The 57,671-nt window shown below is 70.6% G+C and carries 47 protein-coding genes (2 of these 47 cut by a window edge); 22 read left to right on the top strand and 25 right to left on the bottom strand.

The genetic code is table 11. From position 1 onward, the window contains the following. Both HAV39_RS14060 and tmpA read right to left on the bottom strand, forming a co-directional pair. Positions 1-168: the start of a 3-oxoacyl-[acyl-carrier-protein] synthase III C-terminal domain-containing protein gene (locus HAV39_RS14060; protein WP_191839656.1), read on the bottom strand. Its footprint begins 777 nt before the window's first position; the window shows 168 of its 945 coding nt (coding positions 1-168); its start codon is at positions 166-168; its stop codon lies off the left edge, out of view. A gap of 229 nt (positions 169-397) precedes the next feature. Then, the gene (gene tmpA, locus HAV39_RS14055; RefSeq protein WP_191839655.1) at positions 398-1,987 is read right to left on the bottom strand and encodes a 2-trimethylaminoethylphosphonate dioxygenase; all 1,590 of its coding nucleotides are present in this window, start codon (positions 1,985-1,987) and stop codon (positions 398-400) included. A gap of 129 nt (positions 1,988-2,116) precedes the next feature. On the opposite strand from tmpA, the gene HAV39_RS14050 reads away from it, so the two are divergent. Next, complete coding sequence (locus tag HAV39_RS14050) at positions 2,117-3,427, top strand: bifunctional diaminohydroxyphosphoribosylaminopyrimidine deaminase/5-amino-6-(5-phosphoribosylamino)uracil reductase RibD (RefSeq protein WP_191839654.1); 1,311 nt, start codon at positions 2,117-2,119, stop codon at positions 3,425-3,427. Positions 3,428-3,769: 342 nt separating this feature from the next. After that, positions 3,770-6,268: a hypothetical protein gene (locus tag HAV39_RS14045; protein ID WP_191839653.1), complete on the top strand. Its 2,499-nt coding sequence runs from the start codon at positions 3,770-3,772 to the stop codon at positions 6,266-6,268. 94 nt (positions 6,269-6,362) lie between these two features. Here HAV39_RS14045 and HAV39_RS14040 read toward each other — a convergent pair whose 3' ends face one another. Then, complete coding sequence (locus HAV39_RS14040) at positions 6,363-7,490, bottom strand: peptidoglycan recognition protein family protein (protein ID WP_191839652.1); 1,128 nt, start codon at positions 7,488-7,490, stop codon at positions 6,363-6,365. Positions 7,491-7,693: 203 nt separating this feature from the next. Here HAV39_RS14040 and HAV39_RS14035 point away from each other — a divergent pair, with 203 nt between their 5' ends. Together HAV39_RS14035 and HAV39_RS14030 are read left to right on the top strand one after the other, a co-directional pair. Then, complete coding sequence (locus HAV39_RS14035) at positions 7,694-7,999, top strand: thiamine-binding protein (RefSeq protein ID WP_191839651.1); 306 nt, start codon at positions 7,694-7,696, stop codon at positions 7,997-7,999. A gap of 286 nt (positions 8,000-8,285) precedes the next feature. Then, positions 8,286-8,912 (top strand): VOC family protein, encoded by a 627-nt coding sequence (locus HAV39_RS14030; RefSeq protein WP_191839650.1) that lies wholly within the window; start codon positions 8,286-8,288, stop codon positions 8,910-8,912. A gap of 70 nt (positions 8,913-8,982) precedes the next feature. Here the strand turns inward: HAV39_RS14030 and HAV39_RS42230 are convergent, their stop codons facing one another. Both HAV39_RS42230 and HAV39_RS14015 read right to left on the bottom strand, forming a co-directional pair. Further along, positions 8,983-10,137, bottom strand: coding sequence for an RICIN domain-containing protein (locus tag HAV39_RS42230; protein WP_203736272.1), 1,155 nt, complete (start codon positions 10,135-10,137; stop codon positions 8,983-8,985). A gap of 385 nt (positions 10,138-10,522) precedes the next feature. Beyond that, complete coding sequence (locus tag HAV39_RS14015) at positions 10,523-11,050, bottom strand: GNAT family N-acetyltransferase (RefSeq protein ID WP_239120622.1); 528 nt, start codon at positions 11,048-11,050, stop codon at positions 10,523-10,525. A 529-nt stretch (positions 11,051-11,579) separates the two neighbouring features. Here HAV39_RS14015 and HAV39_RS14010 point away from each other — a divergent pair. Continuing rightward, on the top strand, positions 11,580-14,483 hold the full coding sequence (locus HAV39_RS14010) for an AfsR/SARP family transcriptional regulator (protein ID WP_191839649.1): 2,904 nt from the start codon (positions 11,580-11,582) through the stop codon (positions 14,481-14,483). A gap of 219 nt (positions 14,484-14,702) precedes the next feature. Here the strand turns inward: HAV39_RS14010 and HAV39_RS14005 are convergent, their stop codons facing one another. The 6 genes from HAV39_RS14005 to galE form a co-directional block, all read right to left on the bottom strand. Beyond that, positions 14,703-15,653, bottom strand: coding sequence for an endo alpha-1,4 polygalactosaminidase (locus HAV39_RS14005; protein WP_191839648.1), 951 nt, complete (start codon positions 15,651-15,653; stop codon positions 14,703-14,705). After that, positions 15,650-16,279: a spherulation-specific family 4 protein gene (locus HAV39_RS14000; protein ID WP_191839647.1), complete on the bottom strand. Its 630-nt coding sequence runs from the start codon at positions 16,277-16,279 to the stop codon at positions 15,650-15,652. The genes HAV39_RS14005 and HAV39_RS14000 overlap by 4 nt, the downstream gene beginning before the upstream one ends. Beyond that, positions 16,276-17,607 carry a hypothetical protein gene (locus tag HAV39_RS13995; RefSeq protein ID WP_191839646.1) on the bottom strand — a complete coding sequence of 444 codons (1,332 nt, stop codon included), beginning with the start codon at positions 17,605-17,607 and terminating at the stop codon, positions 16,276-16,278. The genes HAV39_RS14000 and HAV39_RS13995 overlap by 4 nt, the downstream gene beginning before the upstream one ends. Further along, positions 17,604-19,061: a GT4 family glycosyltransferase PelF gene (pelF, locus tag HAV39_RS13990; protein ID WP_191839645.1), complete on the bottom strand. Its 1,458-nt coding sequence runs from the start codon at positions 19,059-19,061 to the stop codon at positions 17,604-17,606. The genes HAV39_RS13995 and pelF overlap by 4 nt, the downstream gene beginning before the upstream one ends. Before the next feature lie 10 nt (positions 19,062-19,071). After that, positions 19,072-21,099 carry a hypothetical protein gene (locus tag HAV39_RS13985; protein WP_203736273.1) on the bottom strand — a complete coding sequence of 676 codons (2,028 nt, stop codon included), beginning with the start codon at positions 21,097-21,099 and terminating at the stop codon, positions 19,072-19,074. A 77-nt stretch (positions 21,100-21,176) separates the two neighbouring features. Further along, positions 21,177-22,142 carry a UDP-glucose 4-epimerase GalE gene (gene galE / locus HAV39_RS13980; protein ID WP_191839644.1) on the bottom strand — a complete coding sequence of 322 codons (966 nt, stop codon included), beginning with the start codon at positions 22,140-22,142 and terminating at the stop codon, positions 21,177-21,179. Between the two features lie 1,418 nt (positions 22,143-23,560). On the opposite strand from galE, the gene rocD reads away from it, so the two are divergent. Continuing rightward, the gene (gene rocD / locus HAV39_RS13975) at positions 23,561-24,763 is read left to right on the top strand and encodes an ornithine--oxo-acid transaminase (protein ID WP_203736274.1); all 1,203 of its coding nucleotides are present in this window, start codon (positions 23,561-23,563) and stop codon (positions 24,761-24,763) included. 25 nt (positions 24,764-24,788) lie between these two features. Further along, positions 24,789-25,547 (top strand): SDR family NAD(P)-dependent oxidoreductase, encoded by a 759-nt coding sequence (locus tag HAV39_RS13970; RefSeq protein ID WP_191839643.1) that lies wholly within the window; start codon positions 24,789-24,791, stop codon positions 25,545-25,547. A gap of 111 nt (positions 25,548-25,658) precedes the next feature. Here the strand turns inward: HAV39_RS13970 and HAV39_RS13965 are convergent, their stop codons facing one another. Together HAV39_RS13965 and HAV39_RS13960 are read right to left on the bottom strand one after the other, a co-directional pair. After that, on the bottom strand, positions 25,659-26,381 hold the full coding sequence (locus tag HAV39_RS13965; protein WP_191839642.1) for a VOC family protein: 723 nt from the start codon (positions 26,379-26,381) through the stop codon (positions 25,659-25,661). Positions 26,382-26,530: 149 nt separating this feature from the next. Further along, the gene (locus HAV39_RS13960) at positions 26,531-27,655 is read right to left on the bottom strand and encodes a fatty acid desaturase family protein (RefSeq protein ID WP_191839641.1); all 1,125 of its coding nucleotides are present in this window, start codon (positions 27,653-27,655) and stop codon (positions 26,531-26,533) included. Between the two features lie 361 nt (positions 27,656-28,016). On the opposite strand from HAV39_RS13960, the gene HAV39_RS13955 reads away from it, so the two are divergent. From HAV39_RS13955 to HAV39_RS13940, 4 genes are all read left to right on the top strand, one after another. Next, a complete protein-coding gene (locus HAV39_RS13955; RefSeq protein WP_191839640.1) occupies positions 28,017-29,204 on the top strand; it encodes an ATP-grasp domain-containing protein in 1,188 nt (395 codons plus the stop codon). Positions 29,205-29,317: 113 nt separating this feature from the next. Then, positions 29,318-30,349: an N-acetyl-gamma-glutamyl-phosphate reductase gene (gene argC, locus HAV39_RS13950; protein ID WP_191839639.1), complete on the top strand. Its 1,032-nt coding sequence runs from the start codon at positions 29,318-29,320 to the stop codon at positions 30,347-30,349. A 20-nt stretch (positions 30,350-30,369) separates the two neighbouring features. Further along, entirely contained in the window at positions 30,370-31,242 is an 873-nt protein-coding gene (locus tag HAV39_RS13945; RefSeq protein ID WP_191839638.1) for a [LysW]-aminoadipate kinase, read from the top strand. Positions 31,243-31,293: 51 nt separating this feature from the next. Further along, complete coding sequence (locus tag HAV39_RS13940) at positions 31,294-32,391, top strand: hypothetical protein (protein ID WP_191839637.1); 1,098 nt, start codon at positions 31,294-31,296, stop codon at positions 32,389-32,391. Between the two features lie 78 nt (positions 32,392-32,469). Here the strand turns inward: HAV39_RS13940 and HAV39_RS13935 are convergent, their stop codons facing one another. Together HAV39_RS13935 and HAV39_RS13930 are read right to left on the bottom strand one after the other, a co-directional pair. Continuing rightward, positions 32,470-33,771 (bottom strand): MFS transporter, encoded by a 1,302-nt coding sequence (locus HAV39_RS13935; protein WP_191839636.1) that lies wholly within the window; start codon positions 33,769-33,771, stop codon positions 32,470-32,472. A gap of 190 nt (positions 33,772-33,961) precedes the next feature. Further along, a complete protein-coding gene (locus tag HAV39_RS13930; protein ID WP_191839635.1) occupies positions 33,962-34,942 on the bottom strand; it encodes an alpha/beta hydrolase in 981 nt (326 codons plus the stop codon). A gap of 368 nt (positions 34,943-35,310) precedes the next feature. Between HAV39_RS13930 and HAV39_RS13925 the strand changes: the two genes are divergently transcribed. The 5 genes from HAV39_RS13925 to HAV39_RS43620 all read left to right on the top strand — a co-directional run bounded on the left by HAV39_RS13925 (position 35,311) and on the right by HAV39_RS43620 (position 38,981). Beyond that, the gene (locus HAV39_RS13925) at positions 35,311-35,565 is read left to right on the top strand and encodes an acyl carrier protein (protein WP_191839634.1); all 255 of its coding nucleotides are present in this window, start codon (positions 35,311-35,313) and stop codon (positions 35,563-35,565) included. A gap of 36 nt (positions 35,566-35,601) precedes the next feature. After that, on the top strand, positions 35,602-36,417 hold the full coding sequence (locus tag HAV39_RS13920; protein WP_191839633.1) for a hypothetical protein: 816 nt from the start codon (positions 35,602-35,604) through the stop codon (positions 36,415-36,417). Next, complete coding sequence (locus HAV39_RS13915; RefSeq protein ID WP_191839632.1) at positions 36,410-37,600, top strand: beta-ketoacyl synthase N-terminal-like domain-containing protein; 1,191 nt, start codon at positions 36,410-36,412, stop codon at positions 37,598-37,600. Before HAV39_RS13920 ends, HAV39_RS13915 begins: the two co-directional genes overlap by 8 nt. After that, positions 37,597-38,376: an enoyl-CoA hydratase/isomerase family protein gene (locus HAV39_RS13910; protein WP_203736276.1), complete on the top strand. Its 780-nt coding sequence runs from the start codon at positions 37,597-37,599 to the stop codon at positions 38,374-38,376. The genes HAV39_RS13915 and HAV39_RS13910 overlap by 4 nt, the downstream gene beginning before the upstream one ends. Before the next feature lie 293 nt (positions 38,377-38,669). Next, positions 38,670-38,981: a GNAT family N-acetyltransferase gene (locus HAV39_RS43620; protein ID WP_425321545.1), complete on the top strand. Its 312-nt coding sequence runs from the start codon at positions 38,670-38,672 to the stop codon at positions 38,979-38,981. An 8-nt stretch (positions 38,982-38,989) separates the two neighbouring features. On the opposite strand, the gene HAV39_RS13900 is transcribed toward HAV39_RS43620, so the two are convergent. Beyond that, positions 38,990-39,871, bottom strand: coding sequence for a phosphotransferase enzyme family protein (locus HAV39_RS13900; protein ID WP_191839631.1), 882 nt, complete (start codon positions 39,869-39,871; stop codon positions 38,990-38,992). Positions 39,872-40,292: 421 nt separating this feature from the next. On the opposite strand from HAV39_RS13900, the gene HAV39_RS13895 reads away from it, so the two are divergent. Next, positions 40,293-40,805 (top strand): HIT family protein, encoded by a 513-nt coding sequence (locus tag HAV39_RS13895; RefSeq protein ID WP_239120623.1) that lies wholly within the window; start codon positions 40,293-40,295, stop codon positions 40,803-40,805. Between the two features lie 81 nt (positions 40,806-40,886). On the opposite strand, the gene HAV39_RS13890 is transcribed toward HAV39_RS13895, so the two are convergent. The 9 genes from HAV39_RS13890 to HAV39_RS13850 form a co-directional block, all read right to left on the bottom strand. Continuing rightward, entirely contained in the window at positions 40,887-41,459 is a 573-nt protein-coding gene (locus HAV39_RS13890; RefSeq protein WP_239120624.1) for a TlpA family protein disulfide reductase, read from the bottom strand. Positions 41,460-41,578: 119 nt separating this feature from the next. Next, entirely contained in the window at positions 41,579-43,507 is a 1,929-nt protein-coding gene (locus HAV39_RS13885) for a hypothetical protein (RefSeq protein ID WP_191839630.1), read from the bottom strand. A gap of 199 nt (positions 43,508-43,706) precedes the next feature. Further along, positions 43,707-43,886, bottom strand: coding sequence for a lysine biosynthesis protein LysW (locus HAV39_RS13880; protein ID WP_120319601.1), 180 nt, complete (start codon positions 43,884-43,886; stop codon positions 43,707-43,709). Next, positions 43,883-44,851 carry a transketolase family protein gene (locus tag HAV39_RS13875; RefSeq protein ID WP_191839629.1) on the bottom strand — a complete coding sequence of 323 codons (969 nt, stop codon included), beginning with the start codon at positions 44,849-44,851 and terminating at the stop codon, positions 43,883-43,885. Before HAV39_RS13875 ends, HAV39_RS13880 begins: the two co-directional genes overlap by 4 nt. Continuing rightward, positions 44,848-45,690, bottom strand: coding sequence for a transketolase (locus HAV39_RS13870; RefSeq protein ID WP_191839628.1), 843 nt, complete (start codon positions 45,688-45,690; stop codon positions 44,848-44,850). Before HAV39_RS13870 ends, HAV39_RS13875 begins: the two co-directional genes overlap by 4 nt. Further along, a complete protein-coding gene (locus HAV39_RS13865) occupies positions 45,687-46,979 on the bottom strand; it encodes a DegT/DnrJ/EryC1/StrS family aminotransferase (RefSeq protein WP_191839627.1) in 1,293 nt (430 codons plus the stop codon). Before HAV39_RS13865 ends, HAV39_RS13870 begins: the two co-directional genes overlap by 4 nt. 42 nt (positions 46,980-47,021) lie before the next feature. Further along, positions 47,022-48,074, bottom strand: coding sequence for a BtrH N-terminal domain-containing protein (locus HAV39_RS13860; protein ID WP_191839626.1), 1,053 nt, complete (start codon positions 48,072-48,074; stop codon positions 47,022-47,024). Continuing rightward, entirely contained in the window at positions 48,071-48,664 is a 594-nt protein-coding gene (locus tag HAV39_RS13855; RefSeq protein WP_203736279.1) for a hypothetical protein, read from the bottom strand. The genes HAV39_RS13860 and HAV39_RS13855 overlap by 4 nt, the downstream gene beginning before the upstream one ends. Before the next feature lie 118 nt (positions 48,665-48,782). Beyond that, positions 48,783-49,514: a sulfotransferase-like domain-containing protein gene (locus tag HAV39_RS13850; RefSeq protein ID WP_191839625.1), complete on the bottom strand. Its 732-nt coding sequence runs from the start codon at positions 49,512-49,514 to the stop codon at positions 48,783-48,785. A gap of 293 nt (positions 49,515-49,807) precedes the next feature. On the opposite strand from HAV39_RS13850, the gene HAV39_RS13845 reads away from it, so the two are divergent. The 5 genes in view from HAV39_RS13845 to HAV39_RS13825 are tightly spaced (at most 10 nt apart) and all read left to right on the top strand, a layout consistent with a single transcriptional unit that may run on beyond the window. Beyond that, positions 49,808-50,644, top strand: a complete 837-nt coding sequence (locus tag HAV39_RS13845; protein WP_244958808.1) for a RimK family alpha-L-glutamate ligase — start codon at positions 49,808-49,810, stop codon at positions 50,642-50,644. After that, positions 50,641-51,744, top strand: a complete 1,104-nt coding sequence (locus HAV39_RS13840) for a M20/M25/M40 family metallo-hydrolase (protein ID WP_191839623.1) — start codon at positions 50,641-50,643, stop codon at positions 51,742-51,744. The genes HAV39_RS13845 and HAV39_RS13840 overlap by 4 nt, the downstream gene beginning before the upstream one ends. Next, positions 51,741-55,844: a non-ribosomal peptide synthetase gene (locus HAV39_RS13835; RefSeq protein ID WP_203736280.1), complete on the top strand. Its 4,104-nt coding sequence runs from the start codon at positions 51,741-51,743 to the stop codon at positions 55,842-55,844. Before HAV39_RS13840 ends, HAV39_RS13835 begins: the two co-directional genes overlap by 4 nt. 10 nt (positions 55,845-55,854) lie before the next feature. Continuing rightward, entirely contained in the window at positions 55,855-57,009 is a 1,155-nt protein-coding gene (locus HAV39_RS13830) for an acyl-CoA dehydrogenase family protein (RefSeq protein WP_191839622.1), read from the top strand. 1 nt (position 57,010) lies between these two features. After that, positions 57,011-57,671, top strand: partial view of an acyl-CoA dehydrogenase family protein gene (locus HAV39_RS13825; protein WP_191839621.1) — the 5' portion only. The gene runs 419 nt beyond the window's last position; only the first 661 of its 1,080 coding nucleotides appear in the window; the start codon lies at positions 57,011-57,013; its stop codon lies beyond the right edge, outside the window.

Here is a 57,671-nt window from a genome sequence, read left to right as displayed (position 1 = left end):
CAGGTCGTACGCGGTGTCGTCCGGGTCGCAGACGTGGTGCCAGCCGAAACCGGCCGCCTCCAGGTCCTCCGGAGCCGACCGGAGCAGTCCCGCCTCGGCGGACTCGCGTAGGTGCCGTTTCTGCGCGCCCAGGGCGTGGGCGAACGATCCGATGTAGAGCCCGTTCATGGATCTCATGCTCGTCCCGGCGGGACGGACGGACATGAGCATCCGTACTCAACTGCCGCTGAGTGAATCGCCCTACCCGGGTGAGCCGGGTGACGCGCGCATCGCCGGCCCGCGGCCTGCGGCGACGCTTCGACCAGGCCCGGACGAGCGGAAACCCGCGATGCTCGCGGGCGGCTGACTCAGCCTCTTGCCTGTCGCGGGTGCCCCATCGGCGGCGTGGTCTTGGCGGTCACCTGCGCAGGACGCGTTCCAGCAGCGGCCGGAAGTACGCGAAGTCCGGCACGTCCGTGCCGGGATCCTTGGCGGCGTCGTCCCAGCGGCGTACCGCGACGGCGTCGGCCGCGACCGGCTGTGCCGCGAACGCGGCGGCCTCCGGTGCGGTCATCGGCCCGCCCTGCACGGTCAGGGTGTACTCCGAAGCCGGCGACAGCTGCCGGCGGTAGCTCGGCTCCACCGCGCACAGGTATCGCTTGGCTGCCACGTGCAGCCGGACCGGTTCGGTGACCGCCGGCGGGAACCAGGCGGCCAGCCAGTCCGCGCCCGCGTGGCTGTGCCGGTTGTCGACACCGGCCATCAGCTCGTCGCCGCTGATCTCGCCGGTGAAGTGACCGACGTCGTGCAGCAGCGCGGCCGCGATCAGTGCGTCGGGCGCACCCGCGGCCTCGGCCAGCGACGCCGCCTGCAGCATGTGCGCGGCCTGCGACACCGACTCGCCCAGGTAGTCCGCGGCGCCCGGCCCCGCGAACAGCTCGGCGAGCAGGTCCAGGGGCGCCCGGCGGGCCAGGACGGCCCGGCGGCTGGCGACCGCGTCCAGGTCGGCGTAGCACCCCTGCAGGTGCCGGGCGCCGCTCTCGGCGAACGCGGTGCGCGCGTGCAGCATCCGGGTGTTGTCGAACACGATGCAGTCACCGGGTCCGAGGCGGAAGTCGAGCCGCCCGGCCGGCCGGGCGATGATCTCGGCGAACGTGCGGTACGCGGCGTAGAAGGCGATCACGTCGGCGTGCGGGGCGCGCAACGGCTGGGTCGACCGGTTGTTGAACCGGACTTCACGAATCCGCCCGACCGGGTCGAGGCCGATCAGTGGCTTGCTGGCCGAGAGGTCTGTGTCGCCGTCGGTGTAGCGGAACGTGACGGGGGTTCGGGTGAGTACCGCGAACGCCTCCGGGTCTTCGGCCCGTAGCGCGGCCGCTGCGGCAAACCCGTCGACCAGACCCGAGTCGCCGCCGGTCGCGGCGTTGACCAGGCAGTGCAGGAGCTGCACGGTGGGCACCGGGTCCCGGTACGGATTGTCGGTGTGCGGCGTGACCTCCCGGCCGGTGAACGCCAGGTTCGTCGCGTTGTCCTCGACGCGCACGTCGAAGATCCGTCCGTAGTTCGTCTCGCGGACGTAGCCGAACTCCGCCGCGACGTCCAGGACCGCGCCTTCGGCGACCGGAACACCCCGCAGCAGGACGAAGCCACGCACCAGCAGGGCTTCCAGCGCTTCGGTGCGGTTGTCGCGGAAGTCCGCCCAGGCGACCTCGGTCGCGCCGGTGCCGAACTGCTTGCCTTCCTCGGTGCGCTCGTCGGGCGTCGCCGGTGCGAGCAGCCAGGCGCGCGGGAAGCGGGACACGTGGCCGTCCGGGGCGAACCTGACGGTCACGTCCGTGCCGTCGTCGGTCGCGTCGTCGACAGTCAGGCCGGCGGGCAGGTCCAGGATGCCGAACAGCTTCTGCCCGCTCACCGGGTCGGCGCACTGCGCGCAGCGGCAGTTGTCGCGCAGCCACACGGCGGGCAGTTCACGACCATCCAGGTGAAGCGTTGTCGAACCTGTGAGCATGGCAGCCATCGTGTCAACGTGCCGTGACCAGCCACAAGACGGCCGACCCGTTGTTCACCCACAGTTCCCGCGTCCAAACGATTCCACCATCCGTCCGGGCTGGGTTCCGTCTCGCGGATCATGTATCCCATGGCTTCGGAAGACTTCACGGCCGAACGATCGGCAACGGGTTCGGCGGAGACCGCGCAACGCGTCATGGCGGCGTCGGACTTCGTGGTGGCGCCGGGCTACGGCGTCGGCGGCGTGGTCGGCACCGGACTGAGCGCCACCGAGTCTCTGGCGACCGAGCTGAGCGCAGCCGACGTGCACTGGATGCGTCGCGCGATCCTCACCGCGATGGAAGCCGACGGGAGGGCGAGCCCGAATCCCACCGTCGGCGCAGTGATCGTCAAGGACGGCGTGCTCCTGTCCGCTGGAGCAACCGAGCCGTTCGGCGGCCGCCACGCGGAACGCTGCGCCATCGAAAAGGTCACCGACCGCGCAGTTCTACGCGGTGCGACCCTGTATACGACGCTGGAGCCGTGTGCGCACTGGGGCAAGCAGCCACCCTGCGCCGACTTGGTCGCCGACTGCGGTTTCGCCCGGTGCGTGGTCGGCATCCGGGACCCGAATCCGGCAGTTGCCGGTGTCGGCTTCGCGCGGGTTCGCGCGGCCGGCACGGAGGTCGTCTGTGGCGTGCTGCGCAACGAGACCCTTGCGTGGCACCTGCCGTATCTCGTCCCGCGTCTACTGGCCCGGCCGATGATCTCGACGTTCGCGCTGGACACGCCCGGCACGAACGGGTCGCGGCTGCTGTTCGGCCACTCCGACCGGTGGGAATCCGCATCCGCCGGCCGTGATTACCGTGCCCGGCTGAAGCACCGGTGCGATCTGCTTGTCACCGAGCCGTCGGCGTCGTCGGTCGACACTGCGGCCTTCGCCCGCGGTGCGTGGCATGGCCTCGTGTGGTGGGACATGGCAGGCCGCCTCGCGGACATGACCGTCACCGAGGCGCGCGAGCTCGCTGCACAGGCGCGCGATCTCGGCGCTCCGCTGGCGCTGGTGGCCGTACCCGGCCCCGACAACGCCGCACAGCTCGACGCCGTCGTCGGTGGAGGGATCACGCACGTCATACCTCAGTCCGGTCTCGATCCGGCAGGCTGGCTGGCGTCGAGCATCCGTGACGGCGAACTCGCCGCAGTGACCGGCGGGATGCCCAACTGGGTCCTTGTCGATGACCATCCCCGCCTGGCCGCCGCGCTCGCGGCCATGGACACGGTCGATGTCGTCCATGTCCTGGAGACCCGAGGCGGTTCAGGCGAGGTCGGCAACCTGTGTGCGCGGCCTGCCGAGACCATTGGCGACGCGGTCCGGATCGCGCGGATTGAAGCGGCCGACGCGACCATCGGCGAGTATTACACCCAGGGCTTGTCGTCAGCGCTTCGCGGGACGTCATGGTAGGGCCCAGCGGGTGGACGTACGCGACCCATGATCCGCTGGCCGCAGCCAGATCGCGACTGCGAGTAGAACGGCGTGGCTCCCGTCGTGACGATGCCGTCGTTCTTGACACCGGACTTCGCAGACATGGAACCTTGGTCGATGGGGGAACCGGACTGGGATCGACTTGTGCTGATCGCGACGTCCGCCTGGGTGCTGCCCTATGCGCCGCCACGGCCGGCGGGTGTTCCTGAGCCGCAGGTCAGTGCGCGCCGGTGCGTCGCGTGTGTGCATCCGGGAGAGGAGACCGGGGCGGCCACTCCGACCGGAGGCAGGCCGGCCCGCGACGGGCGCAGACCGCCCCAGGTGGCGGCCGCGGTCGAGCGTCACGAGGCGCTGCTGACCGACATCCTTCAGCCGGACCGGCCGGGCCTGGCTTACGCCAGCCGGGCCAGTGACCCCCGCCCGCGGTACGCGATGCAGGCACGGACCGATCCGCTGCCGGGGCGCGAGTTCGCCGCGGGCGCCGACGCCGACGCGGTGGTCGACAGCGTGCTCGGCCGGCTCGAACGCCACCTCCGCGTCCCTCCCGGAGAGTGGGTGCACGAGGAGCCGTTCGTGCTACGCCACCGGCTCATCATGGATCGCCCGCGGTTCGAGGCGGTGACCTCCTTCGTCCCGCCGGAGCCGACAGAGCTGGACTACTTCGTCACCCTGGACTTCAGGTTCGTCCGCGGGGCCGAGCACTACCAGCGATGGCACCTGAGCATCGCCATCTGGAGCGAGCTCCCCTTCGGGGTCGAGCACCGCCCGCCGCTGGACGACCAGCATCGTTGGCGCATCCGTGAGGCCGACGAGGCGGTCCTGCGCCGCAGGCCGCGGCATTATCGCGACCTGTTCGAGGCGGCTGCCCGCCATGCCGAGGAGTGGCTGGAGGCCCGCGGCTACGAACACAGCCGTCTGAACATCTCCGGCCGCCGGTACATGCAGCCCGACTTCTGGATCGCCGTGCCGAGTCGGCGAACTGCCCCGGACCAGTACCTCACGGCCGCCGACAGGCCGGGCGCCGAGATCACCCGGACGATGCTGCGGGTCGACTCGGCGTTCGACGACACGCTGTCCGCGAGCGTGCTCAACGGTGACTACCTCGTGCTGCGGCAGATGGCTGCCGGAATCGACGGTGCGCGGCAACCCGACCGTCGCTTCCAGTTCACCCGCCACCCGCTGTATCTCATCATCGTGGGCGAGGCACCCTGGTGCCTGCCCAGTCGCGGGTTCCACGTCGACGACCGGTACACGCCCGTCGCGGCGCCTGCGGCCGGACAGTGCGCGCACCACCAGCGGTGCCAGCGGTACGAGTACGTCGCCCGGCAGGAGTTCTGCATGCGCGATCTCATCGACGCGCTGGCCGACATAGAGACGTACGCGGCGTTCACCCTCTACGAGGTGCACAACGACATGCAGGTCTGGGAGAACCACCTGCGGGTCTACGAGACGACCGCGGCGGCCGGCGCGCGCCTGTGGGACGCGCTGGCGACTCACCTGCCGATCCGGCGGATGCGCCAGCTGGGCAGGGTGCACCATGCCGTGGAGCTCATGCACCAGACGCTGCTGCAGGGCATCGCGGACCTCAACGACCTCAACACCCTCGCCCGGGAGTGCCGCGCCCGGGTCAACCGGGCGCGTGACGCCCTCAACGACCGCTTCGACGACATGCTCCTGCAGCGTCACCTCGACCTCGGCAACCCCGGTCTCCGCGCGGCGTTGAACGAGACCGGCGTGTTCGCCCAGCTCGCCAGCGCCGCCGCGAACCTGGTGGATCACGCCGGCCGGGTCGCGGAACGGTATCAGGACGTCATCGACGCCGTGAAGGACGCGTTCGACGAGCGGCGGGTCCGTGAGGGCGACGCGATCCAGAAGGCGGGGGTCATCCTGGCGCTGAGCCTCGCGTTCGACTCGATCGTCAGCATCGTCTCGGCCACCGAGCCCGAGCGCACCGGCGAGCAGGGTGCTTGGCTGCCGGTGCTGGCCTGGACTTCAGGCAGCATCGTGCTGCTGACCGCGCTGCTCTTCGGGGTGTGGATGACGAGGCTGGGACGGCTCGGCGACGAGTCGTTCCGTACGCGCTACGACGGCACGCGTCGCCGGGGGCCGGGCCGGTTCCGGCGTGATGCGCGCACCGACGGGCTGTGGCGGTTCATGAAGAACTCGTCCACGGACGCTCTCGAAGGTCACCTGCGCGACGCCCGGCCGCCGGCGTTCTGGCGAAAGCTCGACAGGCGTCTCGTCGCGGACCTCAGCGCCCTGTGGGATCGTCCTCGCTCGTCTCACTACCCGCCCGTCGGCCGGACGTCGGCCGACCTGTACACCCCGGCACGCCGGCCCGACCTCGTCGGAGCCGACATCGCCGAGCTGCATGCGCAGGTCGGCAGCTGGAGCATCGACGCGCTGCTGTTCACCGAGCGTGCCAGGCGCCTTTACCGGTATCGGCTGCCGCGGTTGGCGCTCCTCTACCGCTGCATCGGCCGCATGCCTGCGTCGTTCCTGCGCCTTGAGCACCTGGCCCCGACGACCAACATCGTTTCGGAGTCGGAGCTCGACACCGTCATGCGCCGGTATGCGCGGGCGGTCGGCGCCCAGCCGCATCGACCCGACGGCACCGAGATCGGGCAGTGTATCGACCACCACCTGCAGGCCCGGCGGCCCCGGACCGCGGCTGAGGCGGCCGAAGCGATAGACGTGCTGCTCGACGAGCTCGTCCCACCCGCCCCGGAGTTGGCTCGACCGCCCGCGCAGCCGGTGCGGGCCGACGAAGCGGAGTCCGACCTGCCGGCGACTGCCGGTGATCCTGCTGCGCACCGATGACCGCGATGGCGGAGCCGATCGTGTCGGTCGGGGCGTCGACCGGGGCGGGCGCCGGGTCGGGGCCGTCACCGCGACGGACCCGACCCGGGAGCTGCTATGCGCTCAGCGACTCGCGGGTGATGCCGCCGACGGCCGCGCACCAGGTGCTGGTCGTGACCTTGCCATGGGGGGTCAGTCCGTGCAGCCGCTGCAGGTCCTGCACGGCCTTCATGGTCGGGTGGTCGAACTGCCCGGTGACGGCGACGTCGGCCCAGCCCTTGTTGAGCAGGATGTACTGCAGGGCGCTGACCGGCACACCGGTGGCGTGCTTGCCCAGCTCGGGTGCGAGCGTCTCCCAGGTGGGGGCGGTCACGGTGGCGTCGATGTCGACCGCGATGCCGTTGCGTGCCTGCCAGTCCTGCACGGCGGCGACGGTGGCCGCGTCGAACACACCGCTGGTGGCCACCGGATACCCCTGCGCGACGAGCAGGTACTGCGCCACGCGGACCACCGGGCCGCCGACGAAGCGCCAGATGTCCGGCCAGCGGCGCTCCGGAGCCTGGTCGGGTGAGGTGCCCAGGGCGTCGGCGACGCGGCGGCGCAGCATCGGGAACTGGCGGTAGAAGGCCGCGCCGGGGCAGTCGGTGAACCGGAAGTCCCAGTGGCCGAAGATGTCGTGCGCCTGCAGCCCGTACTGCCGGCAGATCGCCACGCACAGCTTGGTCAGCGACTCCAGCAGCGCCTCCGGGGGCGTCTCGGTCACATAGGTGCCCTCGTTCTCGATGCCGATGGCACGCCCGTTCTCACCGGGGCAGTGCGCGGAGATCATCTGCCGGTCGCCGGCCTCGAGCCGCTCCAGGCTGCCGCGCCTGCCCTCGAGGACGTAGCCGCCGCGGCTGACGGTGAAGTGCTGGCCGGTGTCGGACCAGCCGTTGCCGTCCATGTGCAGGCGCTGGATGTCGCGGGCCAGCCAGATCGCCTGGTCCTGCGAGTAGTCGGTGCTGTTCGGGTACGCGGTGTGATGCACGATGATCTTGTTGGTGGCGGTGCCGCTCACCGACAGCGGCAGCGGCGGCCGGGCGCCCCACGACTCGCAGTCGATGATCCACGGGAACTGGCCGCCGGGCGCCGCCTGCGCGGCGGCGGGCAGCAGCAGCTCGCTGCCGACGACCGCCACGGTCGCGGCGCCGAGTGAGGCCTTGATGAGGGTGCGGCGGTCGAGTTCATGTGCGTCGGGGGACATGACGATCCTTTCACGAGGCCGCCGAAGACGTGGCGAAAATCTCCGACGTTACAGTGACCTGCGAAGGATATTTCCGATCCCGGATCTTGTCAGCCCCTCCGCGCGCCTCACCCGGCCCCTCTACGCCCGAAGCCGTGCGGTCCGTGAGAGAACGACAGCCTGCCCGCGCGGACGGCGGGTCGGCGGATGGTAGCGTCGCGATCATGTCGGTCCTGGTCGCGTTCTCCGTGTCACCGGTCGGCGCCGGGGAGGACGTCGGCGCGCTCGTCGCCGAGGCGGTCCGCGTCGTCCGCGCCTCCGGCCTGCCCCATCGCACCGACGCGATGTTCACCACCGTCGAGGGCGAGACCTGGGACGAGGTCATGACCGTCGTCAAGGCCGCGACCGAAGCCGTCAAGGCGAAGTCACCCCGGGTAGGCGTGGTGCTCAAGCTCGACTGGCGCGACGGCGTCAGCGGGGCGCTCGACCCGAAGGTCGCCAGCATCGAAGGCCACCTCGCCACGGGCTGATCCGCCCGTCCGCAGACCACATTGCCCGGTCCCGCCACGGCTGAGCCGCCGAGCGGGCCGGACACCGCTGCGCGGCATCCGGCCCATTCACGGTCCCGTCAGGAGACCAGGATGTCGGTGCCCGTCGCCCCGAGTGCAGAAGTGCGCGTCTGGCTCAGGTGTGACCGCGTCGCTCCACCCCAGGGCGGACCCTGCCACCACAGGCTCATCCGCGGCGATGACTGCGCCGGCTTCGACCGCACGCAGCGGCCGGTCAGCGCCTGGTGGCGGTGTTAGTTTGGGCGGCATGACCGAACCGATCACGGCCGGGCAGTTCCACGCGGCCGACGGCGTCGACGACTGGCGCGTCCTGTACCACGTCGTCTCGGCCCACTTCCGGACCGGCTCGTTCGCGAAGGGCGTCGCGTTCATCGGTGAGATCGACCGGCTCGTCGCCACCGCCGGCCGAAGTCCCCGCGTCGACCTGCGGGACGCCGGTGTCACCGTGACCCTGACGACCCGCGACGTCACGTTGGCACGGCAGATCTCGGCCGCCGCCGCAGAACGGGGCATCCCGGCCGACCCGACCGCCGTCCAGCTCGTCAACGTCACCGTCGACGCACTCGTCGCCGCGGACGTGCTGCCGTTCTGGCGCGCGCTGCTGGGCTACCGCCCGATCGGCAACGACTACCTGAGCGACCCGTTGGGCCGCGGCCCGGGCTTCGGGTTCCAGGCCATGGACGTCGCGCGCCCGCAGCGCAACCGCATCCACCTCGACGTCGCGGTCCCGCACGAGCAGGCCGAGGCCCGCGTCGCCGCCGCGCTGGCCGCGGGAGGTCGCCTTGTCTCCGACGCGTACGCGCCGAGGTGGTGGGTCCTCGCCGACGCCGAGGGCAACGAGGCGTGCGTCGCCACCTGGATGGGCCGGGAGTAGACCGTGCGGAAGCCGGCCGCTCACCGGCTCCCGCACGGCCGCCCCGGCGGTCAGCGCAGGAGTCGAACCGTCACGACAGGAACGATCCGTACGGGCCGTTGAGGATCTGCGTCTTCTGCGCCTGGCTGAAGTGCGTGTTCGGGTAGCTGTAGAACGACGCCGACATGGGTGTGCCATCGGTCGACGCCGAGTCGGGCAGCCCGAAAGCATGGCCGAGTTCGTGCACCATCCCGCCGTACCAGCGGTTCATCGGACCGTTCACGCCCGCCGCGCCGTCCGCGTCGTGCTGGCACAGGATCACCCAGCCGCCACCGCCACCGCCGCCCGCGCCCGGACCCTCCGCGCTGATGAGGCCGACGTTGATCCAGCGGGTGTCGGGTGCGCGCAGGGACAGCTTGCGCCGCAGCTCCTCTTGCATGTTGAACACCGACCACCAGTAACGGTCGCCGCCGTTCGGCGTGTTCTCGTACCAGGACTTCACGTGGTCGCCGTTGACGACCTCGACGACCGTGGTGTTCAGCGTGAACGTCTTGCCCAGCTCCTGCCGGTAGTACCGCTGGGCCTCGCGCATCACGTTGGCGATGCCGTCGGGCCAGCGCTGGTCGTAGGCCACGTCAGAGGGCTTGAGCCAGTACACGCGGACGGTCTTCTCCGGAGGCGTGGTCGGGTTGCCGCCACCGGAGGCGTAGTTGGGCAGCCGCCATACGCGCGAGGTCGCGGAGCTGCACGGCAGCTGGACGAGCCCGACGCCGGCGTTGGCCGACCCTGCCGAGGGCACGACGCACTTGCCCGAGTGCACGGGTTGCAGGTTGAACGTCTTGTCGGTGCCGGCGACGGTGACGGGCACCAGGCGTACCCGCTGGTTGGTGCCGCTGTGGCACGACCACTGGATGATCGTGGCGTTGTCGGCCGTGGCTGCCCCGTTGACGTCGACGCACCTGCCCGCGGCCGGGGTCGCGATCGTGAACTGGTCGGTGGTCCCGCTCACCGGGGTGAACGTGAAGTTCTGGCTGCCCGCGCCGTTGCAGGCCGACTGGGTGAGCTGGGTTCCGTTGGCGGTGCTGTTGTCGGGCAGGTTCGCGCAGTTGCCACCGTTCTGGTTCACCGCGGTCGAGGTGAACGTCGTGGCGGCTTGAGCGGGTTGGGCTCCGCCCAACCCGACGACGGCGAACGAGGCGGCTGCCGTGGCGATGGTGTAGGCGAGAGCGCGGACGCGTCCGGGCATGATCACATCCTTCGAGGTGTGAACGGGCGCCTACCCGGTCGTGATTAAACCCACCGGAGCATCGGTTGGCAATGCACCATCATCGATCACCCTGGGTCCGACGAGCTCCGCAAACGGCGTATCGCGTGGTCACAGGCGTTCGAACCAGACGCAAGAAAATCGTGCCAATTCTGGTCGAAATCGTTTCGCCGCAGCCGCGTATTCGTGGCGCCTGTTCGGCTTGCGCCGCGGCAGTCGCCCGGCGTGCTGGCGTACTCGCGCCGGAAGGCCTTGGCGAACGCGAACGCGGAGCCGTACCCGGCGGCGGCGGCAGGCTCGCGGGACGCGGCGGCGGCCAACTGGTCCAAGGGAGCCTTCGCCCGTTGACAGCTGCGCCTGCGCCGGTTCACAGGCGGAGGGTGAGGATCCGGCCCGGCCAGTCCCGGTCGGGCTGTGCCACGGTGAAGGCCTCGCCCCGGGTGAAGCCCTGCCGCTCGTAGTAGCGCACCAGCGCGCCCTCTCCCCCGGCGAAGCAGTCCAGCCGCAGCAGCCCGACGCCCGACGACGCCGCCAGCCCGCGTGCGTGGGCCAGCAGCGCGGCGCCGACGCCCCGGACCGGCGACGACCGGTCGGAGATCAGCAGCTGCACGTACAGCTCCGGTTCGTCGGCGGGAGCCACGTACGGCAGCGCCTCGCCGACCGACAGGGCGCCGACCGCCGTGCCGCCCGCCTCGGCGATCCACAGCCCTCCGCCGCGGGCGAACCCCTCGATCTGCGCGATGCGTCGGGGGTTCGTCGAGTGCGGTTCGGTACCCCACTGGTCGGCGCGGCCGATCGACACGAGCCACTCGGTCGCGCGGTCCATCAAGGCGAGCACGGTGGCGACGTCGTCGGTGCCGCCGCGGCGGATCGCCGGCGGGGTGGGGTCAGGCACTCGATGATCATAGGACGTCGCCGCGGGTGTGAAGGCCGAGCCCGGCCGCGCCCGGAACGGCCGACACCCTCATACTGGTCATAGCTGACGAACAGCCGCGCCCAGTCGGTCATGTGGGTTCGATGATCCGCGCCGGAAATTGATCCACAGCCCGATCCTACGGACGTCGTCATCGGATTCGTGAGACGGCGGACAGAAGGGTCGCGGGGATGGCACAAGGAACGATATGGACACGCGCCGGTCTTGCCGAGTGGTGCGCCCGAAGTGCCGTGAGCGCCAGGACGGCATGCCGGCGGCACCGAACAGGTCCCAGGACGACCTGCGGACTGCCCACGGCAGCCGCCACCGCGCCGCGGCCTCGAACGTGACAACCAGGAGATGCGTCAGGTAACTGCCGGCCATCGGCGATCGCGGTTCTCGACAAGGCTGTCGATGCCGCGCGATGGCGACCTCCGCCGCAGGCTGACCGGGCGGTGCCGACAGAGGTGCGCCGACCCGCCCTGCCTCGACGATCACGCCCGGAGCTCCGATGTCGATCATTTTTAGGCTGCTGGGGCCGCTGGCCATCGGCCGGGGAGACGACACCATCGGTCTCACCGTGCCGAAGATCCGCTGCATGTTCGCGGCGCTGCTGCTCGACGCCGACCAGGTGGTCAGCCTGGACCGGCTGGCCGACGAGCTGTGGGGCGACGACCCGCCTCGTTCGGCAGTGGCCAACCTGCGCTCGTACGCCTCCGCGCTGCGCCGCACACTGGCCGCCGCGGGCCTCGACCCGGCCCGGCTGGTCACCACACCCGGCGGCTACCGGCTGCACGTGCTGCCTGGAGAGTGCGACGTCGAGGTGTGGGAGTCGCGCGCGGCCGAGGGCGCGACCGCGCTCGCCGACGGCCGCCTGCACGACGCGGTGCGCCACCTCGACGGCGGGCTGGCGATCTGGCGGGGGCCGGCACTGGCCGACGTCCCGGTCGGGCCGGGCCTCGCCGCTCGCGCCACGGCGCTCGACGAACGGCGCGCCGCCCGCACCGAGGACCTGTTCGAGGCGAGGCTGCGCTGCGGCGAGGGAACCGGGCTGGTCACCCAGCTGCGCACGCACATCGCCGCCCACCCGACCCGGGAGCGGGCCTACGGCCTGCTCATGCGTGAGCTGTACGCCGCCGGTGACGCCGCGGGCGCGCTGGAGGTCTACCGCCAGGCCCGTCGCTGCCTGGCCGAGAAACTCGGGCTCGAACCCGGGACCGAGCTGCAGGAACTGCAGGCAGCCGTGCTGCGCCGCGACCCGGCGCTGACCCGGCCCGCGACGCTCCTCGAGGTCGCCCCACGGCAGCTGCCCGCGGACGTGACGATCCTCGTCGGCCGCGACACCGAGCTCGGCAGGCTGGCAGGCTCCGTCGCCCCGGTGCGCGTCATCCACGGGCCCGGCGGTGTGGGCAAGTCCGCGCTGGCCATCCGGCTGGCGCACACGCTGGCGAGCCGGTATCCGGACGGCCAGCTCTACCTCGACCTGCAGGGGTCCAGCCCGCGCCTGACCCCGCTGAGCCCGGGCGAGGTGCTCGGGCGGTTCCTGCGCGCGCTGGGCGTGCCCGATGACCGGGTGCCGACCGACACCGCCGAGGCGGCCGCGATGTACCGCTCGCTGCTGGCCGAGCGCCGCATGCTGATCCTGCTCGACAACGCCGTCGATGCCGCGCAGGTCCGCCCGCTGCTGCCCGGCACGTCCACGCACCTGGTGCTGGTGACGGCACGCCGCGCGCTGAGCTCCCTGGACGGCGGTGAGCTGCTGGCCCTCGATGTGCTCGACGAGGAGCACGCGCTTCGCATGCTGGAACGCGAGGCTGATGCGGCTGCCGCGCGGTTGCTGGTGGAACTGTGCGGGCGCCTTCCGCTGGCATTGCGCATCGCCGGTGCCCGGTTGTCGGCCCGGCCGGACTGGTCGGCGCAGGACCTGGTCGATCGGCTGGTCGACGAGCGGCATCGGCTCGACGAGCTGCACACCGACGACATGGCCGTCCGGTCCTGTTTCCAGGCCAGCTACGGCGCGCTCGACGAGACCGCGGCACGCGCGTTCCGCCTGGCCGGGCTGGCCAGGGTCCCGCACATCAGTGTCAGCGGCATGGCGGCGCTGCTCGGCGACACCCGGGCGGTCGCCGCGTCGGCCCTGGACCGGCTGGTCGAGGCACGGCTGATGGAGGTGGCGGGCGACCGGTTCCGGCTCCACGACCTGCTGCGCCTCTATGCCGCGGAGTGTGCGCTGACGCAGCAGGACGCGCTGGAGCGGGCGCAGTCGCTGCACCGGCTGATGGTGTACTACCTGGGCACGGCCCGGCGTGCGGTGCTGCCGGTCGCCGGGATCGCGCGGCCGGTCGACCCGGCGCTGTGCGGGCCGGAGGGCACCGACCTGGTCGCCCTCGACTCGACGCAGCAGGCGGCCGCGTGGCTGGATGCGGAGTTGCCGTGCGCTGTCGCGATCGCGGAGCAGGCCGGCGAGGCCACCGAGGCGGATCGCCGTTACCCGGCCCAGCTGCTGCGGGCGACGAGCAACTACGCGCTACGGCGCGACGCCGCACAGGTCGCGCGGCTGTCCGAGACCGCGCTGCGGACGTGCGCGCCCGGCGACGCGGTCTCGGCGGCGATCGCCCGCAACCTGCTCGGCCAGGCCTACTTCTACCAGCAGCGCTATGACGAGTCCCGGGACTGCCTGGTCGAGGCCTTGCGGCTCTGGCAGGACATCGGCGACCTCGACGGGGTCGCCATGGTCACCAACAGCCTGGGCATCCTCAACTGCCGAGCCGGCGCCTTCGACGAATCGTTGCGGTGGTACCAGACGAGCTTCGACACGCTCGGGACCATCGGCAACCTGCAGCTGCAAGCCATCGTGCTGCTCAACATGGGCGAGGCCTACCACGCCGACGGGCGCATCCCGGAAGCGGTCGCCAGCATCCGTCGGGGCCTCGACGGGGTGCGCGCGGACGGGCCCCGCACTTCCCAGATGATGGCGCTGGGCGCGCTCGGTGTGTTGCATTTCCAGCTCGGCGTGACCCGAAGTGCGCTGCGCTACCTGCGGCGCAGCCTGGCCATGGCCGAGTTGCTGCGGGATCCGTCCCACCGGGTGGACATGCTGCTGTGCCAGTCCGAAGCGTTCATGCGCACCGGTCGGCTGGATCTGGCCCGAGCCGACGCCGACCGCGCGCTGAACCTGTCCATCGAGATGGGCGACCGCACCCGCCAGGGCACGTCGTCGCGCCAGGTCGGCAAGGTGCTCACGGCGCTCGGCGAGCACGGCGCCGCCGCGGCCTGGCTGGCCGACGCGGAACGGCTGTACCGGCTGCACGGCCAGTCGCATGAGCGCTGGATCGAGGCCTTCCTCGGTGAGAACGTCGTGGTTCCGGCCGACGCCGCGAACGATCCGCGGCCGAGCAGGACCGCCCCGAGCTGACGGTCCGACCTGGGCCGCCTGTGGCTGCCGACGAGGTCAGTGAGCCTGGCCACAGCAGGCGACCCGTTTGCACGTCGCCCGCGGCAACCCGGTGGAGGATCCCGCCGCTGTGCTCGAAGTCCGGGCCGTCTTCCGGGCCGGCGTCCGGATCCGATAGGCCACCGGCCGGCCCGGTGCCCGGCCCACGGCCCGCTCCCCGACGGCGAGCGGTCACCGCGGTCACGGGCAGGTGGTGCGCTGGACGCCCAGCGCCGGTGGCTTGCCGATCGAGGAGAAGCCGAGCGGCTTGGTGATTGGGCAGAACGCCGTGGGGGGCAGTTCGTACTCGACGTGGAAGACCGGCTTGCCCGCCGCGATGAAAACGCCGAGCGCCGCGCACTCCCGGTACTTGGCACATTCCTCGTTGACCGCGAAGTCCATCACCTCGACCAGGTCGGCGGCCTGTTCGACGTCGTTCTTCAGGCCGACCGCCAGGCCCAGGTCCCGGGCGAGCTTCGCCACCCGGCGGTTGAATTCGAGCTGGTCGGCGGCGCTCAGGGGGAAGCCGCTGTCGTTGGCGTACGCGTCGACGTTGTCGGGTTCGACGCCGTCGAAGCCCTTGTCCCGGCACATGGTGAACCGCGCGGTGAGGATCGGCTGCAGCAGGTCCCAGCGGCGGATGTCGACCCAGCGCTCACCGGGCCAGCCGCTGAGGTCATGCCCGAGCACCTCGGCCGGGTAGCGGCTCCGGTCCGGCCGGAACTCCTCGTAGGCGCCGGCGTTGACGTAGCAGATCACCTTGCGCCCGGCGCGGTGCAGGTCGGCGACCTGCTCGGCGGTGGTGGTGAACGCGTCCAGGTCGAAGACGTCGGCGGCGACGGTCAGGTCGATCTTTCCGGAAAGCTGCCACTGCCAGCTCGCCCCGACCTTCGGCTGCCAGCGCGCTGTCGCGGTGCCCGGTTGGCCGGCCGGCGTGGCCGTGCCCGCTGACGTCGAGCTGGACGGGTCGGCGGCCGGCGGCTTCGAGGCGCGGGCCGCCGGGTCCGCCGCGGGTCCGGTGGGCAGTTGCGCGGCCTGGGACTGGCCGGGTGAGGACGTCGAAAGCTGTGCGATGGTGGTGGCGGCGAGCCAGATCCCCGCCGCCAGGACCAGTCCGGTCGCGAGGGGCAGCAGGGCGCGGCGGGCGTTCATCGGCTCACCGCGGCCGTGCGCAGCCACGACGGCACGCCGCAGTAGGGCAGCGGCAGGTCGAGGTCGGAGACGAGGCCGCCGGCGGCGAGGTGGGCCAGCCGGGCGTGCGCGTCGGCGAGCTCCGCGGCTGGTACGCCGTAGATCAGGTGTGCCGCGTTGGGCCAGTCGGGTGCGTCGAACAGCCGGCGGTGGCTTCGCCAGGGTCCTTCGAAGGTGCAGATGAGGTCGGCGAGCTGGGCGTAGTCGCGGTGCGGGCGGGTGCCCGGGTTCAGCACGACCATGCCGCCCGCGCGTCCTGCGTGCCGGGCGACGGCGGCCAGTGCGGTCCGGTCGGTCGGTGCCTGGTCGAAGAAGACGCCGTCGACGGGGTATCGGCGCCACGCCGTCAGGTCCCGTGTTATCGCGTTCTCGCTACGCTGCAGGTAGCCGAGGTCCACGTAGCCGAGCATCGGGACGTGAGCTGCTTGTAGCAGTGCGGTGGCGTCGAGGTAGGCCTCATCGATCATCTCGCCGGGTCCGTCGTGGACGTTGACGATGGCGGTGACGTTCGGCCCGGCAGCGGCGACGGCCTGCCAGGCGTCCGGGTCGACCAGCGGGTGGACGTACAGCGGCAGCAGTGTTGTCAACGATAGCTCCAGGGGTCCTTCATGGCGTTGATGGCGGCCAGCAGGGCGGGCGGGTAGAGGCAGAGCAGGATCAGCGAGGACCCCTTGGTGATCGCGACCGGCGCGGTGGTCAGCAGCGCGGGCACGACCATGGCGACGACGGCGACCAGCGCGCCGGCGGACCACACCAGGGCGGCTGCGCTCACGGGCCGGCGGTGGGCGACCAGCACCAGGCAGATCGCGTTGATCCCGGCGAGCAGGGTGGATGCGGTCATGGCCCATCCGTCCGGTGACGACGCCAGGGTCGCGGCGGTGCCACCGGCCAGCAGTGGCAGGGCCAGTGCCAGCCCGGTGCCACTGCCGACGCGGCGCAGGTGGCGCAGGAAGGGTGCCCGGTCGGCGAGCCGCGCCCGGCCTTCGGCGACTCGCCGCTGGTGCCACAGCAGCATCAGTTCGGTCAGTGGCATGGCCAACAGCAGCGGCGCGGACGGCATGGCGGGTGCGACGGTGCCCGCGTGGTGCAGGACCACCAGGATGAACAGCACGGCCTGGCCGGTGCCGACGAGTCCGTGGCCCGCCGCGGTGGCGTAGCGGCGCAGGTCCGGGCGCCAGGGTGCGCGGCCGCGGCCCCAGGCGGGCAGGTATGCGACGACGAGCATGGCGGCCAGCGAGGCGCCCAGGGCGGCGACGCCGAGCGTGGTCGCACCGGCGGTCAGGGCGCCGGCGCCGATCCAGCAGCCTGCCGCGACGGCGAGGGTGCGCCGTTCGGTGCCGGTGACCAGCGCGGCGGTGGTGGCCGCGAACAGTGCCAGCTGTGCGGCGCTGACCAGGTATGAGATCGGCGATGCGCCGGCGATGGCGAGCAGTGTCGCCCAGGCGGCGGCGAGCGCCCCGAAGCCGAGGGCGAGTTTCCTGGCGGCGCCGGGCCGGCCGCCTTCGTTGGCGGCGCAGTAGCCGAGGTAGGCCAGCGACTGTGCGGTGCCCCAGCCGACGACGAGGAGCCCGGTGGTGGCGTACCAGGGCAGGCCGCCGAGTAGTGGTGCGGCGCCGATGGCGGTGACGGTCGGGGTGAGGTAGAGCCCGGCGCGTACCATCGCGCTGGTCACGGGCAGCTGTGGCCGTGCCGAGGCGGTTGTCGGGTGGTTGCGTCCGGCGGTCGCCAGCACGTGCCCGGCGAGGGTGAAGACCGAGGTGTGCCCGTATTCGCGGTTGGCGACGCGGTCGTTGATGCCGGTCGACTCGAGGATGGCGGCGATCTCGTCGGTGTCGGCGGCCCAGCTGACGCGGGCGCGCATCTGCTCGGCCAGTGCTGTCGTGGACGGTGCCGGCGGTGCGAGCTCGACGCTCATGCGGCGCCGCCGCTCAGTTGCTTGTATCGCTGCTGGTAGGAGTCCAGGCAGCGGCGCAGGGTGAAGCGGTCCAGCGCCCGTGCCCGGCCCCGGCGGGCCAGGTCGTGGCGTCGCGCCTGGTTTTTGAGCAGTTCTATGCAGGCGTTGCCGAAGGCGACGGGGTCGCGTGGCGGGACGACCACCCCGGCGTCTCCTACCATTTCGGCGACTCCGCCGACGTCGGTGCTGACGGTCGCGCGTTCGCACATCATCGCCTCCACGATCGTGTAGGGCATGCCTTCGGAGATGCTGGACAGTGCCGCGATGTGCCCGGCTTCGAACGCCTGGCGGCTGCTGGACACCGGTCCGGCGAAGGTCACGGCGTCGGACAGGCCGAGCTGTGCCACCAGGTCGTGGCACATTCGGGCATGGTCCGCGTTGCCTTGTGGCACGGGTCCGGCCAGGTGCAGGCGGGCGTCGGGGACCTGCTCGCGGACCACGGCCAGTGCCCGGATCAGCGTGGGCAGGTCTTTGAGCGGGTCGATGCGCCCGACCCAGGAGATCGTCGGGGTGTCCGGTTCGGTGGTCAGCGGCGGGAAGCGGTCGGGGTCGACGCCGTTGGGAATAATGGTGATCTTGGCTGGGTCGGCGCCGTGGCGTTCCTCCCAGCGCTGGTTGAAGCCGCTGACCGGGGCGATCAGATCCGCTTCGGTGTAGGCCAGGCGAGCCAGTGCCCGGTGGAAGCGCAGCAGCGCCACTTTCACCCCGGCCGGCTGGTGACCCGACGACAGGTAGCGTTCGCGCAGGTAGACGCCGTGCTCGGTCATCAGGAACGGCACCCCGAACCTCCATTTCGCGGCCATGGCCACCAGCGACGACAGCCCGTTGGCGTTGGCGTGGCACAGGTCCACCGGTGGCAAGACGACCGCCAGGGGACGTACGGCGTGTTCGATCAGGACCGCGGCCTCGTCGGCGTCACGCAGGGTCAGCGGCGGCAGTGCCCGCGCACCGGCGCTTTTCGCCACCTGCCAGGCGTTGACCAGCAGTTCCGCCAGCGGCAGTCCGTAGAGCGGGTGCCGGTCGATGAGCCCGTGCCTGGGGCACGTGGCCAGTCCGGTCCGGCACCTGGCGCAGGACTGCCGCAGGTCGGCTCGTTGGGGTAGGGCGAGTTCACGCAGGCCGTCGCGGAACATGACCAGGTGTTCGGGCGAGTCGCCGAGCATCCCGGCGCACATCCGCGCCGCCGCCCTGATCGAGCGGCGGCGCGGTGCCTTGGGCCGGCCCCAGACGGGTACGGCGGACAGTGACGCCACGTTGTCGGGCATGGCCAGCGCCGGTGTCATGGACGCCGTGCCGACCATGGTGACCAGGTGCCAGGACACGTCGCTCAGCCCTCGCACGAGCTGGTCGCACCAGGTGCTGACCCCGCCGAGCACGTACGGGTACGTGCCCTCATTGATCAACGCGACGTGCATCACCGGTCTCCTACGGCAGGCGGAGAAGTTGCTGGCCGTTGGCGCCGAGGCTGGTCCAGCCCGAGCGCTCCGGCCCGTAGACGGAGCCGTAGGGGCCGCCCGCGAGCTCTATGCCGAGCAGCGACAGCATGACGGTCTGCGTGTTCGCCGGGACGGTGATCGGCACGGCGACCGCGCCGCCGCGGTTGATCACGGTGACCCGGCCGTTGAGCAGGTAGGCCTCCACGGTGCGGGCGGCGACCGCGGCCCGCCAGGCGGCCTGCTGGTTCTGCAGCGTGGCGACCTCGCTCATCCGCGGCGTGACGATCGGTGTCGCGGCGGTGAACGCGGCCCGGTACCTGGCCAGCACCGCGTCGAGCACCGGGTAGACGATGCGGTCGGCGGTGAGGTTGGACTGGTGGACGTAGTGCGGCCGCGGATCGGCCGTGACGACGTGGCCGTACGCGATCCGGGTCTCGACCGGGACGATGTAGCTGTCGAATCCGGTGGCCGGATCGAGCGGCGCGATGCAGGTCGACGCCGGGTTGCTGGAGCAGATCCCCGAACCGCCGTCGGCGGCGCTGGTGTAGATCCAGTTGTACTCGTCGACCTCGTCGGCTTTGGTGGCGACGTTGTAGTAGATGTTCATCGGGTGCCGCGGCACGGTCCGGGCCGAGCCCAGCGCCCGCGGGGCGGGCTCGCGGGAGGCGTCGGAGGCGATCACCGTGATGCCGGCCTGCGCCAGCGCCGGGGCGAGGTTGGGGTTGTCGACGGCCATCTGCGGCGCCGACCGCAGGCCCGAGTGCTCACCGGTGACGACCTCGGCCCGGTTGAAGCCGATGCCCTTGCTCTGCGCCCAGGTCACGTTGTCGGTGAACTGGGCCCTGATCTCGGCCTGCGAGGCGTAGACGATCGCGCCGGTGGCCGGGTTCGTCGCGCATCGCCACGGCACCGTGGAGAAGTCCTGGACGCAGCCGAGGTAGGGGTGCCCGTAGGTGTGGTTGAGCCAGCGGAACTGGGCACGGTCGGCCAGCAGCCTCGCCGTCAGCGGGTCGGCCGGCCCGGCGTCGACGCTGCCTTCGGCGTTGAAGGCCAGCTCCAGCTTCATGCCCTGCGCGTTCTGCCACGCCACGAGAGCGGTGACGTCGGCGGCGGTCATCCGGATGTCGGCGAGCGGGTTGGGCGTGTCCGGGCAGTCGTCACCGGTGGTGCAGTTGCGCTCGGCGTCCCAGCGCGCGTCGGGCAGGAACACGTCGTCGACGTGCACGCTGAGCCAGTTGCGCCAGTGGCCCAGGTGCACGCCCTGGGTGAGCCAGGTGAGCAGGCCGTGCCCGAGCTGCGCGGCGACGTTCTGGTACTGGTTCATCGCCAGGGTGATGACCAGTTCCTCGCGGTTGCCGGTGCGGTAGACGCCGATGATCGCGCCTGACGCCGGGCTGGTTCCGTTGACCAGCGCGGTGTAGGTGGCGCCGGCGACGGGGGTGGCGAGGTATCCGTAGCTCTCCGTCACGCCCGGGTCGACGTCGTCGACCGGCAGGATGCCGTTGAGGTAGCCGAAGCCGGCTGCCTGGCCTGCCGGGGTGACCCCGAGCTGCCCTCCGTCGAGGACACCGCTCCAGGTGGTGGTGAGCCCGACGGCCGCGGACGGCGCGGTGTAGGCGTCGATCTGGCGTACGCCGAAGGTCTGCTCGAAAGTGGCGAGCACGGCGAGTTCGGCGGCCGGCAGGGCGTGCTCGTTGGGCAGCACGACGCCGTTGTACCTGGCTCGCGGGCGCCCCGAGACGGTGTCGGACAGGGCGGCGGCGGTCAGCGCGGGCCGGCCGGGCTGGTTGAGGTCGATCGTGTCGTAGGGCACGCCCTCCCGGTCCATCTGTGCGGTGATCACGCCGACCCCGGCGGAGCCGTCGTTGAAGACGAGGACCCGCAGGTCCACGCGGACCCCGGAGGCGTAGGCCTGTGCTGGTCCGGCGGCGAGCGCCGTCACCAGCAGGCACGCGCTGGCGCAGGCCGCGGCCAGGCGGGCCCCGCGCCGGCGCAGGGGCGATGTCAAGCGGAACACGGGTTTGACTCCTCAGATGGCAGGGTTGAACCCGGCCGGTGCAGGGTTGGACCGGCCGGTGGACGGGTCGGTCGGGGTCAGACGGCGGCCAGGCTGAAGTCACCGGCGGCGGAGCGGACGATGTCGTCCAGCCCGAAGCGCGCGGTCCAGCCCAGCCGCTTCGAGATCTCGTCGACCTGGGCGACGACCTCAGCGGGGTCGCCGGCGCGGCGCGGGCCGACGAGGTAGGGCAGGGGCCCGTACCGGTGGCCGACGGCGGTGATCATCTCCAGCACCGAGACGCCCACGCCGCGGCCGACGTTCAGCACATCGGCCGTGAGGGAGCCGTCGACCAGCGCGAATGCGGCACGCACGTGGGCATCGGCGATGTCGCGCACGTGCACGTAGTCGCGGATCGCGCTGCCGTCGCGGGTCGGGTAGTCCCCGCCGTGCAGGGTCGCCGCGCTGCCCTGCCGTGCCGCGTCCAGGAGTCGCGGGACCAGGTTGGTCAGGCCGGTGTCGCGCAGCTCGGGCGCGGCGGCGCCCGCGACGTTGAAGTAGCGCAGCGCGGCCCAGCGCAGGTTCGCACTGGCGGCCGTGTCACGCAGCAGCCACTCGCCGACGAGCTTGGTCCGGCCGTACGCGTTCTCCGGCTGGGTCTGCGCGGTCTCCGGGATCGGCCCGGCCTGCGGCGGCGTGCCGTAGACGGCGGCACTGGAGGAGAAAAGCATGTGCTCGACGCCGTGGGTGACGACCGCTTCGAGCACCGATCGCAGCCCGTCGAGGTTGTCGCGGTAGTAGCGCAGCGGAAGCCGGATCGATTCGGCGACGTCTTTGCGGGCCGCCAGATGGATGACGCCGACCGGGCGGTGGCGGGCGACCACCGCGGCGAATGCGGCCGGGTCGCAGACGTCGACACGCGCCAGCGGAACCTCCGCCGGTATGCGCTCTGCCTTCCCGGTGGAGAGGTCGTCGACGACGACGACCTGCGACCCTGCGGCGAGCAGAGCGTGTACGACGTGCGCGCCGATATAGCCGGCGCCGCCGGTCACCATCCAATGCATGCCCTTTCAACGATGTGTTGTCGTTTTGATACGGGCATGTCGTATCGGTGACAGTGAGTGAGCACCAAAGGCTCGTCCACTGACTATTTCGCTTGCATTAAGTCGTACACATGGCCATTCGGAACCAACTGACCGTCCCCAACCGCACCGATCCACGTAACCGCGTCAGCCTCGCGAATCCATCGCAACACCCGGCTACCGCCGGGGGTGCGAGGACGTGACCCGGCTGGCCCGTGACGCGGCAACCCGGACTGGCGCAGACGCAGTTCGCCCCGCGGCGCTCGGCGCCCGGGCGGAAATCGGTGTGGCCTCGCCGACCCGTCGCGCCCTACCATGTAGCAGGTCCCACCCAACCAGGTAAATGGATCTCCTTCTCCGACCCACACCAGAGGACTCATCCCACGTGACGCCGCCTGCTCTCTGACCCTGACATTCCGCGCATCGGTCGCCGACGTCGCCGTCGGCTCATTTCCCGTGCCTTTCGTCAGTCTTCGGAGAGATCATGTCTACGCGTCCTCTTAATGTGCTGTCCTCGACCCTCCGGCGCACGCGCCTTCCGCTGCTGCCGTTGCGCTGCATCCACTGCCATTCCAGCCTGGCCGGCACCGGCGGCGGGAAGTTGCGCGTCGATGCCGGCGGTAAACTTCTCGGCATCTGGCTCCCGGCCGCCGTGTCCCACGACCGGACCGGCAGAATCACCACGCACGATCGCGTCCCGGCCCGGCGCCTGGAATCGAGCCCGCTGAACTCCGGCGACTCCTTGTCGCTCGTGGCCCGTGTCCTCGGCGACCCGCGGGTCGCACGGCACAAGCCATTCGCCCTGGAGTGCGACTCATGCCGGCAACTGCTCGTGCCGTCCTCTCGCGAAAGCCTTTGGCCCGTCCCGGTTCCGGTCGTTCTCGGCGGCCCCGTGCCTGTTCGCCCCGCACGGCTGTTCATCCAGCGGACTTGGCATCAGCTGCGGGGAGATCGCTCGACCCGTCAGGATTGGCGTTTCGCTGGACCGCAGCACTCACTGGGGCTTCTCGCGCGGCCTGCCATGAGGCTCCGCCGTGGGCCTGAGCCGGGGCGGGAGGCCAGGTGGCCGTGCCCCATTCCGCATCCCGCGGCAGTCCGCGCGCGGAAGTTCCTGACCGGGCGCGAGCTGAGGTCAGGGCCGGCCCGATACTGGCGACGAGGCTGAGCGCCGCCCGTGCGAGCATCCGCGTCTGCCGCAATGAATGCCTACGGCAGGCGCGCTGCTCGCGCGGACAACGGCGTCTCGTTTACCGCGCCGGCCGGAACGTCAGCGCATCGCCTACTCCGGAATTCGTCTTCCACGGACGCGTGGGACGGGGGCGAATTCGTAGGTTCGCTTTGATGCCGTGATGGGTCACCACCGCGGCAGTTCGAGCGGGACCTACATAAGGAGAATCGCCATGACCGTGGACACCATGTCCGCCGGGGACCACATGGCCCTCGCGGAGCGCTGGGGCGCGCACGACTCCGTACCGTTTCCCGTGGTGCTCAGCCACGGCGAAGGCGCCTGGATGCACGACATGGAGGGCCGACGCTATCTCGACTTCCATGGCGGCTACTCAGCGACCAACTTCGGCCACCGGCACCCTGTCCTCGTCGCCGCGGCGAAGGCGCAGCTGGACCGGCTGACGCTGAGCACCCGGGCCTTCCACCACGACCAGTACGCGCCGTTCTGCCGTGAGCTCGCGGCACTGACCGGCACCGAGAAAGTGCTGCTGTCCAACTCCGGCGGCGAGGCCGTCGACACCGCCGTGAAGATCGCGAGGAAGTGGGCCTACCGGGTCAAGGGCGTGCCGGACGGCGCCGCCGAGGTCATCGTCGCCGGGGCGAACTTCCACGGGCGTACGACGACCATCGTCTCGTTCTCCACGAACGCCGCCCACCGGGCCGGGTTCGGTCCGTTCACGCCCGGCTTCAGGGTCGTGCCCTACGGCGACATCGACGCGCTGCGCTCGGCGATCACCGACAACACGGCGGCAGTCCTGCTGGAGACGATCCAGGGCGAGGCCGGCGTGATCGTCCCGCCGAAGGGCTACCTTGCCGAGGTCCGTGACCTGTGCGACGACACCAACACGTTGCTCGTCGCCGACGAGGTCCAGTGCGGGCTGGCGCGCGCCGGCACGACCCTGGCGATGGACCACGAGGGCATCAAGGCGGACCTGTACACCCTGGGCAAGAGCCTGGGCGGCGGGCTCCTGCCGGTGTCGGCGGTGGTCGGCCGCGCCGACGTCCTCGACGTGATCACGCCCGGCGACCACGGCTCGACCTTCGGCGCGAACCCGCTGGCCTGCGCGGTCGGCCGGGCGGCGGTGGGCCTGCTGGCCACCGGGGAGTTCCAGGAGCGCTCCCGTGAGCTGGGCGCGTACCTGCACTCCCGCCTCAACGAGCTGGACGGCGTGACCGAGGTCCGGGGACGTGGCCTGTGGGCCGGTGTGCAGCTCGACGAGGAGCGGGTGGCCGGGCGCCGGGTGACCGAGGCGCTGGCCGAGCGCGGCCTGCTCTGCAAGGAGGCCAGGGGACATCTGCGGGTGGCGCCTCCGCTGGTCGTCACCCGCGAGGAGATCGACCTCGGCGTCAGCATCATCGCCGACGTGCTTTCCTGACCATCGAGTGGACTGGACAGATCTCTTGAGTGACTTCGCAGGACTGACCGCCATCGTCACCGGCGGCGCGTCGGGAATCGGCCTGGCCACGGCGAACCTGCTGCACAGCAGAGGAGCCCAGGTCGCCGCGCTCGACCTGAAACCCGACGGGCTGCCCGACGGCATCTGGGGCGTGCAGGCCGACATCACCGACGACGCCCAGGTCAAGGCCGCCGTCGACGCCGTGGCCGAACGCTTCGGCGGGCTGGACGTGGTGGTGAACAACGCCGGGATCGGCGCCGTCGGGGACGTCACCGCCAACGGCGACGACGAGTGGCTGCGCGTGCTGGACGTCAACGTGGTCGGCATGGTCCGCCTCGCCCGGCACGCGATACCGCACCTGCGGCGCTCCCCCGCCGCGGCGATCGTCAACACCTGCTCGATCGTGGCGTGGGCCGGGGTGCAGCAGCGCGTGCTGTACTCGGCCAGCAAGGGCGCCGTGTACGCGCTGACGCTGGCCATGGCCGCCGATCACGTCCGGGAGGGCATCCGGGTCAACTGTGTCGCGCCGGGTTCGGCGGACACGCCGTGGATCGGCCGGTCGCTCGCGAAGACGGCGGATCCGGTCGCCGCCCGGGCCGCGCTCGACGCGTTCCAGCCGACCGGCCGGCTGGTCACCGCCGACGAGGTGGCCGGTGCCATCGCCTACCTGGCCAGCCCCCTGTCGAGCGCGACGGTGGGCACGGTGCTCGCCGTGGACAACGGCATGCACGGCCTGCGGCTACGGCCTCCGGTGCAGACGTAGCCGGCGGGCGTACACCGACGAGGGCCGCGGGGATCCTCCCCTGCGGCCCTCGTCGTCTTCCCTGTTCAGCGCCGCTTGTCGCGCGGCACGGACATCGACCGCAGCCCTGGCTCAGGCGGGAGTGAGCAGGCAGAACTCGTTGCCTTCCGGATCGGCGAGGACCGTCCACGGGACACCCACGTCGAGGGCGGTGGCGCCGAGAGCCTGCAGTCTGGCCGCCTCGGCCGCCAGGTCGTCACCTGGGTATGGGCGCACGTCGAGATGGACGCGGTTCCAGGTGGTCTTCACGTCGGGCACGCGCAGGAACTGCAGGTACGGACCGACGCCCGTGGCCGAGCGCAGTACCGCGTGGTCGTCGGTCTCCTTGTGCAGGGTCCAGTCCGTGGCCTGCCCCCAGAAGCGGGCCATGACACGCGGGTCGGCGCAGTCGACCACGACCGTCGCGATCGGTCCGGTGTCGCCGTGCAGGGAGTCCAGCACGCAGAACTCGTTGCCTTCCGGGTCTGCCAGGACCGTCCACGGGACGTCGCCCTGGCCGACGTCGGCGGGTGTGGCGCCCAGCTCGGTCAGGCGCGCGACCAGCTCCGCCTGGTGGGCCGCGGAGGTGGCGGCCAGGTCGAGGTGCACCCGGTTCTTCACCGTCTTGGGTTCCGGGGAGGCGATGAGGTCGACAACGACGGCAACGGGGTCGGGGTAGACGAAGCCCTCGGGTTCGAGGTTGACCACGCCGGGTTCCTCGCTGGAGAACGCCCAGCCGAGCGCCTGCGCCCAGAAACCGCCGAGCGCGTTTTCGTCCCGAGCCTTCATGTTGATCTGTACCAGCCGTGTTGCCATACCGACGATCTTAGGTCCTGCCGCAGGTGGGGCGTCCGATGGCGGTGCGCGGCGGCACGCCGTACGTGCGGAACGGCCCTCTGAGCGCATGACCGGAACCCAGCGGGGTTTCGGATGCATGCGCTCAGAGGACCAGCTGCGATCGGGCGTCACACGGAATGGGCAGGTTCACGGACCTCCGACGGCGACAGGGACGAGGTATCGGCGGCGAGCATCATGAGCTGGGCGAAGGTCGGGTTCGACACGGACGGGTCCCCGCCGGCCTTGCGCCACTGGCGGTACTTGGCGGCGTAGCTGATGACGGTTTCCTTGTTCTTGCGGGAGCGGGGGCGGGTGAACGCGCCGGCCCACAGGCCGTCCCAGGCGGCGTACTGCGGGTCCTGCAGCAGGACGCGGTGGGCTCGGCCCAGGTTCCAGTGCGGGATGCCGGTGTTCAGGTGGTGGACGAGGTGGTACCGGTCGTTGTGCCGGCTGATCAGGAACTGCTCCAGGAAGCGGCCGTGTCGGTTGCGGGTGAGCAGCAGCGGCCGGTGCTCGCTTTCGGGCATCGGGTAGTGCTCGGACAGTTCGGCGAGCCAGCCGATGGCCACGTTCGTGGTGAACAGCGGGACGAACCAGAACAGCAGCAGCTGCGGCAGCCAGCCGAACCAGGCGCACACGCCGATGATGGCCGCCCACTGGGTGAGCAGGACTGCCCGCTCGACGCGCAGCGGCACCGGCACCGACACGGTGATCTTGGAGCTGTCGGTGAATACCCTCTCGTTCACCACGTAGCGGATGTAGTCGAGGGTGCGCAGCCCGAGCGCGGACAGCACCAGCTCCTTGTAGAAGAAGTGCCGGTCGGAGCGCTCGGTGTCGTACAGGCCGCACTCGATGTGGAATCGGTAGTCGGGATCGGTTTCGACATCGCCCAGGTTGCGGTGGTGGTTGCCGACGTGCGAGCTGCGGTAGGGGCCGTGCAGGTGCCAGATGAGGTATCCCGAGAACACCGACCCGGCGATCAGGTTCAGGTTCTTGTTCCGGGCGAACACCTTGTGCGACGACTCGTGCAGGAAATGGGCGAGGAAGCGTTGTACGGAGCCGATGACGATCAGCGCCACCGGATAGAACCAGTACGAGACTCCCGCACACAGCGCTACTGAGGCGCAGACGAGTGCGTACTCAAAGAGCAGTGCCCGTGGGCCGTGGTAATTGTCGAGACGACAGAGCTCCCGGAGTTGTCTTCCGATCCCGGGTGCCAGTCGGTCGAAGGTCAGTTGCTCGATTGCGGACACATACCCACCCTTCGGTTGGTTCGCACCATCGGCTGCGTTTCGATGGAGGACGGAGACGCCGAAAATGGCTCTCAGGCAGCCGGCCGAAGCCCGACGCCGGCCCGTGGAACCCCGGTTCGGCGTGGACGTTGTCGTCGAAGGACGCTACGTTCACGCCGGCGCCCTTGACGTCCGCAAAACGTTCAACCTCGGGAAAGCATCACGTTTAGCGCGGCCCATGCCGGCTCATCGTCACGCTTATTTGACTGGGGCTTGCCCCGTGCCACTCTTAATGTCGGCACTGGCTTCTCGCCGGACTTCCGGTCAGCGCATGTGCGCAGTCATTCATTCCCACCCGCAGCCGTCCCCCGGAGGTCGCGACATGAAATCCGTGCTCATCCTCTCCTGGATATCCATCGGCAACGTGGCCCCTGCCGTAAAAGCGGTTCGGGCCCGTAATCTGCGGCCGGTGCTGGTCTCCGAATCGCCGGACGACCCCAATGCCGCGCTCTGCGACGACCACGTCCTGTTCGACTGGGACGGCGACGACCTGTCGGCCCTCGCCGGCCGGCTCGACGAGCGCGGCATCGTGCCTGTCGCCGTCGTGAACATGGTCGAGAAGCTGATCTCCTGGAACATCGCGATAGCCGCGCACTACGGCCTGCCCGGCGGCGACGCCGGCCGGCACGTGCTGGCGAGCAAGACACTGGTCCGCGACCACATGCGGAGCCTGGGCCTGTCCGCCATCAAGTACAGCGGCGACCCGGCGGCGGTGGACTTCTTCCCCGTCATCATCAAGCCCACCCGCGTATCCGGGGCCTCGCACCTGGTCAGCCGCGCGGACAACCCGGCAGAGCTGGCCGCCTACCAGAAGTACCTGACCGACCGCGGCTCCGCCGACATCGAGATGATCATCGAGGAGTACCTGCCCGGCACCGAGTTCTCCGTGGACGGCCCGGTGGTCGACGGCCGCTTCCATCCGGTGCTCGCGGTCGAGAAGCCCGACCACGACGACGTCAAGCACCACGACGCGGGACTCGAGTTCCACCCACCCCAGCAGGATCACGTGCGCGAAGGTGTACGCGAGCTGTGCGAGACGATCAGCGCGCTGTGCACCGACCTTCGCCTCGACCGGATCTGGCTGCACTTCGAGGGGCGCAGCACCGAGGAGGGCCGGACGGAGCTCATCGAGATCAATCCGCGACCCGGCGGCGGCCAGATACCCAAGGCGGTCCAGGTGCTCACCGGGATGGACCCGTTCGCCGCCGTCATCTCGATGGCGCTGGGCGAATTCACCCTGGAGCGGCCGGAGCCGCTGCGCCTGGAGCCGATGATCGGCTGGATGGACGTGGAAGCCGACGAGTTCGGCACCGTCGAGGTCAGGACCACCGAGGACGAACTGCTCGCCCTGCCGGGTGTGATCGGCATCAAGCTGCTCAACGGCTTGCACGCGACCAGCGACAAGGAGAACTTCTTCCTCTCCTTCGCGGTCACCGCCGATTCGGTGTCCGAACTGCGCGCCCACGCGGCGACCGTCCTGGCGACATTGGACTACCGCGTCATCCCGTAACGGCGTCTACCAGCGCTTTCTGAAGGTTATGAGCTTCTTTCGTGTGCTAATCGGTTCGGACTGGAGGGCGACCACATGATGTGTCGCAGTGTGTCGATGGGAAGGATGGGCTCATGCTGCGGGTGACGGTTGTCGGCGCGGGCGGTTACATCGGCGGCGAGCTGCTGCGGCTGCTGCTGGGACATCCCGAGATCGAGGTGGCGGGCGCGGTCTCGTCGCGTTTCGCGGGCAAGCGGATCGACGGTGTGCATCCGAATCTGCGGTCGGTCACCGACCTGTCGTTCTGCGCGGCCGAAGCGGTCGGCGAGTGCGACGCGGTGTTCCTGGCCCTGCCGCACCGGGTGGCGATGACCCAGATGGATCACTGGATCCAGCGGTCCAAGCTGGTCGTCGACATGACCGGGGACTTCCGGCTCGATGACACCGAGGTCTTCCAGCGCTACTACGGCGAGGAGCACCTGGCCCCGCAGCTGCTGGCCGACTTCGTGCCGGGCCTTCCCGAGCTGTACCGCGAGCGCCTGCGTGCCGCGGACCTGATCAGCGTTCCCGGGTGCATGGCCACCGCCGGCGTGCTCGCCCTGTATCCGCTGGTGGCGCACGATCTCATCGACCTGCGCCAGGGAGCCCAGTTCGACGCCCGGACCGGCTCCAGCGGCTCGGGTGCCACCGCCGGCCCGGCCAACCTGCACGCCGAACGCAGCGGCGCCATGCGCGTGTTCGCGCCGACCCGGCACCGGCACGAAGCCGAGATCTCCCGGCACCTGGGCCTGGCGGCCGCGATGACCGCGACGGGGGTCGAAGCGGTCCGCGGAGTCCAGACCATCGGCCATGCCACCCTGCGCCCCGGCGTGGACGAACGCACCGTGCGCCGGGCGTTCCGTGAGCAGTACGCCAAGGAGCCGTTCGTGCGTGTCGTGGCACACCAGCGCGGCATCTTCCGCTACCCCGAACCGAAGATCCTGCTGGGGTCGAACTTCTGCGACGTCGGCTACGCCCTCGACGCGGACACCGGTCGCCTGACCGTCATCGGAGCCTTGGACAACCTCGTCAAGGGTGGTGCCGGCAACGCCCTGCAGTGCTTCAACATCCGCATGGGGCTGCCCGAGACCCTCGGGCTGACCTTCCCCGGCCTGCACCCCCTGTGACCCCGCCGACCGGAGAGACCGTGACCACCAAACCGCTCATCGTCGTCAAATGCGGCGGCAATCCCGCCGTGAACGCCGCCGACATCTGCGCCGACATCGCCCGCCTCGTGCACGAGGATCATTCGATCCTGCTCGTCCACGGCGGCTCCGGCGAGATCGCACGGCTGGCCGGCAGGCTCGGCGTCCCGCAACGCACCCTCGTCGCGCCGGACAGCGTCTCCACCCGTCACACCGACCCGGAAACCCTCGAAGTGGTCGTCCTGGCGCTGGCCGGCGCGGTCAAACCCAAGCTGGTGGCGGAACTGTCCCGCCATCAGGTGCGTGCGGTCGGCCTCACCGGCATGGACGGCGGCATGCTCCGGGCCCGCCGGAAGTCAGCCGTCCGCGCCGTCGTCGACGGTCGTACCGTGTTGATCCGCGACAACCACAGCGGCCGGATCGCTCACGTCGACACCGAACTCCCCCGGGCTCTCCTGCGCGCCGGCTTCGTGCCGGTGATCTCACCTCCGGCCGTCGACGAGCAGGGCCACCCGGTGAACGTCGACGCCGACCGCGCCGCGGCGGCACTGGCCGCGGCGCTCGGCGCCGACCAGCTGCTCCTGCTCACCGGCGCACCCGGCGTGCTCGCCGATCCCGCCGACCCCACCAGCGTGCAGTCCGCGGTGCAGATCTCCCCCACCGGCGCCCCTGACCCGTCCGCGACCGGTGGCATGGCGCTCAAGCTCATCGCGGCACGCGAAGCGCTCGACGGCGGCGTCGCCACCGTGCGCATCGCGGACGGACGCATCTCCGAACCCGTCAGACGAGCCCTCGCGGGGGCCGGCACGACGGTGCACATCTCCGGCATGGAGCCGCCGAACCGCAGCTCACGCAGGGAAGAGGTCCGCGTGTGAGCGAACCGCACGGCAGACCAGACTGGTGGCGCGACCCGTAGGATCCCGGACGTGTCCGACCTTGCAGCGCGGTTCGCCCAGCTCGCTTCCGAGCGCGACGCTCGAAGGAGAGCGGCGACCGCGCTCGTCGGGCGCTGGGACTGGTACACCTGGCCCGGCCTTGATCTTCGTCCGTTGCGCTTCGAACGGGACCTGCTCAAGGCCGGCCGCCGGCTGGACGCCCGACCGCCGGCCGATCGGGACGTACTGCGCATCGGGTTCGACGCGCACGGCCGCGCGGTGGTGACCGAGGAGTACAGCGGTTTTCTGCACGGTCGTCTGTACTACGAGACGTTCGTCCGCCACGACGGTGACGTGGTCGAGGCGGCGCACTTCGATCAGGACGAGCCCATCTATCTGCACGAGTACCGCTTCGTGGACGGGTTGATGCGCTCGGCCGACATGGTCGCGCGGCGCGGTTCGGGGCGCGAGGTGTACACCTACACCGACCGGAGGATCAGCCGCGTCGAGATCTCGCACGACGGCCGGGCGCCTTCGGTGCTCACGGCCGAGCACGACGAGCGCGGCCTGGTCCGTGTCGTCGAGGTAATGGGCCGCCGGTCCGAGGTGCGTTATGAGCGGCCGCCGGTCGGATTCGACCTCGACGCGGCGTGCCGGACCATCGAGGACGCACTGCTCGCAGTGATCCCGGACGCCGTGGCGGGCCTGGTGGTCGACGGCCCCGCCGCCTGTGTCGCGCTGGGCTACTACCGATCGAACGCGCTGTCCATCGAGGTCTACGCCGCCACGGCGGACGAGCGCGCCGCCCTGACGGCGATCGACGCCCAGGCCGCCTGGTCGCCGGCCGATTTCGAAGCCTGCGCCCACGTCGACATCGACGACGACGCATCGGTGCGGCTGGTACGACAGGAGCTCGCCCTGCTCGACGCGGAAGACCTCGATGCCGGTGCCGGATCCGAGGTCGGTCGGCGGCTGTTGTGCGCGGTGGCCGCTCGGCTCAACCTGCGCGACTGGTCGGACACGCTGCCGGTCACCGACGACTTCGTGGTCTACCCGGTGGACCTTGAACTGGTCGACCTGGACCGGAACCTGGCCGACTGCCTGCCGCCAGACCGGCTCTCCCGGCTACGCGAGCGCGGACTTCTCTGACCGGCCCCTCGGCGAGCCCGGCAACGCCGAAGGCCGTACCCGTCACGGTGACGGGTACGGCCTCGGCGGCGCCGCTGTCTATGAAGCCGGTTCGGCTTCGGCGGCGTCGGCGAACCGGTGCTGCATGGCGTATGCGCCCGCCGCGGCCGCGACCATGATGACGACCACGGCGAGCAGCGTCGCCTCGGTGTCGGAGGCGTTGATGACGAGGCCGCCGAGCTGGGCGCCGACCGCCGAGCCGGCGAGGCTGACCGTGATGGCCCAGGTGAAGGCCTCGGTGACGTAGTCGGCGCGAGCGGTGCGGGCGACGAGCTGGTAGGAGATCGCCGTCACCGGTGCTCCTACCGCGCCGAGCAGGAACAGGGCCGCCGCGATCGACCAGTTGTCCCAGGCGAGCAGGACCAGCGCGGCGCACGCGCCCATGGCGAGCAGGCCGACGGCGAAGGCCCGCTCTGCGGGCTGGCGCAGGGTGTGGCTGCCGTACCAGAGTCCGCCGATGATGCCGCCGATCCCCCACACCCCGAAGATGAGACCGATGTCCTGGGCGGAGCCGTGCGCGGTGACGAAGGCGGGCACCGCGACGTTGTACACGCCCGCGGCGATGCCGCAGGTGGCCAGCACGAACAGCAGGCGGACCAGGCCCGGGGAGCGGAGCGCGCCGAGCGGGTCGCGCTCGCCGGTGGCCTCGCGCTGGGCTTTGGTGGCCTGGGTCGCTCGCGAGGCTCGGGTCATCGCGAAACCGATGGCCCCCACCCCGGCGAGCAGGCCACCGAGGATGAGCGCGGTGTCCGCGCTGCCCCAGAACAGCACGAGGCTGAGCAGCAGCGGCCCGCCGATCGAGAAGATCTCGCCCAGCACCGCCTCGATGGACAGGCCCACCCGCTCCATGGTGCTCCCGGAGGTGCTCCACAGGGACCGGATGCAGCCGCTGAGCGGCGGGTTCGTGGCGCCTGCGACGACCACGCAGGCCAGTTGCGTGGTCAGCGACGCGTTGGCGGCGTAGACGAAGCCGATCAGGGCCACCGGGTAGACGATGCCGGTGATAAGCAGGACCGAGGGCTGCCCGTACCGGTCGACGCGCCGGGCGACGAACGGTGCGAGGAGGGCGACGCCGAGGGTGTAGCCGGCCAGCAGCAGGCCGGCCGAGAGATAGGTCGAGCCTCGCGAGGTGGTGGCGACCACCAGGGCGATGGCGACCAGGTAGATCGGAGAGCGGCCGATGATGCTCCAGAACAGCGGGCCGCGCATGGTCTGGTCCTGCAGTGCGGCGACAAGCGCGTTCTTGGCAGGCGGGGTGTCGGGGAGGGTGTCGAGTCCGGTCTCGAGCGGCTCGACGGTTTCCTCGGTGATCGGCGTTTTCAGGGCGGTGGACTGCGACATCGCTTCTCGCAATTCTTGCGGGCATTGTCGCCGTGGCGCAGACCCGCATGAAGATGGTGGTTGCTGACAGATGTGACGGTTGCCTGACCGTCAGGTGCGTGGCCGACCTGCGTACACCGACCGAGGTGGTGTCCGCGCACCCCTGCGGACTCTCGGTCGCAGGGGTGCGCGTGGTCCCGACGAACAGCCGTTACCTGAGCGCGCCAGACGCCGCGGCGACCGGTTCGAGCACGTCGTCCGACTCGAACCGCTCCTGCAGGAACTCGGCGATCAGCCGGAGCGCGTCCCGGCCGGTCTGCAGCTTCGCGGACACTGCCAGGAACCCGTGCGGCAGGCCCTCGTACTCGTGGTACACCGCCGGCACACCAGCACGCGCGAGCGCGTCAGCGTACAGCCTGCCCTCGTCGCGCACCGGGCACAGTTCACCGGTCATGATCAGTGCTGCGGGAAGTCGGCTGTGGTCTGCCGCGGACAGCGGCGAGGCGTACGGGGAGTCCCCGTCGGCCGGGTCGGCGAGGTAGAGACTCCAGAACCACTTGCTCGAGTAGGCGTTGAAGAACATCGGATCCTTGTGCTCGCGCATGGAGTCCGAATCCAGGTTGCTGTGCAGCGGCGGATAGACGAGCACCTGGGCGGACAGCGGCGGCCCGTCGTGGTCCCGCGCCCTCAGCGCCATCACCGCGGCCACGTTGCCGCCCGAGCTGTCTCCGGCGACGGCGATGCGTCGAGCGTCCGCACCGAGTTCGGCCGCGTGCTCCGCGGCCCACTTCAGGGCCGCGTAGGAGTCGTCGATGGCCGCCGGGAACGGGTTCTCGGGCGCGAGCCGGTAACCCACGGAGACCACCACGCACTGGGCGAAGCTGGACAGCGCGCGGCAGATCGAGTCCGACGTGGCCACCGAGCCGACGACGAAACCCCCGCCGTTGAAGTACATCAGCAACGGAAGCGGCTGGTCGCTCTGCGGGCGGTACACCCGGACCGGCACCTGGCCGGCCGGGCCGGCGAAGGTCAGGTCGAAGACCTCTTCCGGGTGCTCATGCCAATTCCAGCTTCCTGCCTCGGTCGCGGCGTCCGCGCGGCGGGCCTCTTCCACCGTCATCGTGTAGAGCGGCGTGAATCCGGTCGCCTCGCGGTAATTCCGGATCATCACGTAGGTCGGATCGAGCGACATCTGATCTCCTCACTTCTATTCGCCGGCAGCGGGACCAGCAGGTTCGAGAATGGGGAATGTGCGATCCCGCACGGCACATTCGAAACCGCCGGCTCCCCCGTACCCAAAGCCGAGTGCGGCCGGCATATGGACTCCGCAGCAGGTCATCAGCACCCGGTGACCAGAGGAAACGAGCCAGACCTGCCGCACCCAAAAGGACGATAAGGGCACGTCGATGTCATGCACGTCCGCGCTGTGATTGCTCGGAAAGACACATCGCACTGACCATTTCCGCACCCCGGGTAAACGTTCCGATTACTGCGCCGCAAAGCCTTCCGTGCCAGACTCGACGCAAGTTCAGATCACGTTCCCATTCCAAAGGAGAAGCGATGTCCGACGTTCTCGAGCAGAAGATTGACGGGATCCTCAAGGAGGTCGCCGAGCTGCCGGAGTCCTTCGAGATCTCCGGCGAGCAGAACCTCAGGTCCGACCTGGGAATCGACTCCCTGTCGATGATCGACCTGGTGATGCACGTGGAGAACAAGCTCGACATCAACATCGACGAGGAGTCCGTCGGCAGCTTCGCCACCGTCGCCGACCTGCAGCGTCACGTCCGCGAACTGGTCGCGCACCCGGTCTCGTAAGGTTCCCTGCCCATCTCTGAAGCAACGGAGCGCCCCGTGTTCGAGTTCAGTCTCCGCCAGGTCGCGCTATGCGGACAGCAACCATGGGAGGTGCCAGGCGAGCTGGCCGAGCCCCCATCGGATCTGGCCGCGGTCATCGGAACCAACGGTGATCAGTTCCGCGACTCCTTCACCCGCCTGTGCCTGTACCTGGCCCGCACCTACGACGACGCGCCGCAGACGCGCACCGACGACACCGTGGTGATCGGCACCGAGTACGGCAACACCGAAGCACTGACCCGGCTGCAGCTCGGCGCGCTGGCCGACGGCAAGATGCTGTCCGCCAAGCACTTCCCGAACGCCACATCGAGCTCAGCCTCCGCATTCGTCAACATCGGCATCGGCGCCACCGGCAGGAACCTGACGCTCAACGCGGGTCTGCTCACCCCGGTGATCGCGATCTGGCAGGCGCTGTACGCGCTCGCCGCCGACCGCTCGTCGACCAGCAAGGTGCTCGTCGGCGACGTCTACTCTGCCGAAGCCCTGCTCGACGCCAAGCGCGAAGCCAACGGTCTGCGGTGCCGGTCGGGGTTGACGCACGCGACGTTCGTCAAGGGCCGCGAGTTCCGCGCCGAGTTCGACTTCACCGCCGACCACGACGCGGTCGTGGCGCTCGGCGCACAGATCGGATCAGACTGGTCGATCGACCGCAACGGCGCCTTCGTCACCGCCGAGTTCCTCGACGTGATCCAGAAGTTGGACGTGGGCGAGCAGTCCGTGCTCACCTGCCGCGGCCCGCTCGCGCGCCGCGGTGCGCTGACCGTCACCAGGCAAAACTTCGACACAGTTGGCAACGGAGGTCTCGGTGAGTAGGTCAGCACGAATCTTCGTCACCGGCCTGGGAATCATCTCCCCGGCCGGTGCCGGCACCGCCCCGTTCTGGGACGACCTGTGCGCGGCACGACACCGGTTCACCGAACTGAGCCCGCTGTACGCGGGCATGAAGGAGGGCGCGCTCGGCGGCCGGGTGCCGCAGGAGGCCCGCGACGTCGCGCTCGCGCAGGTGAGCGAGCAGACACGCGCGCGGCCGCGGTCCGCCTCGCTGTTCGCCGAATACGCGGCTCTGGAAGCACTGCGCGACGCGGGCCTGGAACGCGGCGACGACACGGTGCGCAACGCCGTCGTGTGCATCGGCAGCAGCGACGGACAGGCCGACGCGCTCGAGGACGTCGCCGGCGGCCGCAGGGACATCTCGGAGACGGGCGGCTTCTCCAGCTTCTCGATCACCGAAGGCGTCGCGGCGACCGTCGGCGCCCGGGGGCCGGCATTCACCACGCAGAGCACCTGCGCCTCGGCCAACGTCGCCGTGTCCTGTGCGATCGAGATGCTGCGCAGCGGTGTCGCCGACACCGCCGTCGTCGGCGGCTGCGATCCGTACTCGGAGAAGAACATCATCGGGTTCAGTTCGCTGCAGGCGATCGGCGCGTCGCGGTGCCTGCCGTTCTCGGTCAACCGACGTTACGTGACGCCGTCCGAGGGCGCCGGCATCCTGGTGCTGCAGACCGAGGACACGCTGCGTCCCGGGCAGCAGCCGTATGCCGAGATCCTCTCGACCGCGATCAACAACGACGCCGGCCACCCCACGGCCCCGGACCGCGGCGGCGTCGAGGCGTGCCATCACCGCGCGCTCGCCGAGGCCGGGATCACCGCAGCCGACGTCGACGTGATCTTCGCGCACGGCACCGGCAGCCGGGCCAACGACACGGTCGAGGGCGGCATCTTCACCGAGATCTACCCGCGCGCGGCCGTGACGGCGATCAAGGGCACGGTCGGGCACCTGATGGGCGCGGCCGGCGCGGCCGGCGCGGTGGCGTCCTGCCTGACGCTGAAGCATCGGCTGGTGCCGCCGACCGCTGTGGACCGCGCCGAGGTCGACGGTGCGCTGAACCTGGTCACCGGTGCCCCACTGGCGATGCCGCACCTGCGGTACGTGCAGAACAACGCGTTCGGCTTCGGCGGCAACAACGCGATCAGCATCTTCCGGAACGTGGCGTGAATGCGCCGCTCCGGCTGACCCACGACGGCCCGCTGGCCGTCCTCACCATGGACAGCCCACCGCTGAACCTGTTCGACCCGGCGATGTGGGACGCGTGGGAAGCCGAGGTCGCGCGGCTGTCGGCTGATCCGCCCCGGGCGCTGCTGGTCAGAGCCGAGGGCCGCGTGGTCAGCGCGGGTGTCGACGTCCAGGTGTTCGCCGACACCGACCCGGCCGATGCCGAGTCGTTCTGGGCACGGCAGCTGCGGATCACCCAGGCGCTGGAGGCGCTGCCGTGCCCGACGGTGTTCGCCGCGCATTCGCTGACGCTGACCGCCGCGTTCGAGCTCGCGCTCGCCTGTGACCTGATCGTCGCGGCGGCGTCGGCCAGGTTCGGGTTGGTCGAACGCAAGGTCGCCTTCACCCCGTCCATGGGCGGCACCCAGCGGCTCGCCGAGCGGGCCGGGCCGGCACGCGCACGCGAGCTCGTGATGACCGGCGCGCAGTATCGCGCATCGACGCTGGCCGAGTGGGGTGTCGTCAACGCATTGTTCGAGCCTGCCGACTTCCGCGAGGCCGTGTTGGCCTACGCGATGCGGCTGGCCACCGGGCCGAGCGTGGCGCACGCGGCGACCAAGCGGATCGTGCGCGCGTACCTCGACGGCGGGGTGTCGGCTGCCGACGCGGTGCTCCCCCGGGCCGCGGCCGAACTCGTACGCACCGAAGATCATCGGGCTGCGGTCGCGGCGTTCCTCTCCGACGGGCCGGAGCACCGCACGACCTACCTCGGGCGATAGCGCGCGGCTTCCCCTGCACAGCAAGGGAAGCCGCGCATTTCGCCTGGGCCAAAGTGCGAGAAATGCGCATGCCGGGCCACGAACGCTGAGCTACGGCGCGTGGGTGCAGGCGGACGAGACCCGACGGCCCGGCGACCCTGGCCTACTGCGACAAGCGCAGCTTCCGACCGACCGATCCCGGCGTCCTGGGCGTCACCCCTGCGGATCACACTGATCTCGCCACCCTCCTCGCCTCGGTTCCACCGGATGACGCCGACGAGTGCGGGCTCGCCGAAATCACCTCGCCCGCGTACGTGGTGCGCAGCGGGTCACACGTCGTGGCGGCGGCCGGCTACCGGCGCTGGCCGGGTCAGGCGGCCCATATGTGCGTGCTCACCGCTCCGCCACACCGTGGGCGCGGGCTTGCCCGCATCGTCGGGGGCGCCGCAGTGGCTGACGCCTTGGCCAACGATCTCCTGCCCCAGTGGCGGGCTCGCCCCGAACCGTCGCGTCGGGTAGCACGAGCGCTCGGATTCCACGAACTCGGCACCCAGCTGAGCGTCCGGATCACGGAACCGAGCGCTCGTCGACCAACCAGGTCAGGCGGTGCCGCGTGCGACTTCTGATGCACGCCTTAGTCCGCAAGGAACTCCCGCGCTGCGAGAATGCCCATCTCATTCCCTCGCACATCCTCGATGCCAGTCATATCGCGGGTCGCGATGCGCCCCGCGAAGTAGTCGGCCTGAACTGCCCACCTGAACCGGTGGAATACGTCCAGTCCTCGCTCGATCTCGTCCTCGCCGAGGGCACCGGTCCGTACGTATGCCGCGAGCAGAGACTGGGCCGCTACCTTCCCGCCCACGTACATGACTGCCGAGGCGAGGTCGTAAAGCAGCGGACCGGACATGGCCACCGCCCAGTCGATCAATCCAACATCACCGGTCGCGGGATCGACGAGGAACGCCTCAGGTGCCGGGTCGGTGTGCAACATGCCCCATGTGAGCGACGGCGGGTCGAGCGCGTCGAGCATCGCCAGGGCCTTCGTGATACCGGGCTTCACCCAACCCGGGGCATGATCGAGGTGCGCGGCGTTCGGATCGACCCAATGAAACTGCTCTGCGCCAGCCACGCGAATGTCCCGGACTGCCACGTGCACGCGCCCGAGAGTCTCCCCGATGGCACGTAGACCGCTCTCGTCATCGGGCGGCTCGGCGCCCGGCACGTGCTGTAGGAGCGCCACCGGCCCATCGGCGGTCTCGGCCGCCAGCCGCCCGGAGGTCGTGAGGATCGGCGCACCCGCCGGGATACCAGCACGTTGGACGTGCGAGGCCACAGTGAGTCCGCCGACGAACTTGTCGCGGTTCCAGCCGGGCGTGTGCTTGGCGACGTCGCGACGGCCGTCGTGGTCGACCCACCAGGTCGCGGAGTTCATACCACCGTTGTGCACCTCGACGCGGACGTCCACGAGGCCCCAATGGTCGGCGAGCAGGCCGGACAACCTGTCGGAATCGATCATCCGGCGAGTCAATCACAGGCCTGCCCGGGCGGCGACCGATTAATCTGCTTCCATATCCGCACCCGATACGCGACGCGGTGACAGCAGCGTGGCGGCTTCCCGCTGAGGCTGTTACCGCCGACTCAGGCCCAACCGAGTCACCGATCCGAAAGCCGGTGAACGTATCCGGTCACGGCACTGGCGCGATTTCGCGAACCCGTAGGCCCACTCAACGAAGCGCTGCACCTGCGGGTCGCTCTCGTCGAGTTCGCGGATCGCGCTGCCGAGCCCGGGCGTCAGCCTGAGATCGGCGAGCAGGACCACGCGGAGCAGTCGCGGGCGATCGTGCCGGCGCTCGGCCTCGACCAGCCTTCCCAGGCTCCAGGGGTGGCTCTGACCGCCCAGGTCGGCAAGTTGCTCTCGGGGACGCTACCGTGCGGGCATGGTCATGACCGGTCAACCGCGGCTGGACTGCTTGATCTGCGACAAGCATCGGCGCGACGGGCCCTTGGTCGGGCCGACCGTCTGGGAGGACGAGCACTTGGTGATCTCCCACCGCCCTGCGGGGGAAGACGGCACAACCGTACTCGGCTACCTGTACGTGGAGAGCCGCCGCCACGTGCCCTACCTCGCCGACCTCACGGACACCGAGGCTGAAGCGATTGGTCGTGCGGTTCGACGAGCAGCGCTGGGGTTGCGGACGGAGTTGGCGGCGGACTTCGTATTCTCCGCGATCGCCGGTATGAGTCACGCGCACTTCCATCAACATGTGTTCGTCCGCCATACCGGCACACCAGCCGAGTACGGCTGGATGTCCGGCGATCAATGGCACGGTGCGCCCCGCGGCACAACAGAGGCGGTGGTGGGACTGTGCAGCAGACTACGGCCCTACCTCGACGACGGCTCGGCACCTTCAACATCGCCGAGATCAACGAATGGCCCTGGCCGCTCATGAGACGCCCTGGTCCGGCAGCGGCATGTAGTGCTTACCTGCCGGTAGCAGCCGCTGCCCCATTCCGCGGCGAAGTCCTCCCCATCAGCCGGCCCGCTCGGTGGCGATCTCGCGCACGATCGGGCCCAGCTCGGCGGCGCTGGTCGCCTTGCGCAGCACGGCGGCGACCCGGCCCTGCCGGTCGATGATCAGCGTGGCAGGGATGGAGACGGGGGGCATGTCGGTGAAGCGCAGCGACAGCCGACCGCCCGGGTCGAAGATGCTCGGGTACGAGTTGCGGACGGCCACGAACGCCTTGGCCGTGTCCCGGCCGTCACGGGTGTTGATGCCCAGGAAGATGACCCCGCTCGCAGCGGTGTCCCTGGCGACCTGCTCCAGGTCGCCGGCCTCCAGCCGGCAGGGCGGACACGAACTCGCCCAGAAGTTCACCACCACCACGCTGCCCCGCTTGGCCGCCATGTCGTACAAGCCGCCCTCGAGCAGCTCGCCGGAGACCGCGGGGGCCGCCTTGCGCTCGGCGACCGGGAAGCGCAGCACGTCGCCCACGGCGGGCGGCTTCTCGCCGTCACCGCAGGCAGCCAGCGCGGTCGTGGCCAGCCCCGCCACGGCTAGCGCCAGCACGGAACGGCGGCGGTGAGGTCGTGAGCGTGACGTCACGGACCCATCATGCCTCTCGCCCGACACCGGTCCGAAGTGGGCCGCCGACGCGCAGCAACGGGTGGTGAGGCGGGCCGCAGTCCGGTCCGCCTCGCCACCCGGCGCCTACCTGCTGCTTGTCAGGCGCCCTGAGCAGTGGCGGGCATGACGCCGAAGTTGCGGCGAGCGATCGTCACGGCGAGGTCCTGCACGGCGTAGGCGGTCATGTAGTAGTTGTGCGGCGGGATCTCGGCGTCCGTGGTCAGCGCGAACTCGGCCTGGCCGGTGCCGTCCGACCCGATGCGGACCTTCTGCAGTTCGGGTGTGATCGTGCATCCGGCGCGCCCGTAGCTGGCGAAGAACAGCCCGAGGCGCAGGATGCCGGGCCGTGCTTCGCGCACCGCCACCCGCACCTGGACCGTGGCCCCGGCCGGGGCCTGCTCGTCGGTGTAGATGAGCAGGGACGGTGAGTCGTTCAGGCGGAATGCGACGTCACCGCAGCGGGTGCAGATGACGCCTTCGGTGTCGAGTGCGGTGGGCACGAGGGCACGGCGCACGTAGCGCTCCGCGGGTCGCCCGCACTGGCAGCGCACGTGGGCGATGGTGGAGAAGTCGAGGCGTCCGCGGTCGCCGAAGTGGGCGTAGCAGTTGCTGAGCTCGTTGTCGGGATCCTTGACGAACTGCGTGGCGATGGCCATGTCCACCGACTGCAGGTCGTCCATGAGGCTGCGAATGGTCTTGGCCCGGTCCTGGTTGACCGCCAGGTCGCGCTTGGAGACCTGGTTCTCGACCTTGGCGGCGAGCTTGTCCAGACGGGGGCGCAGCGGGTTGTTGGCCGACAGCAGGCCGCCGGCCAGGTAGGCGGTGAGGCGGGCGGAGGTGGTGAGCAGCAGCGGCTCCGGCGTGAGAGCCGGCGGCTCCGGCGCGACGCCCGGGTCGTCGCCGATGCCGAAGTGGACGTATGCGGGGAACGGCTCCGCGCTGCGGATGCTGGAGTTGAGGGCGGTGACCGACGAGGCGTGCGCGAGGGCGGCTTCGGCCCAGGCGACGTTCTCCGCGCGGCCGGAGTCGTGGACCGTGATCGCGCCGACGATGTCCTTGGCGGTGCCGTCGATCGCGTTGAGCACCAGCTGGTACTTGGGGTCGTAGGCGGCCGCGTCGGCGAACGGGCTGTTGTTGCAGGAACTCAGCACGATCTCGGCGGCGCGGATCTCCCGCAGCTGGATCAGTTTGTCGTCGGGCTTGTAGCAGTGGGACGTGAAGGCGCACAGCGGAGCGACCAGGGCCTCGTTGCGTTCGACGGCGTCATTGCGGCCGCAGATGGTGAACTCGGCCAGGTTGAGCGAGTCGTCGCGCCCGTGCCCCTGCAGGAACAGGCGCCGCCAGCGGGTGCCGAGCAGCTCGGACTTGACGTCGGCGGTCTCCACGCCGCGCTCGTCGCGCAGCTGGATGCCGCCGTCGCGGGTGAGCCCCCGGTCGACGGCGGTGTAGAGGCCGAGTTCGCGTACGTCCGAGGCTGTGTGCACGTACTGCTTCGCGGTGAACCAGGCGAGCGACGCGGCGTCGCGGCCGGTGAGGAACGTCAGGCGTACGTTCGGCCGGTGCGCGGTGGCGCGCACCAGGGGCCAGATGAGATCCGCTGTGAAGTGCTCGTAGAGCCCGGCGATCAGCACGGTGTATTCCTCGCCCTGGCCGGTGTCGCGCCCGCTGTGCTCCTGCGCGTCGAGCTTGTCGAGCAGTGCGGCCTCGACCTCCGTCTCGTCGAGCCAGGTGCGTGCCAGCGGCGTCAGGAGTGCGCCGAGTCCGGCGGGGAGCGTGTCGGGCTTCAGCACGACGCCGTACGTGCGGGCGACCGGTCGGCTGACGTTTGCGTAGATGGCGGCGGCACGTTCGACGGAGGCCGCGAGGTCGGCCCGTCCGCCGGTCCACACCGGCACGGTCGCGGACGACGATGCGGTGAGGAACTCGTCGACGGCCGATGCGTAGGAGGCTGCGTCGTCCAGGACGGAGAACGGCGAGGGCATCATGGTTGCCGTCCCAGCGCCGGGAGAATGGAACTCGGACTGCATGAGATACGACTCCTTCACAGGGATGTACAGGGTTCTTGGCAAATAGCTGAATCGTTGAAGGGTCGCCTCCCGTACCCGGGATGAGCGCCCGGTGGATCCTTCGAGATCGTCGACGGATCTCCACCGGGCGTCCTCCTCGCCCTACCGCTGGGCCTGCGGTGGCAGACGCAGGGTAGGGAGGTCAGGTGGCGGCGGAGGGTTACTCGCCCCAGTCCTCCTCGATCTCGGGTGCGAGGGCGAGGACCGTCGGGTTCAGTGCCACGATCTCCAGTTCGCTGCGGCAGTCGCCGCATTCCAGAATCTCGCTGAGCCGGACCGAATCGGCGACGTTCACCGGCCCCTCGCACTCCGGGCAGGCCTGCACGGTCATCGTTGTCATGAGTGGTATTCCTTCCAATCGGTCTTGCCGGATCGGGCCGCGGTGTCGAGGGCGGTGCGGACCGCCCTCACGACCCGTTCGGCGGTGAGGTCGTAATGCGCGACGAGGTGTTCCTGGTTGCCCACCTCGTCGACGAACTTGTCGGGTACGCCCAGTCGCAGTACCCGGGTGGGTTGTGCCTCGGCCAGTGCTTCGGCGACCGCGCCGCCGAGGCCGCCGGCGCGCCAGTGTTCTTCGAGGGTGATCACGAGCGTGGCCGGGCGGGCGGCGGCGATCAGCGTCTCGGTGTCGAACGGTCGCAGCGTGTGCATGTTCAGCACGGTCGCCTCGATGCCCTGTTCGGCGAGGGTTTCCGCCGCGGCGACGCAGGCGAGCACCGGGTAGGGGCCGCAGCCCACGAGCACCACGTCGCCGCCGGTGCGCAGCGTCTGCGCTTTTCCGATGACCGGTGGCGGGGCCGCGGGGATCGGCGGGGTCGGTTTGCGGCCGAGCCGGACGTAGAGCGGTCCGGGCAGGGTCACGCTCTGCTCGACGAACGCCTCCGTGGCGGCGGCGTCGGCGGGCACCACGACGGTCATCCCGGGCAGTACCCGCATCACGGCGAGGTCTTCCAGTGCCTGGTGCGTCGGGCCGAGGTGGCCCGCGGCCAGGCCGCCGTGGGTGGCCATGATGCGGACCGGCAGCCGGTTGTACGCGATGTCGATCTTGATGGCTTCCAGTGCCCGGGACGCGGCGAATGCGGCCATCGTGTTGACGAACGGGACCCGCCCGCACGCCGCCATCCCGGCGGCGACGCCCATCAGGTTCTGCTCGGCGATGCCGAGGTTGAGGTACTGGTCACCGGCCGCCGCCGCGTGATCGGCGCTGAACAGGCCGGTGTCGGAGTCCAGGCACATCAGCTCGGGGTGCCGTCCCAGCAGTGCGAGCACGCTGTCGCGGTATGCCTCCCGGGTCGCGCGGCTCATCCGAGGGCCTCCGCGACCCGCAACGCGCTGATCGCGCGCGCGTGGTTGCGCGGCGACAGCGTCACATAGTGGCTGGAGGCGCGTCCGGCCAGGAAGGGCAGCCCCTGGCCCTTGACCGTACGGGCGATCAGCACGCTGGGCTTGCCCGGCTCCCACGCGGCGGCGTCGAGCAGGTCGGCCAGCAGCTCCGGGTCGTGCCCGTCCACCTCGCGCACCGCCCAGCCGAAGCTGCGCCAGCGCTCGGCCAGCGGTTCCATCGGCGCGATGGCGTCGGTGGGGCCGGTCAGCTGCAGTCCGTTGCGGTCCACCACGGCGACCAGCCGGTCCAGGCGCAGCGACGCGGCCGCGATGGCCGCCTCCCATACGGAGCCTTCCTGCAGCTCGCCGTCGCCCAGCAGCACGAAGGTGCGGGAGGCGCGTCCGGCGTAACGGTTGGCCAGCGCGAACCCGCAGCCCAGTGCCAGGCCGTGGCCGAGCGACCCGGTCGGCAGCTCCACCCCGGGCACCGCGCGCACCGGGTGGCCCATCAGCCTGCTGCCGGCCCGCCCGAATCCGGCGAGTTCCTCGACCGGGAAGAAGCCCCGCTCGGCCAGGGTCGCGTAGAGCGCGACCGCGGCATGGCCCTTGCTGAGCAGGAAACGGTCGCGGTCGGGGTCGTCGGGCCAGTGCGTGTCCACGTCGAGCACCGAGAAGTACAGGGCGGTGAGCACGTCGACGCAGGACAGCGCACCGCCCAGGTGGCCGCCTTCGGGCCCCGCGCACATGTCGACGACGTGCGAGCGGATGCGGGCGGCGACGTCGGTCAGGGTGTCGCACTCCAGGAGCTGGGTGATGGTCATGACGCCGCCTTCGCCAGCGTCGCGACCATGTCGCTGTTGGCCCACACCTTCTCGAAGGCGTCGGCGTACAGGTCGAGCAGCTCGCCGGCCCCCGGGTTCAGGTGACGCTTCTGGATGGTCAGGGAGTCGGCGATGACCGCCCGCGTCACCGGGTAGCCCTCGCCGGCGACCGTTCCGGGCGCGCCGGTCACCGACCAGGGGTAGCCCGAGCCGAAGCCGAGACGGTCGACGAACACCTTCTGGTCGGGCAGCGGCATGAGCTGGTACTGCGACATCGGCACGCCCTCGGCGCGCAGCAGCCGTCGCAGCGTCGAGCGCAGGGCTTCGGGGCGCACCCCGGCCAGGCCGAACGCGGCGGGGTCGAACCGGAACCGCAGGATGTGCCAGACGTGGGTGGTGTCCGGCAGCGCGGTCGGCACCCGCAGGCCGGGCAGCTTCGCCAGCCGGGCGAGGAACCGGGTGACGTTGTGCTGGCGCGCGCGCTCGTACTCGTCGAACCGGGCGAGCTGGGCGGTGGTGAACGCGGCCTGCAGGCCGTTCATCTTGTGGTTCCAGCCCAGGCCGTAGGAGATGTAGTCGCGGTCGCGGCCGCTCTCGATGACCTCGCCGAACTGCCGGCCGCGGCGCATGGCCGCAGCCAGCTCGGCGTCACCGGTCACCAGCAGGCCGCCTTCGCCGCAGGTGGGGATGTTCTTGCTGACCTGGAGGCTGAACGCGCCCGCGGTGCCGATGCCGCCGACCGGCCGGCCGCGGTGGGTCGCCCCGGGAGCCTGTGCCGCGTCCTCGATGACCGGGATGCCGTGCCGGGCCGCGATCGCGGTGATCCGGTCCATGTCGGCGGGCGCCCCGTGCAGGTGCACGGGGATGATCGCCGCGGTCTTGTCGGTGATGCGGCGCTCGATGTCGTCGGGGTCGATGTTGAAGGTGACCGGGTCGATGTCGGCGAACACGGGTACGGCCATCTGGTGCACCGGGGCGAGCCCGGTGGCGATGAAGCTGAGCGCGGGCACGATCACCTCGTCGCCCGGTCCGACGCCGAGGGCCGCCAACGCCAGGGACAGGGCCGCGGTGCCGTTGGACACCGCGACGCAGTGCCCGAAGCCGAAGTGGTCGGCCCAGCTGTTCTCCAGCACGGCCACGGGGTTGACCCCGTCCGTGTCGGACACCAGGGCGCCGTCGAGGGCGTCCATGACGGCCTTGCGGTCGTCGTCCTCGACGCGCGGCCACTCCACACGGCGCATCTCCCTCGGCACGACCGCCGTACCGCCGAATGCTGCCAGCTTGCTCATCAGTCTCCCTTTCACAAGTTCACGGTGGTCGGACGGCGAGGGTCACAGGCGCGCCGCGGTCGTGCCGACGGCGTCGACAGCGCGCGCGTACTTGCCGCGCAGCACCGTGGCGTGGTGCGCGATGTCGGCTGCCGCGGCGCGGGGGTCTTCGAGCCCGTGGGCGCCGGTGAACCGCAGTCCGGTCCACGCGTGCGCGACGGCCTCCACCGCCCGCCCGGCTCCGGCCAGTGCCGGATCGTTCCACTGCCGGCCGCACCTGCGCAGCAGCTCACCGTGCAGTGAGGCCTGCGCCTGCATGCCCCAGCCGAACGGGTACAGCTCGCGCAGCGCGTCGGCGTCGCCGGCCTTGCAGCGATCCACGAGTTCCGTGGCGAACGCGTCGAATCCGGCCAGTCCGGTGCGGGTGGAGCTCGCCGTCGTGAAGGCCTCGACGTCGGTACGCAGGTAGCTGCCGAGCAGTTCGGGGGTCAGCGGTGCGGGCGGGGCGTCCAGGCGGACGTCGAGGCAGCGTCTGCCGATCTGCGAGTCGCTGAAGAACGCGTCCTGGACGTCGCTCGGGTTCGCCGAGCCCCAGCTGCGCAGGAACTCCTCGATCGGGACGGCGCCGCGGAACGCCGGTGGCATCGCGTCGGAGACGTAGACCACCCCTCGGGTCTCGTCCAGGCCGTAGACCACGACGAGATGTGCGGCGTGCACGTCGCCGTACGCGGGCCGGAACGGCAGGTGGAAGTTGTCCACGGCGGCGATGACCAGCCGGTCGTCGGCCAGTGTCTCGCGGACCTCGCGCCAGACGTCGTTCTCGTCGGCGGGCTGCCACCAGCGCGAATGCAGCTGGTGGTGCGGCGCCAGGGCGGCGCCGAGGTCGATCTGGCCGGACTCGTCGGCAGGGCACGGGTAGTAGAACTCTTCGGACCTGACGTCGCCGGGCAGGTGCAGGAACCGCCAGCCGGCCCCGAGCACGGACAGCGGGTCGACGCCCGCCCGTGCCAGCACCGTGCCGAACGTGGCCTGCAGGCAGCTGACGAGGTCGCGGTACCACCACTCGGGCTCCGGGCCCACGATCATGTAGGTCCGTGCCGTGACGCCGGCGGTCATGACAGCTGTCCGTGACGCTGGAGGGTGACCGCGAAGACGTGCAGCGCGACGTTGCGGGGCATGAGGATGCCGGTCAGGTCGGCGCGCCGGGTGACGGGCACCCGCTGGGCCCACATCATCGCGGGAACGCCGCGTTGAATGTGGTGCGGGTAGTGCATGACCAGGCTCTCGAACGCTTTGACTTCGCCGAACCACGCCGGCGCCGCCCAGAAGTCCGAGATCCGCAGTGGCTCGGCGTCGACCGAACCGTCGGCGAAGCTGAGCTCGATGGTGTCCTCGCAGCGGCGTTCGGAGGCCGCCAGGACGTGGATCCAGTCGTAGCGGCCCGGCGTGACGCCGATGAACTGCCCGGCCGCGCGGATGTTGTCCGGCCCGTCGCAGACCGGTGGGAACTCGAAGGGAACACCGTCCACGTGTACGAGGCTCCCGCCCGCGGGCAGATATTCAGCCGCGAATGAGTTCCCCCATACATTGAACGCCCCTGCTTTGGTCTCCGTCGCCGCAGAGATGGCCGTGTTGTTGCGATGGCCAGATATGTCGACCGGATCGCACAGCCCTGCTTTGACGGAGGACATCGCAATGCCCGTCACGTGAAACACCTCATCTGTAATCCGTCCTACATTTCGAACTTAGCCCGGCGAAAACAGCTTTTCGTCAGCGCTGTGTTTATCTTGGCCATGCATATGTCGCCGACGCGCGCGCGGCGGCTCACGGCCGGATCGCGGCGGCGCGCAGCTTCTCGTAGTAGGGCAGGTGGTAGTCGCAGTAGGCCCGCAGCACCGGGTCCGCGGCCACCGCTTCGGCTCCGGCACCCGTGTCGCGCCGGAAGCCGGCGGTCTGGCTGGTGGACGCGTGCCACCTGCTGGTCGTCTGCCATTCCGGCCGCATGCCCGGCTCCCAGCTCAGCGCGTCCACCAGGAACGGGATGCCCACCGCGGAGCAGTACGCCCGCACGGTCTCGGCCGGCCGGTCCAGCAGGTCGTCGGAGTCGATCACGACTGGCGTGGTGCCGGTGGCGGCCTGCACGGCCGCGAATATCTCGTACAGCCAGGCGAAGCCGATCTCGTCGCGGCCCAGGTTCGGGTTGAGCTTGTGGTGCGAGGCGATGGCCTCGGCCGGGTGGCGAATGATGAACGTGTGTGTCGCGGCCGCGAGGAAGCCCTCGTCGGCCAGCAGGGCCGGGTAGTGGAAGTCCGTGGTGTCCTTGAAGAACACCGGCTTTTCCGCGGCGGTGGCGCGCAGTGCCGCGAGCACGTCGGACTCGCTGCGCGCGACCCGGTCGCCGACCTTCACCTCGCCGAAGTCGACGACCAGGGAGAACGGCTCGTGCACGACGGTGCGGTCGCCTCGTTCGGCCATCATCCGCGCGAACGCGGTGGACCGTGAACGAGGCGCGCTCCAGAGCGCGAGCACCGGTATCTGCTCCTGCGAGTTTCCCACGATCTCCTCCTTCTCCTCGGCGTGAGGAGAACCATTGCGGAAGCTATTCGAATCCCGTCCAGGGTGGCACGGCGGTCGCCGACTCGGGGTAATCGGAACTGGTGACCGCAGCGGCGGGAAGTAAACGCGGTGCGTCCCCGTAATTGAATTTGCCGAGGACGCACAGGCCGCTTCGAGCGTCGTAGTTTCGCCTCCTACGCATGACAGCGGTGATGCCGCCGGTCAGTCAGTGGCTATAGAACGGAGTTCGCGTGTCAGCGACACCACAGCGGCCAGGCGAGGGCAGGATTGCGGTGCTCGCCAGCAGGGTCGGCGCAGATGAGAAGCGGCTGTTCGACGCCTTCGACCGACGTGGTGTCGCCTTCGAACACGTCGACACCCGCCGGCAGTGGTTCCCGGCAGGGCAGCGTGACCTGCCCTGGGATCTCGCCCTGAACCGGGAGATCGGCCAGGTCCGGGCGGCGTACGCGGCCCGCTGCCTGAGCGCGGCGAGGGTCGAGGTGCTCAACAGCGCCGAGGCCACCGAGGTGTGCGGCGACAAGTGGCTCACCACCCTGGCCCTGGAAGCGGCCGGGATCCCGACTCCGCGCACCGCACTGGGCCTCACGCCGCAGGCCACGCTGGACGCGCTGGACTCCATCGGCTACCCCGCGGTGATCAAGCCGCTGGTCGGTTCCTGGGGTCGGCTGGTGGCGCATCTGCCCGATCGCACCGCCGCGCAGGGCGTCCTGGAGTACGTCGCGGCGCTGCCCAGCCCGCAGTCGCACGTCGGGTACGTGCAGGAGCTGATCGACAAACCCGACCGCGACATCCGGGTCATCGTCGTCGGTGGGCAGGTGCTGGGCGCCGTCTACCGGACCGGTGAGGCCGTGCGCACCAATGTGGCGCTCGGCGGGCAGACCCGCCCGTGCGAGGTGACCCCGGAGATCAACAAGTATGCGGTCGACGCGGCCGCCGCCGTCGGCGCGGACATCGCCGGTGTCGACCTGATCGAGGACCGCGACGGCCGGCTGCTGGTGCTGGAGGTCAACCACCGGGTCGAGTTCACCGGGTTCCAAGCCGCGCTCGCCGCGAAAGTGGACGTCGCGGACCACATCGTCGACTTTCTCATGGAACGGGCACGGCGATGAACTGGCGATTCACGGCCTCCGGCAGCGTCACCGAGACGTACGCCATCGGGCTGCTGCGCAACATGCTGGAGATCCCCTCCGCCTCCTACCACGAAGGCGACCTGGCCGACTACCTGGTCGACGCGATGACGGACCTGGGTTTCCAGGCGCACATCGACGAGGTCGGCAACGTCATCGGTGTGCTCGAACGCGGTGACGGCCCGACGGTGATGCTGCTGGGACACATGGACACCGTCTCGGGTGTGCTCCCGGTCCGCCCCATCGACGGCCGGCTCTACGGCCGCGGCGCCGTCGATGCGAAGGGACCGCTCGCGGCGATGATCTGCGCCGCGGCCGGTGCGGTGGACTTCCGCGGCAGGATCGTGGTGATCGGTGTCGTCGAGGAGGAGACTCCCCGCTCCCGCGGCGCGATGGCCATCCGGGCCAACCACGAGCGCCCGGATGCGCTGATCATCGGCGAACCGAGCGGGTGGTCGAGCGTGGTCCTCGGCTACAAGGGCAAGCTCGACCTGCGCTACACCGTCAGGTGCCCGGCCACCCATCCGAGCAACCCCGAACCGAAGGCGTCCGAACTGGCCGTCGCCTGCTGGACCGCGCTGGTCGAGCTGCTCGGACCGGACGCCGGCCACGGCGTGTTCGACCAGCCGGGCGCCACTCTCTGCCAGCTCAACGCCGACCTGACCACGGCCACGGTGGAGCTCAGCGTGCGCATCCCGCCGGGATTCGACGTCGAGGCCCTGGTACGTGCGCTGCGCGACCGGCTGCCGTCCGGCCGTCTGGAAGTGCTGAACTCGGTGGCGGCCTGCCGGGTGGGCCGTGCCGACCCGGTGGTGCGCGCGGTGGCGTCGGGCATCCGGCGGCTGCACGCACAGCCTCGCCTGGTGGTGAAGACGGCCACCTCGGACATGAACACCCTCGCCGAGGTCTGGGACATCCCGATGGCCACCTACGGGCCCGGTGACAGCAGCCTCGATCACTCCGACGACGAGCACATCATGCTGTCGGACTACAAGCGCGGCATCGACGTGCTGACGATCGCCATCTCAGAGCTGGCACACCTGCCCGTCCACTCGGGCCACCCGAAGGGAGTCGGCAGGTGAGCGAGCTGAGCCAGCGCCTGGCCGCGCTGCCCGAGCCGCGCCGCACGCAGTTCCTCGCCCGCCTGCGGCAACAGGCAGAGATCGCGGCCGGGCGGGGTCCCACCCCGCGCCGGGACACCGGCCCGGTGCCGCTGTCACCACAGCAGCAGACCCTGCGGTTCCTCGACCGCCAGGCCCCCGACGGCGCCGTGCCCGGCGAGCCGCTGTGCCTGCGCCTGCGCGGCGACCTCGACGTCGACGCGCTGCGTTCGGCGCTGACCGCGGCCGTGGCCAGGCACGACGCGCTACGCACAGCGATCGTGTCGCGCGCCGACGACCTCATGCAGGTGGTCGCCGCCGAGGTCCCGGTCGAACTGCCGCTGCTCGAGGTGCAAGGCGAGGACCACGACCTGCGGCTGACCGCCGCTCGGACGCTGGCCGAGCAGCTGGCCCGGACACCGTTCGACCTGAGCAGGGCACCGACCTGGCGTGCGGCGCTGATCAAGGTGGCGTCGGACGACCACCTGTTCCTGCTCGACGTGCCGAGCCTGGTGTGCGACCCCCGGTCCCAGCTCGTGCTGGCCGGTGACCTGGCCGAGTTCTACCGGTCCTCGGTCGACGGCGGCGACCTGCGGCTGCCCGAACCTGTGGTGCAGTACCCGGACTACACGCTGTGGCAGCGCGACCGGCTCGACAGCCGCGAGCTGGACGAGCAGACCGCCTACTGGCGAGCCACCCTGGCCGGCGTCGAGGTGCTGGAGTTCCCGACCGACCGTCCGCGTGGTGACACCCTGACCGGCACTGGTGCGCGGGCCGGTTTCACACTCGCGCACGACGGCCTGGACCAGGCACGCAAACTGGCCCGGGAAGAGGGTGTGAGCTCCCACGACGTGCTGCTCGCGGCGTTCTTCGCCCTGCTGCACCGCTACTCGGGGATCGCCGACCTGGTCATCGGCTCGCCGGAGGCGGGCCGCCGGCACGAGTCCCTGTCTGCGGCCGTCGGGCGGTTCATCGACCTGCAGGCGCTGCGCGTCGACGTGAGCGGCGATCCGACGTTTCGTGAGCTGATCGGCCGGGTCGCGCGCGTGTCGGGCGAGGCGTCGGCGCACAGCGGCCTGCCGTTCGGCAAGCTGGTCGACGCGGTCGACCCGGCCCACGACCCGGCCCGCGCACCGATCTTCCAGATCGTGTTCGACGTCCGCGAGGCGGAACCCACGACCGTTCTGCCCGGCATCGTCACGTCCCGAGAGCCGGTCGCCTCCGGTGCCTGCCGGTTCGACATGAGCTGGCAGCTGACGGAGCAGGTCGCTCCCGGCGACGACGCGCCTTTGGACATCGCGTTCAACACCGACCTGTTCGACGTCGACAGCATCGCCAGGTTCGCCCGCCACTACGACGGGCTGCTGCGGACCCTGACCGCCGCACCGGACGCCGCGCTGTCGGCGGCGCAGATGCTGAGCGCGGCGGACACGCAGTTTCTCGCCGAGGTCGCCAAGGGGCCGACACGCCCGATCCGCGAGACGACCATCGTCGAACAGTTCGAGGCCCGCGCCCACGAACGTCCGGACGGCGTCGCGGTCGTCGTCGGCGGCGTCGAGACCAGCTACGGCGAGCTCAACGCCCGGGCGAACCGGCTCGCCGCGCTGCTGCGCGAGCGCGGCGTCGCACCGGGCGCGCGGGTCGGGCTGTGCCTGCGCCGGAACCTGGACCTGACGACCGCGATCCTCGCGGTCCTCAAGACCGGTGCCGCCTACGTGCCGCTGGACACGTCGAGTCCGTCGGCCCGGGTCGCGGAGATCGCCGCCGACGCGGGGCTGTGCGCGGTAATCGCGCACACCGCGGCCGGCAACGCCGTGACCGAGGTCGCCGTGCCCGTCGTGACGCTCGACGACGTCGGCGAGGAACTGGCCGCGATGGCCGGGCACAATCCGCCGCCGGCGGCCGGGCCCGGCGACGTCGCGTACGTCATCTACACCTCCGGCAGCACCGGCAAGCCCAAGGGGGTGCTGCTCGAGCACCGCGGCGTGGTCGCTTTCACCGACAACACGCGGGAACTGTTCGACCTGACGCCCGCCGACCGGGTGCTCGGCTTCGCCTCGGCGACCTTCGACGTGTCGGTGTTCGAGACGTTCTCCGCGCTGCTGACCGGGGCGCGGCTGTACATGGCGACCGAGGACGAGCGCCTGTCGATCGACCGGCTCCAGTCGCTGATGGAGCGGTCCGCGATCACGGTCATCGACCTGCCGCCGACCGTGATGCCGCTGCTGGCGCCCGAAAGGTTCACCGACCTGCGGATCGCGTTCGTCGGCGGTGAGGCGTTCAGCGGTGAGCTGGTCAACCGGTGGAACCCGGGCCGGCGGCTGTTCAACGGCTACGGGCCGACCGAGTGCACGGTGACGATGATCGTGGAGGAGTGCGCGGGCACCTGGGACACCTCGCCGCCGATCGGCCTGCCGATGGCCAACCATGTGGCGCATGTGCTGGACCGCGACCTGCGCCAGGTGCCGATCGGTGTGCCGGGCGAACTGGTCATCGGCGGGGCCGGGTTGGCGCGCGGCTACTTCAACCGCGACGTGCTGACCGCGGAGAAGTTCGTCGCCGACCCGTTCGGCACCGCCGTGGGCGGGCGCCTGTACCGGACCGGGGATCTGGTCAAGCGGCTGCCGGACGGGCGGCTGGTGTTCCTCGGCCGGCTCGACCAGCAGGTCAAGATCCGCGGCCTGCGGATCGAGCTGGGCGAGGTCGAGTCGGCGTTGACCCGATTCGACGGCATCGGGCCGGTCAGCGTGCGGGCCTGGACCGACGACGCCGGTGACAAGCACCTGGTCGGCTACCTGACCGGCGTCTCGCAGGAGCAGGTGGCCGCGGTGCGCGAGCATCTGCGCACGCTGCTGCCCTCGTACATGATCCCGTCGTATTTCGTGGTCCTGGCCGAGTTGCCGCTCAACAGCAGCGGCAAGGTCGACGCGCGCCGGCTGCCCGCACCCGACCTGGCCGATGCCGGTGCCGGCCCGACCGACCAGCCGCGTACCGCGACCGAGAAGGTGCTCCTGCACGACGTGCTCGCCCCGCTGCTGCGCAACAGCCGGCTCGGCGTGCACGACGACTTCTTCCTGGCCGGGGGCAACAGCCTGCAGGCCGTACAGCTGATGTCGGCGATCAACCGCAGGTTCCGGGTGGAGATCACCCTCGGCGACTTCTTCGTCTCCCCCACCGTCGCGCACCTGGCCGCGACCATCGACACCGCCCGCGCCACCCAGCGTGGCGACGACGATCCGTTCGACGCGCTGCAGCACCTGTCGAGTCCGGCGGCGGTCCGCGCTGCCGTGAAGCAGGACGGCCGGGCGGCGGTGGTGATGCACGCGGCCGGCTCGGCGCAGGTGATCCTGCTGCACCCGTCGGGCGGTGAACTGTTCTGCTACGTGCCGGTGATCAGGGCGCTGCGCGCAGACGTCAGCGTGGTCGGTTTCGCCGCCGACCCGGCCGACACCGCCGTGGATCCGCAGGACGCGATGGTGAGCACCGCCGCCCGGATCGTGGCGACGCTGATCGCCGGCGGCCTGCCGGAATCGTTCTGCCTGGCCGGATGGTCCTATGGCGGCGTGCTCGCCTTCGAGGTCGCCAGGCAGCTCGAAGCCCTGACCGGACGACGGCCGCCGCTGGTGCTGCTGGACGCCGACTACGACGAGGACCCCGACCCGCTCGACGAGCCGACGACGCGGCAGCGTTTCGTGCACGACGTCGCCAGGCTCGCCGGGCGTGACGGCCCGGCGGCACGCGCGGTGCTGGACGACCCGGCCGCGGGCCGGACCGACGTCGGGCAGACGCTGCAACGACTCGGCGTCGAACTGGGGCTCAGCGGGCAGGAGCTGACCTCGCGCTACGACACCTTCCGGGCCTGCGCCCTGTCGATGCAGGCCTACCGCCCCCAGGGCCCGTACGGCGGGCCGGTCACCGTGCTGGCCGCCGCCTCGTCGCACACCGCCCTGGCGCAGACGTGGCAGCGCGTGTGCACCGGCCTGTTCCGAGCCGAAAGCGTGCCCGGCGACCACTACACCCTGTTCACCGAACCGGCGCTGAGCCGGGTCGTCGCGGCGATCGAAGATGCGCTCGCCTCTTGAGGAGACCTCCATGCGGTTCGGATTCACCGAGGATCAACAGCGCTTCCGGGCGGACGTGCGAGAAACGCTGCGCTGCGAGCAGGTGCGTGACGCGGCGGCGCAGGCCACCGGCGCGGACGGTGTCGAGCCCGACGCCCGCCCGCTCTACCGCCTGCTCGGCGAGCTGGGACTGCTCGCCGTGCACTGGCCGGTCGAGTACGGCGGGCAGGCACGCCCGCTCACCGATGCCGCGATCGTCGCCGAGGAGCTGGTGCGGGCGGGAGTGCCGGACACGCTGCACGTCAACACGATCCAGATCGTCGGCCAGTTCCTGCTGATGGCCGGCGACGCGGAGCAGAAACGCAGGCACCTGCCGGCGCTGGCGCGCGGGGAGAGCTTCGCATCGGTGCTCTACACCGAACCGGACGCCGGATCGGATCTCGGCGCGCTGCGGACCGTCGCAGCACCCGACGGCGACGGCTACCGCATCACCGGCACCAAGGTGTTCAGCCTCAAGACCCGGTTCGTCGACCTCGGCCTGTGCGCGGCCCGCACCTCACCCGATGCCGGCAAATACCAGGGCATCAGCCTGTTCCTGGTCGACCTGCACGCCCCCGGGGTGACGGTGTCGGTGATACCCGGCATCGGCGACGAGCACTTCCACCAGATCGAGCTCGACGCGGTCCACGTGCCGGGCGCGAACCTGATCGGACCGCGCGACGAGGGGTGGCCGCTGCTCAACGAGGCACTGACCATCGAACGCACCGGCCTGGACTACTTCCTCAAAGCCGAACACTGGCTGCAGGCCGCGCTGGAGTCGCTGATCGACCGGGAGCCCGACTCCCCGCACCTCGACCACGTCGAACAGATCGGCCGCTGGAAAGGCGCACTCGCCGCCGACCACGCCCTGGCCTGGGAAGTGCTCACCGGAATCCAGGCCGGACGCGTCGATCCGGTCGCGGCCGCCGCCGCCAAGTACCACAGCAGCGAACTCGCCCAGAGCATCGCGGCATGGGCGGTCGACATCCCCACTCCCGAGCAGCGGGCCGACCGCACCGGGCCGGCCCGGATCCTGAACTCCGCGTACCGGGAGGCGCCCGGGCTGACGCTGTCGGCGGGCACCTCCGAGGTGATGCTGCAGATCATGGCCGCCGCGTTCGACTCCCTTGCACACCAGGAGAACTGACATGGACCTCACGCCCGATCCGCTGTCCATCCAGGTGCGCAAGGCGCTGCGTACAGCGCTGGCCGCGGTGCCCGTGCTGCCGGGTGTGCACGGCGCACCGGTCGCCGACGGAGGGCGCGGGCCCACCCGGACCGTGCTCGACGAACTGGGCGTCGCCGACTTCGAACGGCCTGCCTTCGTCGGCGGACTCGATCTCGGCCTGACCGCCGGCGTGCTCGTCAGCGAGGAACTCGGCCGCGCGGCGTGCGGCAACTCCTACCGGGCAGACGCGATGGCCGCCGACGTCGGGTGCCCGGCAGGCGGTGTGGCACTGGCCGGGCTGGAGACTCTGCCGACCGGGCGCGGCGTCACCGCGACACCGGGCGCGCACGGCTGGGAGCTGACCGGCACGGTCACCCTCGACGATCCCGATCCCGCGCTGCTGCTGGTGCCGGTCACGACGGGTTCGGCAGGCCCGGTCCTGGTCGCGGTGCCGCGAGACGCCGCCGGGGTCAGCGTGCAGGGCGGGTGCTGGCCGCCGGTCGTCCGGTTCGAGGCCACACCGGTCGCAACGGGCGACGTCATCGGCGAACTCGACCACGCGCTCGCGGGCCCGCTGGCCCGAGCCCGGCTGCGGCAGGCCGCCTACCTGCTCGGCATCGCCGACGGCGCACACCGGATCG

The sequence above is a fragment of the Catellatospora chokoriensis genome (assembly GCF_011297315.1).
GTDB lineage: Bacteria > Actinomycetota > Actinomycetes > Mycobacteriales > Micromonosporaceae > Catellatospora > Catellatospora citrea.
This window is presented reverse-complemented; position numbering and strand designations above follow the sequence as displayed.

Bases quoted from the DNA above. Each gene is read 5' to 3' on its own strand.
- tmpA (WP_191839655.1), bottom strand. From the start codon at position 1,987: ATGCTCACAGGTTCGACAACGCTTCACCTGGATGGTCGTGAACTGCCC.
- HAV39_RS14050 (WP_191839654.1), top strand. From the start codon at position 2,117: ATGGCTTCGGAAGACTTCACGGCCGAACGATCGGCAACGGGTTCGGCG.
- HAV39_RS14040 (WP_191839652.1), bottom strand. From the start codon at position 7,490: ATGTCCCCCGACGCACATGAACTCGACCGCCGCACCCTCATCAAGGCC.
- HAV39_RS14035 (WP_191839651.1), top strand. From the start codon at position 7,694: ATGTCGGTCCTGGTCGCGTTCTCCGTGTCACCGGTCGGCGCCGGGGAG.
- HAV39_RS14030 (WP_191839650.1), top strand. From the start codon at position 8,286: ATGACCGAACCGATCACGGCCGGGCAGTTCCACGCGGCCGACGGCGTC.
- HAV39_RS42230 (WP_203736272.1), bottom strand. From the start codon at position 10,137: ATGCCCGGACGCGTCCGCGCTCTCGCCTACACCATCGCCACGGCAGCC.
- HAV39_RS14010 (WP_191839649.1), top strand. From the start codon at position 11,580: ATGTCGATCATTTTTAGGCTGCTGGGGCCGCTGGCCATCGGCCGGGGA.
- HAV39_RS14005 (WP_191839648.1), bottom strand. From the start codon at position 15,653: ATGAACGCCCGCCGCGCCCTGCTGCCCCTCGCGACCGGACTGGTCCTG.
- HAV39_RS13995 (WP_191839646.1), bottom strand. From the start codon at position 17,607: ATGAGCGTCGAGCTCGCACCGCCGGCACCGTCCACGACAGCACTGGCC.
- pelF (WP_191839645.1), bottom strand. From the start codon at position 19,061: ATGCACGTCGCGTTGATCAATGAGGGCACGTACCCGTACGTGCTCGGC.
- galE (WP_191839644.1), bottom strand. From the start codon at position 22,142: ATGCATTGGATGGTGACCGGCGGCGCCGGCTATATCGGCGCGCACGTC.
- rocD (WP_203736274.1), top strand. From the start codon at position 23,561: ATGACCGTGGACACCATGTCCGCCGGGGACCACATGGCCCTCGCGGAG.
- HAV39_RS13965 (WP_191839642.1), bottom strand. From the start codon at position 26,381: ATGGCAACACGGCTGGTACAGATCAACATGAAGGCTCGGGACGAAAAC.
- HAV39_RS13955 (WP_191839640.1), top strand. From the start codon at position 28,017: ATGAAATCCGTGCTCATCCTCTCCTGGATATCCATCGGCAACGTGGCC.
- argC (WP_191839639.1), top strand. From the start codon at position 29,318: ATGCTGCGGGTGACGGTTGTCGGCGCGGGCGGTTACATCGGCGGCGAG.
- HAV39_RS13935 (WP_191839636.1), bottom strand. From the start codon at position 33,771: ATGTCGCAGTCCACCGCCCTGAAAACGCCGATCACCGAGGAAACCGTC.
- HAV39_RS13930 (WP_191839635.1), bottom strand. From the start codon at position 34,942: ATGTCGCTCGATCCGACCTACGTGATGATCCGGAATTACCGCGAGGCG.
- HAV39_RS13925 (WP_191839634.1), top strand. From the start codon at position 35,311: ATGTCCGACGTTCTCGAGCAGAAGATTGACGGGATCCTCAAGGAGGTC.
- HAV39_RS13900 (WP_191839631.1), bottom strand. From the start codon at position 39,871: ATGATCGATTCCGACAGGTTGTCCGGCCTGCTCGCCGACCATTGGGGC.
- HAV39_RS13895 (WP_239120623.1), top strand. From the start codon at position 40,293: ATGGTCATGACCGGTCAACCGCGGCTGGACTGCTTGATCTGCGACAAG.
- HAV39_RS13885 (WP_191839630.1), bottom strand. From the start codon at position 43,507: ATGCAGTCCGAGTTCCATTCTCCCGGCGCTGGGACGGCAACCATGATG.
- HAV39_RS13880 (WP_120319601.1), bottom strand. From the start codon at position 43,886: ATGACAACGATGACCGTGCAGGCCTGCCCGGAGTGCGAGGGGCCGGTG.
- HAV39_RS13875 (WP_191839629.1), bottom strand. From the start codon at position 44,851: ATGAGCCGCGCGACCCGGGAGGCATACCGCGACAGCGTGCTCGCACTG.
- HAV39_RS13870 (WP_191839628.1), bottom strand. From the start codon at position 45,690: ATGACCATCACCCAGCTCCTGGAGTGCGACACCCTGACCGACGTCGCC.
- HAV39_RS13865 (WP_191839627.1), bottom strand. From the start codon at position 46,979: ATGAGCAAGCTGGCAGCATTCGGCGGTACGGCGGTCGTGCCGAGGGAG.
- HAV39_RS13860 (WP_191839626.1), bottom strand. From the start codon at position 48,074: ATGACCGCCGGCGTCACGGCACGGACCTACATGATCGTGGGCCCGGAG.
- HAV39_RS13840 (WP_191839623.1), top strand. From the start codon at position 50,641: ATGAACTGGCGATTCACGGCCTCCGGCAGCGTCACCGAGACGTACGCC.
- HAV39_RS13830 (WP_191839622.1), top strand. From the start codon at position 55,855: ATGCGGTTCGGATTCACCGAGGATCAACAGCGCTTCCGGGCGGACGTG.